The 57671-nt window shown below is 39.4% G+C and carries 60 protein-coding genes, 4 tRNA genes, 1 pseudogene and 1 riboswitch (1 of these 66 running past the window's edge); of the genes and pseudogenes, 33 read left to right on the top strand and 32 right to left on the bottom strand.

Annotation, left to right across the window (positions count from 1 at the left end):
- Together ligA and IO68_RS22755 are read left to right on the top strand one after the other, a co-directional pair.
- Positions 1-35, top strand: partial view of an NAD-dependent DNA ligase LigA gene (gene ligA, locus IO68_RS22760; protein WP_023013037.1) — the end only. The gene continues 1993 nt to the left of window position 1, outside the view; only the last 35 of its 2028 coding nucleotides appear in the window; its start codon lies beyond the left edge, outside the window; the stop codon is at positions 33-35.
- Positions 25-849, top strand: coding sequence for a hypothetical protein (locus IO68_RS22755; RefSeq protein WP_023013036.1), 825 nt, complete (start codon positions 25-27; stop codon positions 847-849). Before ligA ends, IO68_RS22755 begins: the two co-directional genes overlap by 11 nt.
- Positions 850-896: 47 nt before the next feature.
- Here IO68_RS22755 and IO68_RS22750 read toward each other — a convergent pair whose 3' ends face one another.
- Positions 897-1952, bottom strand: a complete 1056-nt coding sequence (locus IO68_RS22750; RefSeq protein WP_004881209.1) for an SDR family oxidoreductase — start codon at positions 1950-1952, stop codon at positions 897-899.
- 353 nt (positions 1953-2305) lie between these two features.
- Here IO68_RS22750 and ftn point away from each other — a divergent pair, with 353 nt between their 5' ends.
- A complete protein-coding gene (gene ftn, locus IO68_RS22745; protein ID WP_004881207.1) occupies positions 2306-2770 on the top strand; it encodes a heteropolymeric bacterioferritin subunit Ftn in 465 nt (154 codons plus the stop codon).
- Between the two features lie 54 nt (positions 2771-2824).
- Here ftn and IO68_RS22740 read toward each other — a convergent pair whose 3' ends face one another.
- Positions 2825-3403, bottom strand: coding sequence for a peroxiredoxin (locus tag IO68_RS22740; RefSeq protein ID WP_004881206.1), 579 nt, complete (start codon positions 3401-3403; stop codon positions 2825-2827).
- Positions 3404-3493: 90 nt separating this feature from the next.
- On the opposite strand from IO68_RS22740, the gene IO68_RS22735 reads away from it, so the two are divergent.
- From IO68_RS22735 to IO68_RS22710, 6 genes are all read left to right on the top strand, one after another.
- Positions 3494-4234 (top strand): hydrolase, encoded by a 741-nt coding sequence (locus IO68_RS22735; protein ID WP_023013035.1) that lies wholly within the window; start codon positions 3494-3496, stop codon positions 4232-4234.
- Positions 4235-4510: 276 nt separating this feature from the next.
- The gene (bioA, locus tag IO68_RS22730) at positions 4511-5806 is read left to right on the top strand and encodes an adenosylmethionine--8-amino-7-oxononanoate transaminase (protein WP_023013034.1); all 1296 of its coding nucleotides are present in this window, start codon (positions 4511-4513) and stop codon (positions 5804-5806) included.
- Positions 5793-6947 carry an 8-amino-7-oxononanoate synthase gene (locus tag IO68_RS22725; RefSeq protein ID WP_023013033.1) on the top strand — a complete coding sequence of 385 codons (1155 nt, stop codon included), beginning with the start codon at positions 5793-5795 and terminating at the stop codon, positions 6945-6947. Before bioA ends, IO68_RS22725 begins: the two co-directional genes overlap by 14 nt.
- Positions 6938-7696 carry a malonyl-ACP O-methyltransferase BioC gene (bioC, locus tag IO68_RS22720; RefSeq protein WP_171068565.1) on the top strand — a complete coding sequence of 253 codons (759 nt, stop codon included), beginning with the start codon at positions 6938-6940 and terminating at the stop codon, positions 7694-7696. The genes IO68_RS22725 and bioC overlap by 10 nt, the downstream gene beginning before the upstream one ends.
- The gene (gene bioD / locus IO68_RS22715) at positions 7693-8337 is read left to right on the top strand and encodes a dethiobiotin synthase (protein WP_023013031.1); all 645 of its coding nucleotides are present in this window, start codon (positions 7693-7695) and stop codon (positions 8335-8337) included. The genes bioC and bioD overlap by 4 nt, the downstream gene beginning before the upstream one ends.
- A gap of 373 nt (positions 8338-8710) precedes the next feature.
- Positions 8711-9382: a hypothetical protein gene (locus tag IO68_RS22710; RefSeq protein WP_023013030.1), complete on the top strand. Its 672-nt coding sequence runs from the start codon at positions 8711-8713 to the stop codon at positions 9380-9382.
- 75 nt (positions 9383-9457) lie between these two features.
- On the opposite strand, the gene IO68_RS22705 is transcribed toward IO68_RS22710, so the two are convergent.
- From IO68_RS22705 to IO68_RS22685, 5 genes are all read right to left on the bottom strand, one after another.
- Complete coding sequence (locus tag IO68_RS22705) at positions 9458-9877, bottom strand: ExbD/TolR family protein (RefSeq protein ID WP_004881193.1); 420 nt, start codon at positions 9875-9877, stop codon at positions 9458-9460.
- A 21-nt stretch (positions 9878-9898) separates the two neighbouring features.
- The gene (locus IO68_RS22700) at positions 9899-10324 is read right to left on the bottom strand and encodes an ExbD/TolR family protein (protein WP_007481092.1); all 426 of its coding nucleotides are present in this window, start codon (positions 10322-10324) and stop codon (positions 9899-9901) included.
- 11 nt (positions 10325-10335) lie between these two features.
- The gene (locus IO68_RS22695) at positions 10336-11211 is read right to left on the bottom strand and encodes a MotA/TolQ/ExbB proton channel family protein (protein ID WP_007481093.1); all 876 of its coding nucleotides are present in this window, start codon (positions 11209-11211) and stop codon (positions 10336-10338) included.
- A 39-nt stretch (positions 11212-11250) separates the two neighbouring features.
- Positions 11251-11958 carry an energy transducer TonB gene (locus IO68_RS22690; RefSeq protein ID WP_007481094.1) on the bottom strand — a complete coding sequence of 236 codons (708 nt, stop codon included), beginning with the start codon at positions 11956-11958 and terminating at the stop codon, positions 11251-11253.
- A gap of 151 nt (positions 11959-12109) precedes the next feature.
- On the bottom strand, positions 12110-14794 hold the full coding sequence (locus IO68_RS22685) for a TonB-dependent receptor (RefSeq protein WP_171068564.1): 2685 nt from the start codon (positions 14792-14794) through the stop codon (positions 12110-12112).
- 656 nt (positions 14795-15450) lie between these two features.
- Between IO68_RS22685 and IO68_RS22680 the strand changes: the two genes are divergently transcribed.
- Genes IO68_RS22680 through IO68_RS22655 form a run of 6 tightly spaced genes read left to right on the top strand, consistent with a single transcriptional unit; the run spans position 15451 to position 24945 of the window.
- A complete protein-coding gene (locus tag IO68_RS22680; protein WP_031234757.1) occupies positions 15451-17238 on the top strand; it encodes an ABC transporter substrate-binding protein in 1788 nt (595 codons plus the stop codon).
- Positions 17239-17248: 10 nt separating this feature from the next.
- Positions 17249-19060, top strand: a complete 1812-nt coding sequence (locus IO68_RS22675; RefSeq protein ID WP_023013027.1) for an ABC transporter substrate-binding protein — start codon at positions 17249-17251, stop codon at positions 19058-19060.
- Between the two features lie 22 nt (positions 19061-19082).
- Positions 19083-21098, top strand: a complete 2016-nt coding sequence (locus IO68_RS22670) for a M3 family metallopeptidase (protein WP_023013026.1) — start codon at positions 19083-19085, stop codon at positions 21096-21098.
- A gap of 12 nt (positions 21099-21110) precedes the next feature.
- Positions 21111-22049 (top strand): ABC transporter permease, encoded by a 939-nt coding sequence (locus IO68_RS22665; RefSeq protein ID WP_031234756.1) that lies wholly within the window; start codon positions 21111-21113, stop codon positions 22047-22049.
- An 8-nt stretch (positions 22050-22057) separates the two neighbouring features.
- Positions 22058-23200 (top strand): ABC transporter permease, encoded by a 1143-nt coding sequence (locus IO68_RS22660; RefSeq protein WP_023013024.1) that lies wholly within the window; start codon positions 22058-22060, stop codon positions 23198-23200.
- A gap of 14 nt (positions 23201-23214) precedes the next feature.
- A complete protein-coding gene (locus tag IO68_RS22655) occupies positions 23215-24945 on the top strand; it encodes an ABC transporter ATP-binding protein (RefSeq protein ID WP_007481105.1) in 1731 nt (576 codons plus the stop codon).
- Positions 24946-24996: 51 nt separating this feature from the next.
- Here IO68_RS22655 and rluB read toward each other — a convergent pair whose 3' ends face one another.
- From rluB to IO68_RS22640, 3 genes are read right to left on the bottom strand one after another with little or no spacing between them, the layout of a single operon-like run.
- The gene (rluB, locus tag IO68_RS22650) at positions 24997-25941 is read right to left on the bottom strand and encodes a 23S rRNA pseudouridine(2605) synthase RluB (RefSeq protein ID WP_004881173.1); all 945 of its coding nucleotides are present in this window, start codon (positions 25939-25941) and stop codon (positions 24997-24999) included.
- Positions 25942-25983: 42 nt separating this feature from the next.
- Positions 25984-26583 carry an SMC-Scp complex subunit ScpB gene (gene scpB / locus IO68_RS22645; RefSeq protein WP_023013023.1) on the bottom strand — a complete coding sequence of 200 codons (600 nt, stop codon included), beginning with the start codon at positions 26581-26583 and terminating at the stop codon, positions 25984-25986.
- Positions 26580-27374, bottom strand: a complete 795-nt coding sequence (locus IO68_RS22640) for a segregation and condensation protein A (RefSeq protein WP_031234755.1) — start codon at positions 27372-27374, stop codon at positions 26580-26582. Before IO68_RS22640 ends, scpB begins: the two co-directional genes overlap by 4 nt.
- Positions 27375-27613: 239 nt before the next feature.
- Here IO68_RS22640 and IO68_RS22635 point away from each other — a divergent pair, with 239 nt between their 5' ends.
- Together IO68_RS22635 and IO68_RS22630 are read left to right on the top strand one after the other, a co-directional pair.
- Positions 27614-28345, top strand: coding sequence for a GNAT family N-acetyltransferase (locus IO68_RS22635; RefSeq protein ID WP_023013021.1), 732 nt, complete (start codon positions 27614-27616; stop codon positions 28343-28345).
- Positions 28346-28497: 152 nt separating this feature from the next.
- A complete protein-coding gene (locus IO68_RS22630) occupies positions 28498-28980 on the top strand; it encodes a hypothetical protein (protein WP_007481117.1) in 483 nt (160 codons plus the stop codon).
- 100 nt (positions 28981-29080) lie between these two features.
- Here the strand turns inward: IO68_RS22630 and IO68_RS22625 are convergent, their stop codons facing one another.
- Together IO68_RS22625 and IO68_RS22620 are read right to left on the bottom strand one after the other, a co-directional pair.
- Positions 29081-29698: an L-threonylcarbamoyladenylate synthase gene (locus tag IO68_RS22625; RefSeq protein ID WP_004881165.1), complete on the bottom strand. Its 618-nt coding sequence runs from the start codon at positions 29696-29698 to the stop codon at positions 29081-29083.
- Between the two features lie 89 nt (positions 29699-29787).
- Positions 29788-30450 carry an elongation factor P hydroxylase gene (locus tag IO68_RS22620; protein ID WP_004881164.1) on the bottom strand — a complete coding sequence of 221 codons (663 nt, stop codon included), beginning with the start codon at positions 30448-30450 and terminating at the stop codon, positions 29788-29790.
- A gap of 96 nt (positions 30451-30546) precedes the next feature.
- On the opposite strand from IO68_RS22620, the gene IO68_RS22615 reads away from it, so the two are divergent.
- The 9 genes and pseudogenes from IO68_RS22615 to IO68_RS22575 all read left to right on the top strand — a co-directional run bounded on the left by IO68_RS22615 (position 30547) and on the right by IO68_RS22575 (position 35818).
- A complete protein-coding gene (locus IO68_RS22615) occupies positions 30547-31107 on the top strand; it encodes a YceD family protein (protein ID WP_004881163.1) in 561 nt (186 codons plus the stop codon).
- Between the two features lie 78 nt (positions 31108-31185).
- A complete protein-coding gene (gene rpmF, locus IO68_RS22610) occupies positions 31186-31371 on the top strand; it encodes a 50S ribosomal protein L32 (protein ID WP_004638135.1) in 186 nt (61 codons plus the stop codon).
- Between the two features lie 197 nt (positions 31372-31568).
- Positions 31569-32555 carry an ACP S-malonyltransferase gene (fabD, locus tag IO68_RS22605; RefSeq protein ID WP_004881162.1) on the top strand — a complete coding sequence of 329 codons (987 nt, stop codon included), beginning with the start codon at positions 31569-31571 and terminating at the stop codon, positions 32553-32555.
- On the top strand, positions 32552-33286 hold the full coding sequence (fabG, locus tag IO68_RS22600) for a 3-oxoacyl-ACP reductase FabG (RefSeq protein WP_007481127.1): 735 nt from the start codon (positions 32552-32554) through the stop codon (positions 33284-33286). The genes fabD and fabG overlap by 4 nt, the downstream gene beginning before the upstream one ends.
- Positions 33287-33372: 86 nt before the next feature.
- Positions 33373-33609, top strand: coding sequence for an acyl carrier protein (acpP, locus tag IO68_RS22595; RefSeq protein ID WP_004655272.1), 237 nt, complete (start codon positions 33373-33375; stop codon positions 33607-33609).
- Between the two features lie 186 nt (positions 33610-33795).
- Positions 33796-34038: pseudogene (acpP, locus tag IO68_RS22590) on the top strand (acyl carrier protein).
- Positions 34039-34227: 189 nt separating this feature from the next.
- Positions 34228-34470: an acyl carrier protein gene (gene acpP, locus IO68_RS22585; protein WP_019385045.1), complete on the top strand. Its 243-nt coding sequence runs from the start codon at positions 34228-34230 to the stop codon at positions 34468-34470.
- A gap of 215 nt (positions 34471-34685) precedes the next feature.
- Positions 34686-35159 (top strand): peptidoglycan-binding protein LysM, encoded by a 474-nt coding sequence (gene lysM / locus IO68_RS22580; RefSeq protein WP_023013019.1) that lies wholly within the window; start codon positions 34686-34688, stop codon positions 35157-35159.
- A gap of 62 nt (positions 35160-35221) precedes the next feature.
- Positions 35222-35818, top strand: coding sequence for a glutathione S-transferase family protein (locus IO68_RS22575; protein ID WP_023013018.1), 597 nt, complete (start codon positions 35222-35224; stop codon positions 35816-35818).
- Between the two features lie 46 nt (positions 35819-35864).
- Here IO68_RS22575 and IO68_RS22570 read toward each other — a convergent pair whose 3' ends face one another.
- Positions 35865-36632, bottom strand: coding sequence for a hydroxymethylpyrimidine/phosphomethylpyrimidine kinase (locus tag IO68_RS22570; protein WP_023013017.1), 768 nt, complete (start codon positions 36630-36632; stop codon positions 35865-35867).
- A 93-nt stretch (positions 36633-36725) separates the two neighbouring features.
- Between IO68_RS22570 and IO68_RS22565 the strand changes: the two genes are divergently transcribed.
- Positions 36726-37400 carry an HAD-IA family hydrolase gene (locus IO68_RS22565; RefSeq protein WP_023013016.1) on the top strand — a complete coding sequence of 225 codons (675 nt, stop codon included), beginning with the start codon at positions 36726-36728 and terminating at the stop codon, positions 37398-37400.
- Between the two features lie 45 nt (positions 37401-37445).
- Here IO68_RS22565 and ribB read toward each other — a convergent pair whose 3' ends face one another.
- Positions 37446-38105: a 3,4-dihydroxy-2-butanone-4-phosphate synthase gene (ribB, locus tag IO68_RS22560; protein WP_031234752.1), complete on the bottom strand. Its 660-nt coding sequence runs from the start codon at positions 38103-38105 to the stop codon at positions 37446-37448.
- An 89-nt stretch (positions 38106-38194) separates the two neighbouring features.
- Positions 38195-38340: riboswitch (FMN riboswitch) on the bottom strand.
- A gap of 183 nt (positions 38341-38523) precedes the next feature.
- Here ribB and IO68_RS22555 point away from each other — a divergent pair.
- Both IO68_RS22555 and IO68_RS22550 read left to right on the top strand, forming a co-directional pair.
- Entirely contained in the window at positions 38524-38736 is a 213-nt protein-coding gene (locus IO68_RS22555; protein WP_004881146.1) for a hypothetical protein, read from the top strand.
- Between the two features lie 14 nt (positions 38737-38750).
- Positions 38751-39926, top strand: a complete 1176-nt coding sequence (locus IO68_RS22550) for a hypothetical protein (RefSeq protein WP_023013014.1) — start codon at positions 38751-38753, stop codon at positions 39924-39926.
- Here the strand turns inward: IO68_RS22550 and IO68_RS22545 are convergent.
- The 12 genes from IO68_RS22545 to IO68_RS22495 all read right to left on the bottom strand — a co-directional run bounded on the left by IO68_RS22545 (position 39923) and on the right by IO68_RS22495 (position 48042).
- The gene (locus IO68_RS22545) at positions 39923-41713 is read right to left on the bottom strand and encodes a patatin-like phospholipase family protein (protein WP_007481140.1); all 1791 of its coding nucleotides are present in this window, start codon (positions 41711-41713) and stop codon (positions 39923-39925) included. The genes IO68_RS22550 and IO68_RS22545 overlap by 4 nt on opposite strands.
- 173 nt (positions 41714-41886) lie before the next feature.
- Positions 41887-42267 (bottom strand): aspartate 1-decarboxylase, encoded by a 381-nt coding sequence (panD, locus tag IO68_RS22540; RefSeq protein ID WP_004655255.1) that lies wholly within the window; start codon positions 42265-42267, stop codon positions 41887-41889.
- 145 nt (positions 42268-42412) lie between these two features.
- Positions 42413-42994 carry an aminoacyl-tRNA hydrolase gene (pth, locus tag IO68_RS22535; RefSeq protein ID WP_023013013.1) on the bottom strand — a complete coding sequence of 194 codons (582 nt, stop codon included), beginning with the start codon at positions 42992-42994 and terminating at the stop codon, positions 42413-42415.
- 19 nt (positions 42995-43013) lie between these two features.
- The gene (rplY, locus tag IO68_RS22530; RefSeq protein WP_004881142.1) at positions 43014-43310 is read right to left on the bottom strand and encodes a 50S ribosomal protein L25; all 297 of its coding nucleotides are present in this window, start codon (positions 43308-43310) and stop codon (positions 43014-43016) included.
- 95 nt (positions 43311-43405) lie between these two features.
- Positions 43406-44359: a ribose-phosphate pyrophosphokinase gene (locus IO68_RS22525; protein ID WP_004881140.1), complete on the bottom strand. Its 954-nt coding sequence runs from the start codon at positions 44357-44359 to the stop codon at positions 43406-43408.
- Between the two features lie 100 nt (positions 44360-44459).
- A tRNA-Gln gene (locus tag IO68_RS22520) sits at positions 44460-44534 on the bottom strand.
- Between the two features lie 86 nt (positions 44535-44620).
- A tRNA-Gln gene (locus IO68_RS22515) sits at positions 44621-44695 on the bottom strand.
- 18 nt (positions 44696-44713) lie between these two features.
- Positions 44714-44788: transfer RNA gene (locus IO68_RS22510), tRNA-Gln, on the bottom strand.
- Between the two features lie 28 nt (positions 44789-44816).
- A tRNA-Gln gene (locus tag IO68_RS22505) sits at positions 44817-44891 on the bottom strand.
- On the bottom strand, positions 44890-45723 hold the full coding sequence (gene ispE / locus IO68_RS0116855; RefSeq protein WP_031234750.1) for a 4-(cytidine 5'-diphospho)-2-C-methyl-D-erythritol kinase: 834 nt from the start codon (positions 45721-45723) through the stop codon (positions 44890-44892). The genes IO68_RS22505 and ispE overlap by 2 nt, the downstream gene beginning before the upstream one ends.
- Before the next feature lie 14 nt (positions 45724-45737).
- The gene (gene lolB, locus IO68_RS22500; protein ID WP_023013012.1) at positions 45738-46319 is read right to left on the bottom strand and encodes a lipoprotein insertase outer membrane protein LolB; all 582 of its coding nucleotides are present in this window, start codon (positions 46317-46319) and stop codon (positions 45738-45740) included.
- Positions 46320-46323: 4 nt separating this feature from the next.
- Entirely contained in the window at positions 46324-48042 is a 1719-nt protein-coding gene (locus tag IO68_RS22495; protein WP_031234749.1) for a tetratricopeptide repeat protein, read from the bottom strand.
- Between the two features lie 79 nt (positions 48043-48121).
- Between IO68_RS22495 and hemA the strand changes: the two genes are divergently transcribed.
- Complete coding sequence (hemA, locus tag IO68_RS22490; protein WP_023013010.1) at positions 48122-49405, top strand: glutamyl-tRNA reductase; 1284 nt, start codon at positions 48122-48124, stop codon at positions 49403-49405.
- A gap of 6 nt (positions 49406-49411) precedes the next feature.
- Here hemA and IO68_RS22485 read toward each other — a convergent pair whose 3' ends face one another.
- A complete protein-coding gene (locus IO68_RS22485; RefSeq protein WP_023013009.1) occupies positions 49412-51295 on the bottom strand; it encodes a DNA primase in 1884 nt (627 codons plus the stop codon).
- A 133-nt stretch (positions 51296-51428) separates the two neighbouring features.
- Entirely contained in the window at positions 51429-52520 is a 1092-nt protein-coding gene (locus IO68_RS22480; protein ID WP_004881127.1) for an outer membrane protein assembly factor BamD, read from the bottom strand.
- Positions 52521-52591: 71 nt separating this feature from the next.
- Here IO68_RS22480 and rluD point away from each other — a divergent pair, with 71 nt between their 5' ends.
- The 3 genes from rluD to IO68_RS22465 all read left to right on the top strand — a co-directional run bounded on the left by rluD (position 52592) and on the right by IO68_RS22465 (position 55182).
- On the top strand, positions 52592-53641 hold the full coding sequence (rluD, locus tag IO68_RS22475; RefSeq protein ID WP_031234748.1) for a 23S rRNA pseudouridine(1911/1915/1917) synthase RluD: 1050 nt from the start codon (positions 52592-52594) through the stop codon (positions 53639-53641).
- A gap of 147 nt (positions 53642-53788) precedes the next feature.
- Complete coding sequence (gene pgeF, locus IO68_RS22470) at positions 53789-54529, top strand: peptidoglycan editing factor PgeF (protein ID WP_023013008.1); 741 nt, start codon at positions 53789-53791, stop codon at positions 54527-54529.
- An 80-nt stretch (positions 54530-54609) separates the two neighbouring features.
- Positions 54610-55182, top strand: a complete 573-nt coding sequence (locus IO68_RS22465; RefSeq protein ID WP_023013007.1) for a flavodoxin family protein — start codon at positions 54610-54612, stop codon at positions 55180-55182.
- 42 nt (positions 55183-55224) lie between these two features.
- On the opposite strand, the gene smpB is transcribed toward IO68_RS22465, so the two are convergent.
- The 4 genes from smpB to IO68_RS22445 all read right to left on the bottom strand — a co-directional run.
- Positions 55225-55698, bottom strand: coding sequence for an SsrA-binding protein SmpB (smpB, locus tag IO68_RS22460; RefSeq protein WP_023013006.1), 474 nt, complete (start codon positions 55696-55698; stop codon positions 55225-55227).
- Between the two features lie 127 nt (positions 55699-55825).
- The gene (locus IO68_RS22455) at positions 55826-56020 is read right to left on the bottom strand and encodes a helix-turn-helix transcriptional regulator (protein ID WP_007481164.1); all 195 of its coding nucleotides are present in this window, start codon (positions 56018-56020) and stop codon (positions 55826-55828) included.
- 1 nt (position 56021) lies between these two features.
- Complete coding sequence (locus IO68_RS22450; protein WP_023013005.1) at positions 56022-56996, bottom strand: hypothetical protein; 975 nt, start codon at positions 56994-56996, stop codon at positions 56022-56024.
- Positions 56997-57071: 75 nt separating this feature from the next.
- Positions 57072-57671 (bottom strand): inovirus-type Gp2 protein (locus IO68_RS22445; RefSeq protein WP_023013004.1); only part of this gene is annotated, 600 nt, incomplete at its 5' end.

Below are 57671 nucleotides of genomic sequence, written 5' to 3'. Positions count from 1 at the left end.
AGTTTCTGGAATTTTTAGCTCAGTATGAAGTTTGATGAAGCAGATAAGGAAATCGCTAAATTAATCATAGGTTTTTGCCTAGCAGCAATTCTCCCTATTCTATTGATGATCACGTATCATCATTATGATAGCGCGACCAAATGCAAGCAAACACAAGTGTTGGATAATGTGCGAGAGTTACTAAATACTCAACTTTTAAATACTGTATTAGAAAAAGTTGAATTACGACAAAGTTTATTTCTAGATATGTTAAAAGAGCAAGAAATACAAAAAAAGTTTATTTGTCTGCAGAAAGATGGTCGACAAGCGGAGAAATGTTGGAAGGAATTTCAATTAGATATTCAAGAGGAAATGAAATTGTTTGATCAAGCTGTTGATCAGTTTGATCAAGTGAAATCGAATAATCTTGTTGCTTCTGATTCTATTTATGATCAAGGGTTATTAAAGTCAAATATATATCAGCCAAATCATATAGTTGAGTTCGCTTATCAGCAAATAAAACGATATTTAGTTGATCAAATGGATCAAGAGGATGCTTCACTATCTCAACTTGATTTCGAGTTACGTTGGGAATTAAGGCAGAAGCTATATCGATACACTGGTTTAAGGTTAGGTCAGGTGAAGAGTCTTGAGTCTGAAAATGATTCACAAAAAATCTGTAGCGTGAACGTTGAATTTCAAAAAGGTAAGATGGCTAAACTCATCTATCAACCTTATGAAAAGCTTGAATCCACTGGTCGACATGGGACAAGAAAAGAATACCTAGCGTTGCTCTATTTAGAAGACCAACATGGTAATCGTTATAAGGATATTGATGAATACATCATAAAAGCATTTAAGATTAAATAATTGTAGTTAAGCACCTCTCAATGATGAAATTGAGAGGTGCTTTTTTATTAAATATATTTTTTCACAATTCCATCATCTAGCAATTGCTGAAAATGCTCACAAACGCTCTCACGAATATCGCGATATTGAATTCCCAACTCATTTACACTGCGTTCAGCATTAAAGTAAATCGGATAGCCCATATTAAGTTTTACAAACTGACGAGAATGTCCGAGCATTGGTGCAATCAGTGAGAATGCTGTTTTTGGTACAGTAAAATGCGGGAAAGGATATTTATAACCAAACTTTTGCGTTAATGCTTTACCCATTTCAAGTAAGCTTAATGTTCCACCACAGATGATATAGCGGCCTTTGGCTTGTGGATCTAAAGCGGCTTTCACATGTGCATCAGCAACATCTCGTACATCAACAATGCCATTCCACATTGGCGGCACACCGAATAGGGTCGTACCATTGCCGAACTGTTGCAATACTTCAATACTACCTGATTGGCTTGCATCGGTCAGTGACGGCCCCATAACCAGTGCTGGATTAATACAAACTAAACTCCAACGACTTTGCTGATCTGCGATCTCCCATGCTTTGCGTTCAGCAGCCACTTTTGAATATGAGTAGGGTTGATGCGTTTCGTTGCTGGTGTTATTCCAGTCATTTTCATCAAACTCATTATTTGAAGTATCTAGAATTTCAATTGCATCACCATAGGTCGAAGCAATGCTTGAAGTGAGTACCACACGTTTAACGGATTCAGTACGGTTGACACTATTGAGGACGTTTTCAGTACCTTTCACCGCAGGCTCAATAATGTCTTTTACCGCATCTTTATAATTAGTCACAACGAAAGGTGATGCGGTATGAATCACCACCTCACAGCCTTGCATTGCATCATCAAAAGAATTTGGATCAAGTAAATCTGCTTTGAAAAATTGGATTTGTCCAGATGACTTCTCGGCGATGTCATAAAGATGTTGGATTTTATTAGTTTTAGATGGATCACGAACAGTCGCATTCACCTTATATCCTTGATTTAATAGCCGTTCAATAATCCAGCCAGCGATATAACCCGTTGCTCCAGTGACCAAGATTGGTGTGCTTTTATTCATTTCTTTTCCACATCGTATTTTTGTGATTGCTCTTATTTAGCGAATTTTGCTTGAACAAACAACAGCTGACCAGTCATTTTTTTAAGATTATTGATTAAAACAAAGGGCTAAATAAGAAGCATTGTGAATGGTTACAAAAATGAAAATAAACGTTTTCTTCATAAATTATGGGTTTAGGATCAAGATGTTCGTTTGCAAGCGCTTATTTTACTTCAAGAATTTTACTTAATTAAAACTGTAAATGCGTATGTTTCTCATTTTAATTTTATAAAAATCATAAACTTACACAAATTTAACTTTGCAATTATATTTTAACTTGCACATAATAGTGGCATTCGATAGGAGTAAGTATTATGCGTGGCAATCCAGAAGTCATCGACTATTTAAATATGCTCATTGGCGGTGAGTTGGCTGCTCGTGATCAATATTTAATTCATTCAAGAATGTACGAAGATTGGGGCTTAGGTAAAATTTACGAACGTATTGATCATGAGATGCAGGAAGAAGCTTCTCATGCTGATGCAATCATTCGTCGTGTTTTGTTTTTAGGTGCTCAACCGAATATGAATCGTGAAGACATTAATGTTGGAAACGATGTTGTGAGCTGTTTAAAAGCTGATTTGGCGCTTGAATATCATGTTCGTGAGAAACTGGCGACAGGAATTAAGCTTTGTGAAGAGAAAGGCGACTATATTAGCCGTGATATGCTTCGTCAGCAGCTTTCTGATACAGAAGAAGACCATACTTATTGGTTAGAAAAACAATTACGTTTAATTGAGTTAATTGGTTTACAGAACTATATTCAATCGCAGATCTAATATTCTAAATCAATAAAAAAACTCAGCTTAGTGCTGAGTTTTTTATTTCCGCATTTACTTTTTCGTTTGAGCGTCTTTCAAGTCTTTAAGTACCTGATCTGCATGGGTTTGTGTGTTGACACTGGTGTAGTGATACATAATCGCACCCTGAGGATTAATTAGAAAACTCTCTCTTTTAGCAATTTTTGCAATCCCAAAATTTCTTACAATCCCAAACTTTCCTGCAAGTTCACCTTTGTCATCAGCCAAAATAGGAAATGGCAAGCCAAGTTTTTCTGAAAATTTTTGGTGTGAAGCGACATCATCTAAACTTACCCCTAAAACTACAGCATTTGATTTTATAAATTGAGGGTAGAGTGACTTGAACTGATTGGCCTCTTGTGTACAGCCTGCTGTGTTGTCTTTAGGATAAAAATAGAGCACGATCCATTTACCTTTATACTGATTCAAAGTATGCCATTTACCACTTTGATCCTGTAGTTTAAAGTCTGGTGCGGATTGTCCAACCCATTCTTTCTGCGCGGTATTTTTTGAGGAAAATAAGTTACTTTGTGCTACGGTTAGACTTGGATAAGTCATCAAAAATAGTGAGCTACAAAGAATAAGAACTTTGGATTTTATCGTATTCATCATTTTGATCTCAAAGTGTAATCGCACATATTTTAGCAAATTGAAGTGGGGTGGCTAGGAAAAATAACGAATATATGCGATGTTTTATACAAAATGATTGTTCAATCAAAAGGTATGCGTTTGTCTAAGAAGATTTTACTGATCACAGGATGGGGTGGTGGAGCCGAATTATTACAACCTTTGCACGAAGCATTGCAACAGCAAGGACATTGTGTAGATCGAATTAATATTTTCAATGCCTTAGATGAGCGAGTTTTGCAACAACAAGTTGAATATGCAAGAGCGTTTGATGTAATTCTTGGATGGTCGCTGGGTGGACAACTTGCAACATTATTAGTCCATCAAATAGAAAAACAATATGCAGAACAGAAGATTTTAATTACTTTAGCTTCAAATCCTTGTTTTGTAGCGCAAGAAAACTGGTCGACTGCAATGCCTGTTGAAACATTCCAACAGTTCAAACAATCATTTGAGCAGGATGCGATTACAACTTTAAAACGCTTTGGTTTACTTGTTTGCCAAGGTGCGGATACTGCAAGAAAAGATTTTTTAGCAATGCAAAAGTTGATTCGTCCACAGCCGATTGCGTTATTGAAGCAAGGCTTACTGATGTTGGAAAAAATCAATTTGGTTGAGATGTATGAAAACTATCAAGGTGATCAGCTTCATGTGATTGCGGAGCATGATGCTTTAGTTCCTTACCAAGTTGTGCAAAATATTCAGAATTTAGCTGCAAAGAATCTATATGTTGTTTCGATTGATGGTGCTTCACATGGTTTTCCATGCTTCATGGTTGAACAGACTGTGCAAATAATTAAGGATTTTATTCAATAGACGGTTTAATCTTGCTTGAATTGAAAGTTCTCGCAATTTATTTTAGGTTTTGACACGTTTAAGATAGTTGGCCTTTGTCGGTTATGGCAACGTTATTGTATTGTGCAAATATATGACCTTACTTTTGAAGGATCAAAAGTAAGCAAAAATCCTTTGTTGAGCTGACGGCACATCCTTGATGCCGCAGCTCAACGGGCGGCATCCATGCCGCCTCTGCGATTGTAGATATTTTCGTGCATTTAATTGGCTTAGGATAAAATGAGGAGTGAATAAAGGATGACCGATTTATTTGATTTAGAACATATATGGCATCCCTATACTTCGATGTTAAATCCACTACCAACCTTTAAAGTGAAACGTGCTTATGGTGCAACGATTGAACTAGAAGATGGTCGAACTTTAGTTGATGGCATGTCGTCATGGTGGTGTGCGATTCACGGTTATAACCATCCTGAGCTGAATCAAGCGGTTGCAGATCAATTGCAGAATATGGCGCATATCATGTTTGGCGGCCTAACCCATGAACCTGCGATTGAATTGGGCAAATTATTATTAAAAATTACGCCGCCGAACTTAGATAAGATTTTCTACGCAGACTCAGGTTCGGTTGCAGTTGAAGTGGCTTTAAAAATGGCAGTGCAATATTGGGCTGCGTTGAGTCAACCTGAGAAAACTAATTTTATTACTACACGTTCTGGCTATCATGGTGATACTTGGAATGCGATGTCTGTGTGTGATCCTGTTACGGGAATGCATCAGATTTTTGGCACGAGTTTACCGAATCGAATTTTTGTACCCGCACCACAAAGCCGCTTTGATGGTGAATGGAATCCAGAAGATATTGATGAACTTAAAAAGCAAATTGAACTTCATCATCCTACACTTGCAGCATTGATTATTGAGCCGATTGTGCAGGGTGCAGGGGGAATGCGTTTTTATCATCCTGAATATTTACGCCAAGCCAAAGCTTTGTGTGAGCAGTACAATTTATTGTTAATCTTTGATGAAATTGCCACTGGTTTTGGGCGCACAGGCAAAATGTTTGCTTGGGAACATGCCCAAGTTGAACCTGACATTATGTGTATTGGTAAGGGATTGACAGGCGGTTATATGACATTGTCTGCGACCTTAACGACAAAAGATGTGGCTGAAACCATTAGCCGTGGCGAAGCGGGCGTGTTCATGCATGGTCCAACCTTTATGGCGAATCCTCTGGCTTGTGCTGTTGCTTTGAGAAGCACTCAATTATTGGTTGAGCAAGATTGGCAGAGCAATATTCAACGTATTGAAAAGATCCTTGTTGAGCAATTAAGTGATTTAGTACAGCTTGATCACGTTGCCGATGTACGGGTTCTAGGTGCGATTGGTGTGGTTGAATTAACCATCAATGTTGATATGAAAACTTTACAACAGCAGTTCGTTGAACGTGGTATTTGGGTGCGACCATTTGGAAAATTGGTCTATGTGATGCCGCCATATGTGATTAGTGATGATGAACTGAACTATTTATTAACACATTTGACTGAAGTGGTGAAAAGTATGCAAGGAGCACATGCTAATGTCCTTGCTTGATCATTATGCTGAACAGCTTGATCAACTCAAGCAACAAGGTAATTTTCGCCAATTTACTTCAAATCAACAGCATGGACGATTTATTACCATTCAAGATCGAACCATGTTGAATTTGGCATCCAATGATTATTTAGGCTTAGCTGCTGATCTAGAGTTAAGAGAGGAGTTCCTCGATACACTAAAAATCGAGCGGGCATTATTTAGTTCATCTTCTTCACGCTTACTGACTGGTAACTATGCAGAATACGAACAATTTGAAAATAGCCTAAGCAAAGCCTTTGGTCGTGCTGCATTACTTTTCAATAGTGGCTACCACATGAATATTGGTATTTTGCCTGCGCTGGCTGATAGCAAAACCATTATTTTGGCGGACAAGCTTGTGCATGCCAGTATGATCGATGGTATCCGATTGTCTACAGCTCAATATGTGCGTTATCGACACAATGATTTGCAGCATTTGGAACAGTTATTGCAAAAGTATCATCAAGATGAGCAAATTGAACGCGTTATTGTGGTGACTGAAAGTATTTTTAGTATGGATGGCGATGAGACTGATTTAGCCGCCTTGGTTCAGTTAAAACAGCGTTTCCATAAAACCATGTTATATGTGGATGAAGCACATGGCATTGGTGTGAGGGGAAAGCAGGGTTTAGGTTGTGCTGAGCAATATGCAGTATTGGATCAGATCGATTTCTTGGTTGGGGCACTTGGTAAAGCGATGGCTTCGGTTGGGGGATATATCATTTGTGATTCAATCATTCGTGATTATCTGATCAATAAAATGCGACCTTTGATTTTTAGTACTGCATTACCGCCGATTTCGATGGCTTGGTCTGACTTTATTTTTAATAAAATGTTGAGCATGCAGCAGCAACGTCAGCATTTAGCCGAAATGAGTCATTACCTACAACATGCCGTGATTGAGAAAGGTTTTTATAGTCCATCCAGTAGTCATATTATTCCGATTATTGTCGGTGAGAGCCAAGCTGCAATCGAAAAGGCGAAGTATGTGCAGCAACAGGGCTTTTATGCCATGCCTGTCCGTCCGCCAACCGTGCCGCAAAATAGTTCACGTTTAAGAATATCTTTAACTTCTTTGGTGCAAAAAAAGGAGTTAGAACAATTGGTGGAGTGTTTGTGAGCGTCAATAAAGCACTGGTTGCCCAAAGATTTGCTAAAGCAGGGCAAAGTTATGTTGAACATGCCGTGACGCAAAAGCAGATCAGTAAAGAACTATTTGAATATCTCAAAACTTATTGTCCGAAAAACTTGGATTCAGTCCTTGAGATCGGTTGTGGTTCGGGAAATTTAACTCACTTATTTCAATCTTATTTTCATACGAAGAATCTTTATTTAAATGATCTATATGAAGATGTAGCTCAACATTTTTCTGATCGGGAAAAGATACACTGGTTGATTGGTGATATAGAGCAACTTCAACTCCCTCATTCACTTGACGCAGTAATTTCAAGTTCTGCTTTACAATGGATGATTGATCTACCTGTGTTGTTACAGCGAATACATCAATCATTGAATCAAGGCGGTTATTTAGGTTTTTCTACTTTTGGAACGGAAAATTTAACTGAGATTAAGCAGCTGACAGGGCAAGGATTGAACTATTGTTCATTGAGCGCTTTGCAACAGCAACTTGAACAAAATGGTTTCGAAATTTTGTTCATACATGAACTACAAAAGCATTTGTATTTTGATCATCCAAAATCTGTTTTACATCATCTTAAAGCGACTGGCGTAACGGCGACAGCAAAATCGCATCGTTGGACCAAGCAATCTTTACAGCAGTTTTATTTAGATTATCAACAGTTTCATGATGAGCAAGGTTATCCTCTGACTTATCATCCTATATATGTCGTTGCTCGGAGAAAAGCATGAGTGCAGCAATTTATTTTGTCAGTGGTATTGATACTGAAATTGGTAAAACTTATGCCACAGGTTATCTCGCCAAACTTTGGACCGAACAGGGGCAGCGAGTTATTACCCAAAAATTAGTTCAAACGGGTAATATAGATATCTCTGAAGATATTGAAAAACACCGTGAAATTATGGGTAGTGGCTGGTTTCAAGAAGACCATGAAAAGCTGACCATGCCTGAAATTTTTACTTATCCTGCCTCGCCGCATTTAGCCACACGTTTAGATGGACGAGACTTAGATTTCGCGAAAATTGAAGCTGCGACTAAAGAATTGGCTCAGCGGTTTGAGGTCGTATTGTTAGAAGGTGCTGGCGGTTTGATGGTGCCTTTAACCACAGAATTGTTGACTATTGATTATATCGCTCAGCATCAATTTCCTGTGATTTTGGTGACTTCTGGGCGTTTGGGTAGTATTAATCATACTTTATTGAGTTTAGAAGCATTAAAGCAGCGTGGTTTGAGTTTGCATGCTTTGGTGTACAATTTAAAAGATGAATCGAAAGATCTACTTATTTCTAAAGATACAGCGGATTATTTAAAAACTTATTTAGCAAAGCATTTTCCTGATGCTCAATGGATTGAGTTGGAAAAGTTTAATTAACTTAAGTTTTAATTAGAAAAAATATTCACTCTTCACGGAGTCTCGCCGAGTTCAAGCTAAAGTTAGGGATAAATAACTGTGTCTTGCACTTCAGTTGAAATATATTTCAACTTCGTTCAGGTTCGCCCTACTTTGGTTTCGCTCAAAGTAGGCAAAGGCATTGTCATCCACAAAACCTGAGGTACGAATAGCAAAGATTAATAATCTTTGCCGTACCGCAAGGCGAAAGCTATGCTTGAGCATGAACTACGCACTCCGTTTGTCTTGCGCTAAGTCAAAGCTTTAATCGCTTTGACTTGCTCAGGTTGTGGATGACGTTTCCGAGTATCATATTTCAAGTGAAAGTTTTGATTGTATAAAAGTAAGGTCTAAAATGAACAAGAAGAATAAATTAGTTCTATCCATTTTATTTGGATTTTTGATTCCAGTCTCAGCATCCTATGCTGCTATCCCGACAGATAAAACCATTATTAGTTGGATCACTAATTTACAAGATTCAAATGCTAATCCTCAGCAAGCCATTCAGATTGATCACACGGAAAAAGTGAAATTAGTTTCGGGTGAAGAAGCTTATTTATCTGGTGTGAGTTTTGAAAATGCAGGTCGTAACTTTTGGGCAGGTTATGTGCTGACTCGACCAAAGCTCAAACAGGCTCAGATATTAAAAGAGTTCGGTGGGCAATCGAATACATTTAAAGTGCATCCAACTGTGTATAAAGGTAAACCGATTGAATTAGTTGAAATCGAAAGTGCTGGCTCAGGGCAGGGTACAGTCGAATCTACAAAAAGTTTAGTTTATCTCAATCAATGGAATGCAAAGTTAATAACAGAAGTTCAAGAGTCATCTTATGCTGGGCGTTTTGATGAAAAACTTGAAACCGAAGATTGTCGTACTGGTGCTGATAATACTGGCTATTTAAATGTGATGCCTTATTCTCCGTTCGTTGTTAAAACGACAGTTATGGGCGATGCATGTGATGACAAACCGAAAGGCTATAAGGTGAATAGCACTATCATCCCTATTCTGGTAAATGAAATAAAATAAAAAAAGCTAACAAGCGAGCTTGTTAGCATAGGAGCAACTTAGAGTTGTGAAGCTTAGTTTATTGTTTTTATTTTTTTAGTTATTACTGACAATTCCTATTTTAGTGACATTGCTTTGCTGAGCTAAAGCCATCACCATCGCAATATTTTTATATTCTGCTTGGGCATCAGGTTTAAATTTAATTTGATCCTGATCTGCCTTTTGAGCCACATTTTCAAACAGTGCTTTTAGTGCTTGGCGATCCGCGACCACCTGATCATTCCAAAAAATCTGACCTTGAGCATCGACACGTAAATTGATCACTTCTGGCGGTTTTTGGTCAGTCGGCGGCGGAGGCGTACCGTTTGGCAAGTTGATATTAATGGCATTATTTGGAATCGGGATGGTAATGATGAACATGATTAACAATACCAACATGACATCAATTAAAGGTGTCATGTTGACATCAAGCATGACATCATCTTCACTACTTTTTGGACCGACATTCATACCCATGAGTGACTCCTTAATCTGACCTTATGGTGAACTAGGTGGTGTAGTGACAAATGCGATTTTGCCAATACCAGCTTGTTGAGTTGTACTTATAACCTGATCAATCGCCTCATAATGTGTAAGTTGGTCACCACGAATATGAACCTCAGGTTGAGGGCGTTTTTGCGCCTCAACTTGAAGACGTGCAAGCAAAGTTTCTTTATTTGCAACGTGTTGTTCATTCCAGAAAATATCACCAGTTTTATTGACTGAGAGCTGAATATTTTGTGGTGTGGTGGCATAAGGCGTATTTTTTTCCTCAGGAAGTTTGACTGGAACGGTATGCGTGACGACTGGAACAGTAATTAAAAAGATAATTAGCAATACCAACATAATGTCCACAAGCGGAGTCGTATTTATCGTTCCGATTACATCATCGTCACTTTGATCTGAATTAATCATCATGCCCATAATCGTATTCCTTATTTAGAATTACGGTTTGGGTGATTGCTGTTTAGGTCACCACTGAGAAGTACAGCATGTAGGTCTGAGCCGAAAGAGCGGACATTGTCCATCACGGCTTTATTGCGGCGAGTGAGCCAGTTATAACCAAGTACAGCTGGTACTGCGACAGCAAGGCCAATTGCAGTCATGATAAGTGCTTCACCAACAGGTCCAGCAACTTTATCGATAGATGCTTGTCCTGAAATGCCGATTGCAGTTAATGCGTGGTAGATACCCCAGACTGTTCCAAATAATCCAACGAAAGGCGCAGTTGAACCGACGGTAGCGAGGAAAGCTAAACCATTGCCAAGATGACTTTGGACTTTTTCAATTGCACGTTGAATTGAGATTGTCACCCAAGTGTTGAAATCGATACGTTCTAATAATGTGCCGTCATGATGTTTTGTTGAGTGAATGCCTTTTTCAGCAATATACCGATAGGTACTGCTAGGATCTAAACTTTCTTTTGCACTATTTAATGTATCTGCTTCCCAGAAGTTACGTTCAGCTTCAGTGCCGTGACGCTTGATTTTACTTTGTTGAAATACTTTAGAAAAAATGATGTACCACGTTCCAATTGACATCAGAACTAAAATAAAAAGTGTGGTTTTTGCGACGAGATCACCTTCACGCCATAATGCTTCTAAGCCATAAGGGTTATGTACTTTTTCTTCTGTAGCGGGTAACGGTGGCGGAGTTGGTGTGGCTTGGGTAACGGCTTCAGTATTCGTTGTTGTGACAGCTGTTGCTTGCGTAGTTTCATCAGCCCATACCGTGTGAAATGGTAATAATGTACTGGTAGAAATGAGACCGATTGCTGCGAAGCGTGCGATATGTTTTGCTGTTTTATTCATCTTAAATTCTCCAAAAATTTGTTTCATTTATTCAATTAATTAAGAAATTGTGAAAGAGTATTCAACTTCATACCAATCTTGTTGAGGTACCCCATCTTTCATTGCGGGAGTAAATGTACATAGACTAAATGCTTTCGAAGCGGCTTTATCTAAGGCTCTAACACCACTGGATTTCTTAACTTTTGCATCTATCACTTTTCCTGAACCATCTACTAGAAGACGCATTCGAACAGTACCTTCTTCACCTGCCATTTCTTGTTCACGTGGATAGTCTGGTTTTTTACAGCCAGCTTCACCTTCGGAAACACCACGTGAAATGCCTGCTGGTTTAGCTGGAGCGGAAGGTGCGGCTGCAACGGTTGGAGCTGCAACTGGACTTGGACTTGCTGCAACAGGTGATGGTGTAGGAGTTGCATCCGTAGCCTTTGTCGTCTGAGTCGGTGCAGGCTTTTGAACAGGTTTCACAGCCTCAACTGGTTTCGGTGGTGGATCAGGAATTTTTGCTACTTTCTCTACCATTTTTGGTGGTTCTGGTGGCTTTTCCTCTGGTTTTGGTGGTGGAGGCGGCGGTGGTTCTATATCTTGAATAATCTGTAGTTCTACAGGTTTCTCGACAGGTTTGATAAAGTCAGTCGCTAAACTCGTCATCAGAATATAGGCGATCACGAGGTGTAAGAATAAAACCACACCAATACCGACTAGGCGTTTGGCGGATTGATTTTCACTCTCAGAAAAGGGTATGCCCATAATTGCTCCTGAAATTGTAATCATCAATTCACGTTTAACTTGAGAAGGAAAAGGTTCGTAATGGGGGAAATACAGACCATTTTTCCTTGTGTGAATTGGTGATTACGGTGGATCACTACAGCATCAAAATCATGTTGTAGTGATGAACATATTAAAATTTGAAAGTGCTACGAACGAAGTAAGTACGACCGAGTACATCTGCATAACGTGGGTCATAACCCATTTGGAAGTTGTCCAATACATTTGATGCTGGTGGTTCTGCATCAAACATATTTTTAATACCTAAGGTGAGTTCTACGTTTTTGAAGCCTTTGTATGTTCCTGAGAGGTTGTAGGTTGTGTAGTCACTAACTTTATGGTTTTGACCAGCAGAGTTTTGGTCTTTATAACCTTTAGAGAAGTTTTGTTGGAGGTTGAGTGCCCAGTTTTCATAGCGCCAATCTAGATTTGCAGTATGTTTCCAACGTAGAACAATGGCTTGATAGTCTAGACCTGCATAGCTACCAGCAACACCAATCCACGGCATACCTTCATCTTCTTGATATTTGTAATCAGTAACATAAGTTCCATCAATGCTGAAGCCAACCTGACCAGTACTTGTCATTGGAGAACGCCAAGCCATGCTTGCATCAAAACCTGAGGTTTTAATACCACCTAAGTTTTGTTGTAGTGTATTGATATAATTGAGTGAACCGTCTGAATTTCGAACAAATTTATCTGCATATTTTTCTGGATTACCGAAAATACCTGTCTCAGAGATAGTTGTAATTTGATTCTTAACTTTGATATCAAAGTAATCTAGAGTGAAAACAAGATTTTTGGTTGGTTGGAATACTACACCAGCGGTGAATGAATCGGACTTTTCAGGTTCTAAGTCTTTGTTACCGCCATTTTGACGATCAAACTGCATTCCACAGTCACGCGCGGGTAATGCACCAGTAGCAGGAACACCACCCGGACAAAGAACAGGGTCATTATAAGTTGCAGCGGTATTGGTAATCGAAGTTGGTGAGTACATTTCCCAAAGCGTTGGTGCTCTAAAGCCTTTGGTATAGCTTGTTCTGAACATCAACTGCTTGATTGGTTCCCAACGAAGAGAGAATTTGGGGTTGAATGTGTCACCAAAATCGCTGTAATCATCGTATCGCGCGGCAAGCTGAGCTTCTAACGTTTTATGAAGTGGGATATGGAGCTCTGTGAATACTGCCTTGATGTTTCGAGAACCTTCATTAATCGGTTCATTTGGATCTACGCCAGTACTCGGTGCAACACTAGCAATTTCAGAGATAGTTTTTGATTGCCAATCGTCTTTGCGGTAACTTGCTCCAACTGCAAAACCCACATCGCCTGCTGGAAGAGTATAAATAGGGCGACTAGCAGTGAAATCAACGATTGTTGAATCTAATTTAGCATCTAAATATTTACCTTTAGCGCCTAATGTACTCCAAACATCACCATCTTCTGCTGCTTGAGGGCCAAATGGGTTAAGCGTGCCATTGAGTAAAGCTTCTGCTGTTTTATCGTAGTTAAGATAACCACTTAAAATATTATCAGCAGCATTACTTCGTGCATATGTTACCCCTGTATTAATATCCCAGCCGTATGCTTCACCTTCGATACCAGCAAAAATACGATGTGAATCATTGACACTGTTACTAATACGATTGCCAGCTTGCGAACGTAAATATAGTTCTAAAGGACCGCTGACATTATCCATTGCTGGAGTGATGCCATTACCTGGATAATATTTACTGGTTGGGTTCATTGGTAAATCAAAAAATACATCTGGAGCAACAGAGGTAGTTACCTCACTGCGTGCATATAAATATTCCCCAATCGCATTGAAGTTATCATTGATTTTTGCTGTGACTCGTCCCATGACAGAAACATCTTCAGTTTTAGGAACGATACCGATCACTGCTTGGCTGTTATAACGGCAAGTTACGCCATCATTACTAAAAAATAATGGGTTGTCCCCACAGCCTGAACTCGCATAGGGGTTGCCAAAAGTACCTGTTTTTGTATCGTATAGGTTTGCAGGAAATGAGCCACTACTGGTTCTATTCACACCTAATTCAGGTATAACACCACCGCGACGACTGACCTTACGGTCTTGTGCCATAACATCTTCGCCACGACGATAATCAACTACACCAAATGCATTGAAACCATCTTCATCTAAGTCACCGAAACCACCAAAAATAGAATAATTTTGTTGTTCACCACCTTTTTGTTCAGGCTTTTGATAACCAGCACTGAAATTTAAGCCATTGAATTGTTTTTTGGTAATGAAGTTCACAACACCACCAATCGCGTCTGTTCCATAAACGGCGGAAGCACCATCTTTCAGAACTTCAATACGATCGAGCATCGCAAGAGGGATGATATTGAGATTGGCAACGCCACTGTCATAAGCATTGGCAGCAAGGCGTCTGCCGTTTAAGAGTACTAAGGTTTTATTTGAACCTAATCCGCGTAAGTTAGCAGATGAGCCAACAGTTCTACTCGCACCAACGTTTGATGCGGTAACGAAGTTTGATTGGTTGGCTGTAATTTTTGCTAAAGCCTCCTCTGTTGTCGTGATCCCTTGTTTTAAAATTTCATCGACTTTTACGATGGTTATTGGTGATGCACTTTGTGCAGCAACGCCCTTGATCGATGAACCTGTAACTGCAACTTTTACGACTTTCGTCGGTTTCTCATCGGTAGATGATTCTGTTTCAGCAGCATGGGTCATAGTTAAACACAACATACTTAGGCTCAGGGTACTGAGTTTTAGTATGCATTTGCTCGCTTTTGGCATAGCACTTGATTGAACGAAATTGGTATTTTTCATTGAATTTATAACCCCTAAATAGATGGTCACTCTAAAAGAATGAACAAAAGCGTTTTAGCAAGACATGTGCCAAATACGATTTTTAAGAGGAATTTAAACTCGATTTTAAAGTGTAAAAGTGTTCTACTTTTAAAAATAAGTTTTTCATATTTTTACTAATTATTAAAAAATATGAAATTAAAAAATTTTTTCAAATTGTCATTTTTTTACAAAAACCATAATTTTTTTATGAGCATTAAAATGAATCATGCTATTTTTATGATGCGTTAAATTGGTGCGAATTAATTTTATTTTAGTTATTTTAGGTGTTTAGCTCTAGATATTTATTTAGCTAAAAAAATATATAAGAAAATATGATTTGGCATAAAGTTACTTTTCATTAAGATGAGAAAAAATAATATTTTAGACTATGTGTTAAAAGTTTTTTAATTGATAAAACTATTTTATTTGAAAAGTGGCATGAAAATAGCAAATGTTTTCTGGTCTTAAAGTAGATTTTTCCACTTTTATTATTTTTACGAAAGGTAAAAAATAATTAAATTTATGATTTTGCTAAGAAAGGTCATTTAATTAAATGAAGGTGGTTAAGTCTTTGTGTGGTTGAATGCTATTCGAAAGTCTAGTATTTATTAAAAAACGATAATGTGAGCATTGAGTTGAAGTCTAAATTTTTTACGGTCACGTTGTTTTCAACCGTTGTTGCATTTGCGCCGATGGGATATACCAAAACCCCAGCACAAGCTGACAAAGTTCTTCGAATCGCTTTTGAAGCGCCTGATGATGGTTTTGATATGGTGAAAACCTTCAATTTTTATAGTGGCAATGTTGCGGATGTCATTTTTGAAAGACTTGTCCAATACGATTATTTAGCCAATCCAGTGAAACTAGTTCCATCTACGGCTGAAAGTATGCCGACCATTCAGGACAATGGGAAAGTTTATATTTTTAAAATAAAACCAGGTATTTATTTTACAGACGATCCCGCATTCAAAGGTAAACGGCGAGAGCTAGTTGCTGAAGATTATATTTATTCAATTAAACGTATTTTAGATCCGAAAAACCACTCCTCATCTTTTGCTTTTATCGATCATAAAATTGTTGGCGCAAATGCACTTGTCGATCAAGCGAAGAAGTCAGGAAAATTTAATTATGATGCTTCTATTCAGGGTCTAAAAGCTTTAGATCGATACACGATTCAATTTACTTTGACCCAGCCTGATTATAATTTTCCATATATTTTGGCATATAGCACATTTGGTGCGACAGCTCGCGAAGTAGTTGAATACTATAAAGACCGTTTAGGCATGCATCCTGTAGGTACAGGACCTTACATGCTAAGTAAATACGTACCACGAAGCAAAATTGAATTGGTTGCAAATCCTGATTATCGCGGCTTTGTTTGGAATTTTAAGTCCACTGGAACAGCTTGGGATAATCAACTGGTTAAAGAAATGAGTGGTAAGCAAATGCCGCAAATTGGTAAGGTCAACATTAGTATTATCGAAGAAGAGCAATCTCGTTGGTTGGCATTTCAATCGAAACAACTCGATTTTGACAAAGTCACTGCGAATGCTATTCCCAAAGTCCTCGATCAAAATAATCATTTAAAACCTGAGATGAAAAACAAAGGTGTTCAGCTTTATCGCAATAAAGAGGCTGAGATTACTTATTCTATGTTGAATATGCGAGATCCGATTGTCGGTGGCTCATCTTTAGATAAAGTTGCACTGAGACGAGCAATAGCACTGTCATTTGATGTAAATGAATATATTCGTATTTTAAGAAAAGGACAGGCTGTAAAAGCTGAAATGCTTGTACCAGCTGGAGTGAATGGTCATAACCCAAATTATCGTAGCAGTATCGGATACAACCCTGTTTTAGCCAATAAACTGCTTGATCGATTTGGCTATAAAAAAGGGACTGATGGCTATCGCACATTGCCTGATGGTAAAGCGCTGACTTTGAAAATAAATACTGAAAGTGGCTCGGCTTCTGTGATGTATTCAGAGTTGTGGAAGAAAAGTTTAGATGCGATTGGGATTCGATCTGATTTTAGAGTCAGCAACTTTGCCGATAATTTAAAAGCAGCAACGCAATGTCAATACATGATGTGGAGTGGCGCTTGGCATGCTGATTACCCTGAGGGGGAGAATTTTACTCAACTTCTTTATGGGCCTAATGTTGGACGCGGTAATCAGTCATGTTATCAGTCAGATGCTTATGACAATTTATATCGACAAGCGATGCAACAACCGCCTGAAAAACGAATGCCGTTTTACGAAAAAATGAGTCGACAAATAGAAGCAGATACGACTTGGATTTTACAAGATACACGAATTAGAAACTGGCTGATTCAACCCGAAGTTCAAGGTTTTAAAGCCCATCCAATTATGAATTCCAATTGGCAATATTTAGATATTGCTTCACCACGTCAAAATAAGTGATGAGTTTATGATGAAGCAAAAGTTTAAGCTTTCTTTACCTCGCTATGCCTTAGCGCTTTTGATTGGTAGCTCTATCAGCTTAAGTGCAGCATGGACTGAGGCTAAAAGCCCAGCAGATCCGAATAAGGTTTTGCGCTATGTATTTCCTGTGGCCGAAACAGGGTTTGACCCCGCTGGTGTGCATGATCTGTATTCGGCGCATGTCAATGGTTCGATTTTTGAAACGCTCTTTACTTATGATTATTTGGCTTCACCTGCAAAATTAGTACCTCGAACGGCAGTGGCTTTACCCGAAGTCAGTGCAGATGGTTTGACCTATACCATTCGGGTGAAAAAGGGTATTTATTTTGCCGATGATCCCGCTTTCAAAGGTAAAAAACGAGAGCTGACAGCTGCAGATTATGCTTACACATTCAAACGTTTGCTTGATCCAACATTGCGTTCACCAAATAGTTGGTTGCTGGATGGGCGAATCGTGGGGATGGAAGCCTTACAGAAGAAAGCGCAGAAAACAGGGAAGTTTGATTACGATCAACCTGTTGCAGGTTTGCAAATGCCTGATCGCTATACTTTGGTGATTCGCCTAACAAGCCCCGATCAAAACTTTCCGATGTTATTAGCACATCAGCCTGCTGGTGCTGTTGCACGAGAAGTGATTGAAAAATATCGAAACAAAGCTGGCTTTGCGATGGGACATCCTATAGGCACAGGGCCTTATATGCTGTCGAGCTGGACGCCGGGTTCACGGATTATTTTAAAAGCCAATCCAGACTTTAGAAGTTTTGTTTGGAACTTTAAAGCAAGCTCAGCGGATGATGAAAAGATCGTTAAAGCCATGCAAGGCAAGCAAATGCCACAAATTGGTGTGATTGATATACAAGTGATGGAAGAGGGGCAGTCTCGTTGGTTGTCGTTTAGCAAAGATGAAGTCGATCTATTTCAATTAGAGGGCGAGCTTGTTTCCCAAGCCATAAAGGAAGGAAAGCTTAAACCTGAATTAGTTAAAAAAGGCGTGCAACTGTCTCGGATTGTTGATCCTTCAATTGATTATCACTATTGGAATATGCAAAACCCTGTTGTCGGTGGAATGAGTAAAGAGAAAATTGCACTTCGCCGTGCGATGTCGATGGCTTTTTCCGCGGATAACTATATCAATATCTTGCAAAAAGGTGATGCAAAAAAACTACAAGCCCTGATCCCAGAAGGAATTGTGGGGTATGACCCAAATTATAGAAGTAGTATTCCTTATTCAGTCAAAGCCGCGAATTTATTGTTAGATCGCTATCACTATAAATTGGGGGCAAATGGTTGGCGAACTTTGCCGAATGGTAAGCCCTTAGTCATTGAAATGACGGTGAGTGGAAATAGTTTACGTAGTCAACAACAAGCTGAGTTCTGGAAGAAAATTTTGGATAGTCTAAAGATCCAAATGACGACACAGTCTTTACCTTTTTCAGAAGCATTAAAGTTAGAAAAACAATGTAAAACCATGTTTAAAACATCTGCTTGGATCGCTGATTATCCTGATGCTGATAATTTTATGCAGCTGTTCTATAGCAAAAATATTCATGCCAGTAATAACAGTTGTACCAGTATTCCTGAATTTGATCGTTTATATGAGCAGACACAAAAAATGGCACCCGGACCTAAGCGTGATGCCTTATATCGCAAGATGTCACGGGTACTAGAAGTGTATATGCCTGTACAGGTCATTGGCGCTCGTTACCGAAATATTCTAGCGCAACCTCGCGTAATTGGATTTAAAAAGCATCCCATTCTGCCTGCTGAATGGATGTACATCGATATTGACATGAAGAAATAGAAATTAAAAAACTGGAGTAGTGATGAAAAATCAAACATTCAAATTGACCACATTATGTCTATGTGCAATCGGAGCGAGCCAAATGGCTGTTGCTGAAACAGCCGTTCGTCAAACCTTACCTCAATTTCAAGCCAAAGACATTCCAGCGCTATGTGATGCGAAAATTAATGATGTCAAAAATCAGTTGAAGAACTTGGAGACATTAAAATTAAAGCAAGATGCTCCTGCTGTACCTGTGCTTGCTGAATGGGATCGTATTTTTGCATCTTTTGAAGACTTCTATGGCCCGATTGGCTTATATAGCAATGTTTCTCCAGATGAGGCCGTGCGCAAAGCATCCGATGATTGTGAAATTAAAATCAGCCAGTTCCAAACCGATATTTTGCAAAACCCAAAGCTATATCAGCAATTTAAAAAGCTAAAAGCATCGGATGCAATTGATACTAAATTCCGCGATGACATTCTCTATGACTTTGAAAAAACGGGCATTCAGTTACCAGCGGCTAAGCAAAAACGCTTAAAAGCGATCTTGGATGAACTCACAAAAATTGAGCAAGAATATGCCCGTAATGTCCGTGATAATCAGGAAAAACTTGAATTCACTCCAGATGAACTCAAAGGATTACCGCAAAGCTATATTGATGGCTTAAAGAAAAATGACAAAGGTAACTATTTACTCGGTTTTGAATATCCTGAATATCGCCCATTTATGGAATTGGCGGATAATGATGATGCGCGTAAACGTTATCAAATAGCATTCACTCGTCGTGGTGGAGAAAAGAATTTAGCACTACTCAAGCAAGCGATGGATTTACGATATGAACTTGCGCGACTGTTTGGCAAGGCAAACTATGCTGAGTGGGTTTTACAAAAACGTATGTCAAAAACACCTGAAGCTGTTAATAAATTTCTAGCCGATGTTCACGCCACAGTTGCGCCTTTAGAACAAAAAGAAGTCGATACTTTACGTGCTTTCAAAGCCAAAACTTTAAATATCCCACTTGAGCAAGCCACAATTGAACGATGGAGCGAAGCGTATTGGAGTGAAAAATTACGCAAAGCCGAGTATCAAGTTGATCAAGAACAGTTACGTGATTATTTTCCAACTCAAGCTGCACAAGATTGGTTATTTGCAATTTCATCTAATTTGTATGGCATCGAATTTAAACCCGTGAAAGTGGCTGCTTGGCAAGATGAAGTTGAATATTACGACGTCACTGATGCTAAAACAGGGAAGCTTTTGGGCGGACTTTACATGGATAAATTTCCACGCGAAGGAAAGTATGGACACGCTGCGGTATGGGGCGTTTATGGCGGCAGCACACTCACACAACGTAAACCGATTTCGGCTTTAGTCACTAATTTTAATCGTAAAGGGTTAAATAGCGATGAGTTAGAAACCTTTGTACATGAGTTTGGACATGCCTTACATGGCATTTTATCCAACACACGCTATTCCTCTCAATCAGGCACTTCAGTGGAACGCGATTTTGTCGAAGCACCTTCACAGATGTATGAAGAGTGGGCGAGACGTAAAGAAACACTGTCTAAAGTTGCTGATTACTGTAAACCCGCTTGTCCTCGTGTAGATGATGCCTTAATTGCGAAGTTAAATGCAGTGCACAATTATGGTCGTGGTTTACGTTATGCACGTCAGGCACTCTACGCACAGTACGATATGGCATTACATGGCAGCGATGCTTTGAAAGTACAACCTTTAGATGTTTGGAAAAAAATGGAAAGTGCAACAGCACTGGGTTATGTACCAACGACAGAGTTTCCAGGGCAATTTGGTCACATCATGGGCGGCTATCAAGTTGGCTACTATGGCTATATGTGGTCTGAAGTGATGGCTTTAGATATGTTGTCAGCCTTTGGAAATAACCTAAATAATCCAGAAGTAGGGCAACGCTACCGACAAACGATTTTATCTCAAGGTAGTCAAAAACCAGCACAAGCACTCGTTGAAGATTTTCTTGGGCGAAAACCTGATAACAAAGCTTTCTTTGATGAAATTACAGGTCAACGAGTGAAATAAGGGAGCATCTTTATGCTGGCATATATCATACGACGTATATGGCAGATGATCCCGACCATGCTTGGGGTTGTACTGCTGATTTTCTTCCTGTTTAACTGGGTAGGAGGCGATCCTGCCTATATCTTGGCAGGGAAAATGTCGAATCCAGAACAGATCGAAAATATCCGACAGCAGCTCGGTATTGATCAACCTTACTATGTTCAGCTGTGGATTTTTATTAAGCAGATATTGACCTTTGACTATGGTGTGAGTTGGAGTACAGGTGAATCTGTATCTCAAATCATTATGACGCGTTTAGGGCCATCACTCACCTTATTGATCCCGCTGGTGGTGCTTCAAACCGTGATCTCAATCATTCTTGCGCTGGCTGTTTCTGCGGTTCGTGGCAGCTTGACTGATCGTATGGTGATGATAATGTGCACGATAGGCATGTCGATCAGTATCTTAGTTTATATCATTGTTTTTCAATATTTCTTTGCTTATCAGTTGAGTTGGTTTCCAGTTCAAGGATGGAGTGATAGTTTTACTGAAAATTTATTCAAATATTCACTATTACCTATTCTGATTATGCTAGTGGTGAGTATTGCTCCAACTCTACGTTTATACCGTAGCTTCGTTTTAGATGAGGTGAATCAGGACTATGTTCGCACCGCGCGTGCTAAAGGTGTGAGTGAGCACCGTGTATTTGGTGTACATGTGCTGCGTAATGCATCTATTCCAATCGTGACAGATGTGATGGCAACCTTGCCAGCATTATTGATCGGTGCATTCTTGATTGAACGTTTCTTCGGGATTCCGGGAATTGGGCGAGAAGTGATTATTGCGGTTGAGCGCAGTGATTTTCCTGTGATTAAAGCGATTACCGTGTATGTCGCCGCAGCAACGATGATTTTTAATCTCATCGCAGATCTGGTCTATAAATTGATTGATCCACGTGTGCAGTTGAAGTAGGTGGGAATATGCTGAGTATATTATTGAAAAAAAAGGCAGCTACTTCATCTGACACAGCTTCATCAGGATTATGGCAGTTAGCTATGCGACGTTTAAAAGCAGATCGTATTGCGATGGCTTCTTTATTTGTGGTGTTGTGCTATTTCTTAGTGTTGATTTTGTCTGTGACGGGTGTGATTGCTTCGGACTGGAATAAAGAGGTTGCGGTAAGTTACGCACCCCCGAGTTTCATCGGTGCAGATAAGAGCGATAATCTGTCTGAGCAAAAAACTGAGGTGATTGAAGCTTTACCAGAGAATCCTGTTGATCCTTTAAAAGATGTGATTCATGAGTTAAATGCTGAAATTGCTAAAGAGCAAAAAACAGGTTCACCAGTTGATTATTATGGTGTGGTCGATCCACTCGCAGAAGATATGCAAGCGATTGATCAGCAACTTGATGGACATTTACTTGATCAACAAGTCGAACTTAAACAAACCTTGCCATTTGGGGCTGATAAATGGGGACAAGATGTCCTATTGAAAACCATTAAAGGTGCAGAAACCTCTATTCTTGTAGGATTGTTATCGGCTTTGCTTGCTGTTGTCATCGGTACATTTTTGGGGGCAATTGCGGGTTACTTTGGTGGTTGGGTGGATGATGTCTTGAACTGGTTCTACAACATTTTTACCTCCATTCCTTATTTACTCTTGGTTCTTGCAATTGCTGCGGTACTTCAACAAAAAGGAATTTTGTCAATTGTTCTGATCTTAGGCTTGACAGGCTGGACAGGCGTATTTCGTCTCATCAGGGCAGAATACATGAAACATAAGTCACGCGAATATGTCCTTGCTGCCAAAGCGATTGGTGTGAGTCATTTACGTCGTATGTTTATACATATCTTTCCAAACGTTAGCCATATTGCCTTAGTGCAGATTTCAATTTTAGTTGTCGCATTTATCAAATCAGAAGTGATCTTGAGTTTCTTGGGTTTTGGTGTTCCTGTTGGTGTGGTGTCGTGGGGCAGTATGTTGAATGAAGCGCAAAGTGAATTGATCTTAGGGAAATGGTGGCAATTGGCAGCAGCATCGATTGCAATGGCAGTATTGGTGACAGCATTTTCAATGTTCACGGATGCATTACGTGATGCATTAGACCCTAAACTGAAATAGCGGAGAGAAATAAGATGAATCATCATGATCAAGAAACGCTATTAAATGTCGAAAATCTTCATGTCAGTTTTAAGGGTGAAAATAAACAGTGGATTGAAACGGTCAAAGGCATTTCATTTTCGATTCCTAAAAATAAAACAGTCGCGTTGGTTGGAGAATCGGGAAGTGGTAAATCCGTAACCTCGCTTGCAATCATGGGCTTGTTACCCAAAGGTCAGAGTCAAATTGCGACGCAAAGCCGAATTACATTTGAAGACAAAGACTTGTTAAATCTTTCTATGCGTGAAATTCGGAATATTTGTGGTAAAGAAATTGCCATGATTTTCCAAGAGCCGATGTCTTCTTTGAATCCTGTTTTTACGGTTGGCGATCAAATTGCTGAAGTGTTACGAATTCATCTTGGCATGGGGCGTAAACAAGCACGAGCGCGCGTACTTGAGTTGTTAAAAGAGGTGGGGATTCCGTCACCTGAGACCAAGATAGATGCTTATCCAAGCCAGCTATCAGGTGGTCAACAGCAGCGGATTATGATCGCAATGGCGATTGCTTGTGAACCGAAATTGTTGATTGCCGATGAACCGACCACTGCACTCGACGTGACCATTCAAAAGCAAATTATTGATTTATTAGAGTCACTACGCCAACGCCGTCAAATGTCGATGCTGTTCATCACTCATGATTTGGCATTGGTCGGTGAAATTGCCGATCAAGTGATTGTAATGCGTCACGGTGAAATTCGTGAATGTGGCGAAGCCAAGCAGGTGCTCGAACAACCAAATGACGTTTATACACGCGCTTTATTGCATTGTCGTCCTCAGTTATCAGCTCGTCCTTATCGTTTACCTGTGACCAGTGACTTTATGAAACAGGAAAATGGTGAATTAGTTGAGGCGATTAATTTATCCACCTTTCACTTGCAAGAGCGTACACGTGGTGTAACAGGTGAAGAACCGATTGTGTTGGATGTGAAAGATTTGAAAAAGTCTTTTTATAGTCGTAAAGGGCTATGGGGACGTGACGAGTTTCAAGCAGTTAAAGGCGTATCTTTTCAACTGGCAAAGGGTAAAACCTTAGGGTTAGTCGGGGAGTCAGGTTCAGGTAAAACCACCATAGGTCTATTGTTAATGCGCTTGCATGAAGCAACTGGTGGTCAAGCCTTAATCGATGGAAAAGATATTTTGGCAATGTCTGAGAAAGAGTTTGCTCAGTACCAACGGAAAATACAGATCATTTTTCAAAATCCTTATGCATCGCTTAATCCACGTTTTACGATTGGGCAGATTCTACTTGAGCCGATGCGTATTCATGGCATTGGTCAAGACGATACGGAACGTAAGAAAATTGCTTTAGAGTTATTAGAGCGCGTCAGTTTACCTGCTCAAGCTTTTGATCGTTATCCACATGAATTTTCGGGTGGTCAGCGTCAGCGTATTGCGATTGCACGATGCTTAACTTTAAAGCCTGAGATTCTGATTTGTGATGAATCCGTTTCAGCGTTGGATGTATCGGTACAAGCTCAGGTGTTGAACTTACTGCAAGATTTACAGGATGAATTCGGTTTGAGCTATATCTTTATTTCACATGATTTATCCGTTGTGAAATATATTTCGGATCAAGTGATGGTAATGAATCATGGCGAATTGGTTGAGATTGCCAATTCAGATGAGTTATATCTACATCCACAGCATGAATATACGAAGAAGTTACTCAATGCGATTCCTCAAGGGGTGACTTCAACGCATTAACAGCAATAAAAAACGCTCTAATAAGAGCGTTTTTTATATCAGTACAAAGGATTAAAACTTCTTAAAACCTTTATTGAAACCAATCGTTTTACGACCGTTACTATTATTGCCATTACCGCTTGAACGTTGTTGTGGTTGATCTTGTTCATCATCACGACGTTGTTGGCGTAAATAACCACCACGACGAGCTGCCATTGGTTTATCAGTCATACGTTCAGTACGACGTTTTGCCATACCAAATAAACCTGTACCTTGACGCGGTTTTAACTCAACTGATTTCGCTAAGTTATCAATATCCGTTTTATCCAGCTCCATCCAACGACCAGTTCGCAATTCGCGTGGCAGAATCACGGTACCGTAACGGGTACGTAATAGACGGCTTACTTTTAAGCTTTGTGATTCAAAGATACGACGTACTTCACGGTTACGGCCTTCTTTTACAACCACTTGATACCAACGGTTGATACCGTCACCACCAATTTCAGAGAATGACTCAAATTTTGCTGGGCCATCTTCAAGTTCCACGCCTTTGAGCATGTTGTTGCGAATTTGCGGTGTAACTTCACCCATAACACGTACAGCGTATTCACGCTCAACTTCATTTGAAGGGTGCATTAAACGATTTGCAAGCTCACCATCATTTGTGAATAGCAAAAGACCTGTACTGTTAATATCGAGACGACCAACCATCACCCAACGATCATTGGCGATTTGGGGTAAATGATCAAATACAGTTGGACGCTTTTCAGGATCATTGCGTGAGCAAATTTCACCTTCAGGCTTATAGTAAATTAAAACGCGACGACGAATTTCGTCTTCAACTTGGAATTGTACTTTACGACCGTCTATACGAAGTTCATCTGTTGGTTCGATACGTTCGCCGACTTGCGCAATTTTACCATTGATGCTGACACGACCAGCAGCAATGACTTCCTCCATATAGCGACGCGAGCCAAGCCCGACTCTCGCCAACACCTTTTGTAATTTTTCACTCATGACAGCACAACCTTAGACATAATGATCAACAGTTCACCTTTCTCAGGACTTCGGCGCATGCGCGTCAAGTGCCATGAATGCTTCCTTGGCGTTCTGTAGGGGAGGCAATTGACCTAGCGAGGCTAAACCAAAAGCATTTAAAAATTGGGGCGTTGTCACTAACAACGCAGGTCTTCCAGGTAAATCTCTAAAACCAGATTCTTTGATCCAGTTCCAGTCAAATAACGTTCTTAAATTTTGACTATTATTTGATACACCACGAATTTGTTCAATATCTGCACGAGTTACAGGCTGATGATAAGCAATCACAGCAACCGTTTCGAGTAACGATGGTGATAGTTTCGTTGGGCGTTCAGGCCACACCTGAGCAATAATATTTCGATATTTTGCTCGGACTTGAAAGCGAAAGCCTTGTGCAGTTTCAATCAGTTCAATTGAACGGCCATGTTGCAACATCGCAAGTTGCTGCAAAAATGTACGTAATTGCTGTTTATTATATTGGTTTTGAAAAGCTTCTTTTAGTCTTGCAAGAGAAACTGGTGAGTCACTGGCAAATAAAATCGCTTCAATTTGTAGCAATACATCATGATGGATATCTTCTAAAGACATTCCTTCATTGGCATCAAACTGCTCTAAACTCATGCAGCAACTCCTTGAATGGTTAAAGGAGCTTCAATACCTGTATGAATAATTTGGATTCTTTGTTGACGGGTGAGTTCAAGAACAGCCATAAATGTCACAACCATTCCCATACGACCTTGCTTGGGATTTAATAGTTCAATAAAACTGAGTGCTTCGCCTGATGCCAATTGGCTTTCAATAAATGCAATTCGTTCTTCAAGTAAAACTGGCTCTTGTGCAACAACATGCGTAACAGGTTCTGGACGATTAAAAACACAAAATAATGCATCATGCAAAGCTCCGACATCATAACCTTCATAAATTGGAGCAATATGACCGATACTGACATTGGTACTAAAGGTATCCCGCTCAAAAATTGGCATTTGACCGAGTCTTTCAGCAGCTTGTTTGATGCGTAAATAGGTTTCTAGGCGATCAATCAGTTCTTGTTTGGGGTCTTTTTCAAATTGATCGATTGCTGTTGGTTTCGGTAATAGCAGACGAGATTTTAGATCAGCCAATAAAGCCGCCATCACCATATAATCTGCGGTCAACTCGATATTGAGTGACTTCATACTATCCATGTATGAAAGATATTGAGTCGCAATCGGAGAAATATCTAACTGTAGTAAATCAAAGCCATTCTTTTGGATCAAATAAATCAAGAAGTCTAAAGGACCTTCAAATTGTTCAAGTAAAATTTCGAACGCAGCAGGGGGAATGTACAAATCTTCAGGTATGACTTCTTGCCACTCGTCGAGCACGCGAATGGAAGGAGTTAACTCCGATGTAGAGGGAAGAATTTGGTTCATTACCGTTATAAGCCACGCGAATTTTCAAAAGCATGAAAGAGATTTTTTGTGTGCTTGAGATGACACAAGCCGCAAAGAGCTACGCTATTCTAATCGAAATAGCTTATTTAATAAATTACTCACTTACAAAAACCTTAAGCTTCTTAGGGTATTTTTTGTGTTTATGCATTATCGCATAGGTCATAGATATAATTTATGGTTAAATTAAATACTGAAATGATGCTAAACCATAAATTCCAATGAAAAATTACTTAAAAACACAGCAAAATTCACTTGGTCAGGAAGTCGGCTATTCCATTGATAACCCTATTGTATGCCAGCAACTACAAACCAATTTGTTTGGGCATAGTGTAGGGTTGTTGAACACTTTAAATGATCTGACTGAGCTTGGAATAGATCAAATTTGGGAGTGTGTAGCCACTGAACCAAATGAAGGGTGTTGGACTTACCTTCCATATCAACCTCCTTCTGATCGAGAGAAGTTAAAGCTGTCTTTACTCAATCTTTTTGGTTTTAAAGATTCAACGCATTTTTTGATTGAAGTGAACGGAGAAGTTCATGGATGGATTGCGTTGTTAAATCCTAGGCTTGAGCATGGCGTTATTGAAATAGGTAATGTTTATTTTTCACATAAAATGAAACAATCAAAAGCTGCAACAGAGGTTATCTTTTTATTATTACAACAATGTTTTAAGCAAGAATTTCGACGTGTTGAATGGAAATGTGATGACGCGAATCAACCATCTAAAGCAGCGGCCTTGCGCTTTGGTTTTCAATACGAAGGACTATTTAGACAAGATCGTATCGTCAAAGGGCGTAATAGGAATACAGCATGGTTTTCAATCATTGATGAAGAATGGTCTGATTTAGAGCAAGCCTATCAACACTGGCTAAATTCAGAAAATTTTGATGCAAATGGTATTCAGAAAAAGCGTTTATCTGACTTCATGTCAGTATTTAAAAGTTTATGATCGAAACAATAGCCTTTTTGTTGTCTGTCGGAAATATAAAATGGTTTTAAAATTTTAATATGATTTTTATTGTCTTTCGACATAATTTATTAATAATGCAGCTATAAATAATTTTAAATTTCATCACTATAAGTTAAATAATTGGGGGTCGTATGAATATCAAATTTATTACAATTGGTTTGGTAATTATTGGTGCATTATATTTTGGTACAGAAAAATATTGGCAGCATGAATTTGAGGAACAACAGCGTAACGAACTTAAAAGCCTTACATTTGATGAAAAAATGCAAGAAGAAATTAGAGGCTTGCCAATCAAAGGAGATATTTTGAATCAATATCCAAATATTTTCTTATATATGAGTTTTACTGCTGATTTACCAAAGAATATAGAAACTCAAATTAAGTCAAAATTAGCAGAGAATAGTCAAAAATTGATATGTCGTTATTTTTCTGAGGTATCCGATCAAGATGATAAATATAAAGATCGTGCTAAAGCAATCGTTAATGTTATTGAGGAAGATAATATAACAATGACATATATAGCAAAAAACCGCTTAGGTGATATTTTGCTTGAACATAAGCAAGTCTTGTCACAGTGCCCTGAATTTATAAATTTAAAGCAAAGTATTTCATAGCATATTAGTCTTTAATCTATTAAAAATAATTAAAAAATCTTTTTAACTTATTTTAGCAGTTTAAAACGCTTTCAGTTTTAGGCTGCTAAACTCAATATTGTTATTCAAACGCACTGACATCACCGACGCCACGACGAACGATTTCTGGGTTTTCACCCGATAAATCTACGATACTGGTAGTTGATAAAGTGCCAAAACCACCATCAATAAACACATCAATACGTTTGCCTAACTGATTTTCAATATCGTAAGGATCATCAAGTGGATCTTTTTGATCAGGTAAAATTAATGTACTGGTCAATAACGGTTCCCCGAGTTCTTGCAATAACGCTTGAGCAATTGGATTACTTGGAATACGTAAACCTATGGTTTTTTTCTTTGGGTGCATCAATCGCTTAGGAACTTCACTTGTTGCAGGCAGGATAAAAGTGGTTACGGCAGGGGTGTTGTTCTTGAGGAGTCGATACATCGCATTGTCGACTTTGGCATATGTGGCAATATCAGACAAGTCACAACACATAATTGCATACTGATGTTTTGGGCCTAAGCCACGAATTTGTGCAATTCGCTCCATTGCATTCTTATTTCCGATTTGGCAACCAATCGCATAGGCTGCATCTGTTGGATAGACAACGACATCACCAGCACGAATACGGTCAACGGCTTGAGTAATCAGACGGGCTTGTGGATTCTCAGGATGAATATGTAGATGTAACATGATTAAACTCCCTGATTGATATACCGTTAAATTGAGTATGAAACTTGTTGCTGCTGAGATGCAAGTGTTTGCTGTGGTAATTTTGTCATTTAATTCAGCGATTCACGTTTAAATTCATCAAGTTGTAATGGCTTTCCATTGCGAGTACAGATACAGATGTAATGAATAAAATGTGCCGCATCAAGAGGCAATTTTGCTTCACCAGAAAAATAACGTTGAACTTGCATAAAAACATTGTCTTTAAAATGCTGTCCATTTCCGCCATCACCTGTCAGATTGTCGAGAGACACGCGAAATTTACGACCAAATGCAATAGCAAATAACCATTCAATTGCTTGTGGTTTAATTTCCACCTGTTCAAATAACGCTTGTTGTTCTGCACTTCGACCATCTGGTGCGTACCAATAACCAAGGTCTGGTAATAGTCGACGTTGTGCTCCAGAAATCGTCCAATGACTGATTTCATGCAGAGCACTATTAAAGAAACCATGCGCAAATTGGATTCTTGCGGGATGTTCTAAAGTTGCTGGGAAATATTCTGGTTCAAAATCACCTTTAACAAGCGTGACATTATGGTGGGAAAACCAGTGATTAAAGTGTAAAATAAGCCAATCAACTTGTTCTGCTTCTGTTGTTAACTTTTGCCAAGATGAACGTTGCACTTGATCGGGCGTTAATGCAGGAACAGATGTTGAATGGGTGCTAACAAGTAATGAAGTTGTTACTTCAAGTTGCGGCTGCAACAGGTGCATTGCTTAATTTACCCCGAGTTCTGTCTAAAGAAGTGCAAAATTGTATCTTAATCTTTGACAGAGTACCGATGAATTTGTAGAATTGCCGCCTTAATTATGTCAGCAAATACCTTTCCGGCACAGATTGAGCCGTTTAAATGGGCTGAACAGGGCTTTACATGGTCAGGCACACTGCCATTGTCTCGCTTTGCTCGTATCGCTCGTGAAGCTGTTGGATCAATTAATGATCAATTGATCAACATAGACTGTAAGCTATCAATGGATGCCTATCATCGCATTGTATGGTTAGATGCACATGTTGAAACAAAAGTTCCGATGGAATGCCAACGTTGTTTGGATACTGTTGAGACTCCACTTGTTTTAGATGTTCGTTTAGCTTTGATTGATGATGAGTCACTGATAGAGCGCTTGGATGAGGATGCTGATTTCATCGTTTTAGGTGAAAGTGAATCTTCGAAAAAAGGTGATTTTGATACACCTGCTTCGATTGATTTACTCGCATTGCTAGAAGATGAATTGTTATTGTTGATGCCTCTATCTCCCAAACATGATGTTTGTGAGCATAAACATCAACCTGTCGTTCAGGAAGTTGTCGAAGAAAAGCGGGATAACCCGTTTGATGTTTTGGCAAGTTTGAAAGGCAAACTTAACTCATAACACAATTTGTGTTATTATGTTGAGTTAAGACAACTGAATTTTTTCTGATCCATTTTTCGATCTTTGTAAGGAGCCATCATGGCCGTTCAGCAAAACCGTAAAAGTCGCTCTCGCCGTGACATGCGCCGTTCACATGACGCTTTAACCGAGAATGCATTATCTGTAGACCAAACTACTGGTGAAACTCATCGTCGTCACCACGTGACTAAAGACGGTATTTACCGTGGTCGTCAATTATTCGCTAAAGCAGCTGATGCTGAATAATTGAGTCATATGCATTAAGCGTTAGCTTAAAGTATAAAAAAAATGGGAGCGAAAGCTCCCTTTTTTGTTGTTTTTCGCAATTATAAAACGATTTAATCAATGGTAAATTGCCGCATCGGGAAAGAGTCTGTTGTCATTCTCATGTAAAATCATGAGTGTTGATGAAATTGGCGATAGACCATTTGAAGGATTTTTATATGTCGACTAAACGACTTGAGCAGGCTGCTCAAGCAACAAAAACTGCATTTGTTTTTCCTGGTCAGGGTTCACAAAAAGTAGGTATGTTAGCTGAACTTGCTGAGCAATTTAGTGTGGTTCAAGAAACTTTTGCTGAGGCGTCTGAAGCGCTTGGTTTTGATCTTTGGCATATCGCGCAAAGTGGAGAAGGTCTAGATCAAACTGAGAATACTCAGCCTGTATTACTTACAGCAAGCATTGCATTGTGGCGAGTTTGGTTAGAGCTTGGGGGCGTTGCACCAAAATACTTAGCTGGTCATTCTCTTGGCGAATACAGTGCGTTGGTCGCGGCAGAAGCGATGACGCTTGCAGATGCAGTTAAGTTGGTTAATTTACGTGGTAAGTTAATGCAAAGTGCTGTTCCTCAAGGTGAAGGTGCAATGGCTGCGATTCTTGGCTTGGCAGATGAAAAAGTGATTGAACTTTGTCAAAAAGCGTCTGCTACAGGACAAGGTTCAGTTGAGGCAGCCAATTACAATGCTCAAGGTCAAGTTGTGATTGCTGGAAGTGCAGCTTTGGTTCAGCAAGTGATGGCTGAAGCAAAAGAGCAATCAGGCAAAGCAATCGCATTACCAGTTTCAGTACCGTCTCATTGCACATTGATGAAGCCAGCAGCAGAAAAGTTTGCTGAAGCTTTGGAACAAACTGCCATTGAGCTACCGCACCTTCCTGTAATACAAAATGTCAACGCGGAAATCGCGACAGATGTTGCTCAGTTGCGTCAAGCTTTAACGGCTCAATTGTACGAATCAGTACAATGGACCAAGACGATGCAATATCTACAAGATCAAGGTATTCAGTATGTGGTTGAGTGTGGGCCAGGGACTGTACTTAGCAATCTTGCAAAGCGATTACCGAACATAGAAAAAGCTTTTGCGATTGATAGCAAAGCTCGTATGGAAGATGCCCTAAACGCAGTGTTAGTGGCAGAAGGAAAAATTGCATGACACAACAACGAAAAGTTGCGTTAGTGACAGGAGCAAGCCGAGGAATTGGCGCAGCAATTGCACAGCAACTCATTCAAGACGGTTTTTTTGTAGTTGGTACAGCCACTTCTGAATCAGGCGCGCAAAAACTCACAGAGAGCTTTGCAGAGAATGGTGCAGGCGCAGTATTAGATGTTCGTGATGGCGAGGCGATTGATGCACTTGTTTCAGATATTGAACAAAAATACGGTTCGGTTTTGGTTCTCGTAAACAATGCGGGTATTACCAAAGACAATTTATTATTGCGTATGTCTGAAGATGATTGGGATGACATTCTCAATATCCATCTCAAAGCAGTCTACCGCTTATCTAAGCGTGTGCTGAAAGGTATGACCAAAGCTCGTTTTGGGCGCATTATTAATATCAGTTCTGTTGTTGCGCACTTTGCTAACCCTGGTCAAGCAAACTATTCAGCTGCCAAAGCTGGTATTGAAGCGTTTAGCCGTAGTTTAGCAAAAGAGATGGGTAGTCGTCAGATTACTGTAAATAGTGTTGCACCAGGCTTTATTGCAACTGAAATGACTGATCAGTTAAGCGAAGAGATTCGTAAAAAAATGACTGATCAAGTCGCTTTAAATCGTCTAGGTGAACCTCAAGATATTGCTGATGCAGTGAGTTTCCTTGCTAGCGATAAGGCAAGTTACATTACTGGTACAGTTTTACACGTAAATGGTGGTTTATACATGGCTTAAGTGGTGATGTATAAACTTTTAAAAATTTTTATATTCAATTAAACTAGTGGCAAATTAAAACGCCACAAGCAATGAGGAGAATTCCTGTGAGCGATATCGAACAACGCATCAAACAAGCAGTAGCTGAACAATTAGGTATGCGTGCTGAAGAGATTAAAAACGAAGCATCTTTCATGGATGACTTAGGTGCTGACTCTTTAGATTTGGTTGAACTTGTAATGTCTTTTGAAAATGATTTTGACATCACGATTCCAGATGAAGATTCAAACGAAATCACAACTGTTCAATCTGCAATTGATTACGTAACCAAGAAACTTGGTTAATCATATTGCATGATCAAAAGCCACCGAAAGGTGGCTTTTTTATCTGTTCAACTTTTTAACTGGATAGATATATAAATATCGTTACAAGAAAAAATAAACGATCAATATGAAAAGGATTTATTTGGATATATAAAATTTATTCAATTTAAAATAACAAACTAAATCATAAGAATAAAATGTAACTTTATGAGTATCGAAATACGAGTCAAACAAATCATTGTTGACCAACTTGGTGCAGATGAGTAAGAAGTTGTGCCTAACGCATCATTTCTTGATGATTTAGGGGCTGATTCCTTGGATATCGTTGAGCTGATTATGGCTTTTGAAGAAGAGTTTGGATTTGAAATTCCTGATGACGATGCTGAGAAAATTAAAACCGTTCAAGATGCAATTGATTATATGGTTTTTCACGTAAGTGAAGATAGGTAAATTGCACAACGCATTTAATACATAGAATATAACTCCAATACTGTTCTCTAACTATTTAATTTAAATGAATATATAAATATTTTTACAAGAAAATATAAACTATGAATATGCAAAAAAAATATTTAAGTGTATAAAGTTTAAGCTATTTAAAAAATAATTGATTAAATCATAAAAACAAGAGGGAACTTTATGGATATAGCAAAGCGTATTAGAGAGATCATCATCGAGCAACTTCGTGTAGATGAAGATGAGGTTGTGCCTAGCGCATCTTTTACAGATGATTTAGGTGCTGATTCGTTGGCTGTTGTTGAACTGATTATGGCTTTGGAAGGGGAGTTTGGTATCCAAATTCCTTATGAAGAAGCCGAAAAAATCATCACAGTTCAATCTGCAATTGATTATATGACCAATATTGTGGGAGAAAATGCTTAAATTTCACTATGCTTTGGAAAGAGAGAAAGCCACTGAGAGGTGGTTTTTTTGTATTTTAAAATATGTGAATTTGCTAGTTTTATATAAGTTTTAGCGTATATACATATGTTTACAAGACCTCGTTAAATTGAAACTCGCATGCTTCATTTTTTCGGTATAAGTAATTGTGAGTCTGTTTCGACTATGCTTAATCAATAATTACAGAGGAAATAACAATGGGTCTTTTTGATTTTGTGAAAGGTATTGGTAAGAAAAATACAGCGCCAGCAGAACCACAAGCTACACCAGCAACTCCAGCTGAACCTTCTGCTCAGGAAGTCGCAAATAAATTATTAGGTTTGATTAAAAGTTTAGGTTTAGGTGTTGAAGGCCTATCAGTTACTTATAATGGAAATACTGATACAGCCGTAATTAAAGGTCAGGTGAAAAGCCAAGCCGATAAAGAAAAAATTATTCTTGCTGTAGGTAATATTGATCATGTTGCACAAGTCGATGATCAAATGACGGTAGAAACGCCAGAGCCTGAAAGTAAGTTCTACACGGTTAAATCTGGGGATAATTTATCTAAGATTTCAAAAGAAGTGTATGGTGACGCAAATCAGTATCCGAAAATTTTTGAAGCTAACAAACCAATGCTCAAAAGTCCTGATGAAATTTTCCCTGGCCAGGTGTTGCGTATTCCGCAATAATTTCAAAATAATAGAAAAGGCGCATTTAGCGCCTTTTTCATAATTTAAAAAAGAAGCATAGTATGAAACTTTATAATACGACCATATCAGGAAACTGCTATAAAATTAGATTGTTGCTTTCATTCTTGCGCTTAGACTATGAAAAGATCAACATTGATTTAAAAGCAAAGGATCAAAAGAAAGTTGAGTTTCTTGCGCTTAATCCTTTAGGGCAAGTGCCTGTGCTAGAAGATCATGGTATTTATTTACGTGATTCTCAGGCAATCCTGTGTTACATCGCCCGTGAGTATGATGTGGAACAGTTATGGTTTCCATTAGAACCGATGTTAATGGCACATGTTTTAGAGTGGCTGTTTTTTGCAAATCAAAATATTGCTTCTAGTTTAGCTGCCGCAAGAGCTTTTTATTTAGTAAATAAACCACATGTACAGATTGAGCATGCAACTGAACAGGCTTATGCAGTATTAGAGATGATGAATCAACATTTATCTGAACAAGATTGGTTGGTAGGGCGTCGAGCAACACTTGCAGATATTGCTTGTTATCCTTATGTGGAGATGGCTCATCAAGGTCAGATTGAGTTAGACCAATATCCATATGTTCAAGCTTGGTTGAGACGTTTTGAACAACTCCCCAACTTTATCGAGCTGAATAGTTAGAACGGAAAGAATAAAAACAACTCGGGTTTCTATTCTTTTTTTATTTTTAAAAGCGTTTTGGAATTTTTTGCCCATTTGGAACAGGTGTTTCAGCATTCTTTAATACACCGAATAACCATGTTTCAGCATACTGAACGGCTATTTTCAATGAATCACCCAATGCTAAACGTCCAGCAATAAAGCTTGCTAAAGAACAACCTGAACCATGATATTGACCCTCCAAGCGAGGACAGCGACTTTCAGCAATCATTTTTCCATTTGCATACAGTACATTTCGAATATGATCAGGTGTATCTTCATGCCCACCTTTAACTAGGACAGCTTGAGCACCCATTTCAAATAATTTCTGAGTCGCTTGTTCGATATCATCTAAACCAGTGAGTGCACGCAGTTCAACGGTATTTGGTGTGATGACTGTTGCTAAAGGAATTAATTCAACAAAAGCCTTAACTAAGGTTGCTTGATCGCCGAGTGAACCACCACTATTAGCAACAAGTACAGGATCAAGCACATACAAGTAGTCAGGATGCTCACGTAAGAACGTTGCGAGTGCTGCAATATTGTCAGTTGTCCCTAACATGCCCGATTTGACACATTTAATCGGAAGATCGCCGACGACGGCATTTGCTTGGGCGAGTAGGAGTGCTTTAGATGTTGCTTCAAAACCAAACACTTGTTGTGAGTTTTGCACGGTCAACGCAGTACAGGCAATTGCTGCATGTGCACCACTTTGTCCAATCGCCTCAATATCAGCTTGTAAGCCAGCACCACCTGATGGATCTAAACCTGAAAAACAAAGTACGGTAGGTCGCACTGCAATTTCCTTTTATTCTTCAATATGCGCTAGTATAAGGAAGTTTCGAGAAACTCTCGATACTGTTGTGTAAGGCGATAAGAGATTGAACGAATGACGATCAAAAATATTTTGATAGATTTAGATGGGACATTAACAGATCCTAAAGAAGGGATTCATCGTTCAATTCGGTTTGCACTAGAAAAATTGGGTCAGCCAATTGCAGATAATGTTGATTTAGATTGGACGATTGGCCCACCTTTAAAAGCATCGTTAGCAAAATTATTAAATACACAAGATGATGTTCTCGCTGAACAGGCATTAGCAGCTTATCGTGAGCGGTTTTCTGTCACAGGCTTATTTGAGAATGAAGTCTATCCAAAAGTTGCTGCAACTTTGCAACAGTTGCAAGCGCAAGGTTTTTCTTTATTTTTGGCAACAGCTAAGCCAACAATTTACGCCAAACAAATTTTAGTTCATTTTGACTTGGCTCAATACTTTACCGAAATGTATGGTAGCGAATTGACTGGAGAGCGTACCAATAAAGCTGATCTAATTGCTTATATACTTGATCAAGAAAAGTTAAATGCTCAAGAATGTATCATGGTTGGTGATCGTCAATATGACATTATTGGCGCGCGTGCGAATGGAATTGAAACGATTGCGGTGGACTATGGTTATGGAACGGCTGAAGAGTTGTTGCAGGCACAACCTGTGATGCAAATTGAACAGTTTAATCAATTGATTGCATGTGTGGATCAGATTAACGCAGAACGAAAAGTTTCATAATAAAAGATGGAAAAAGCCTCGAATGATCGAGGCTTTTTTGTTTAATTAAACATTATGTTTTAAGCGATATTGCACCAGTTCATCAATACTGATCACAGTCAAACCATGTGTTTGAGCATAAGCTAAGACTTGAATACCAGAAGCCATAGAACCATCTGGATTTGTTAATTCACACAGAACACCAGAAGGTTTCAGACCTGCTAAACGTGCTAAATCAATAGTTCCTTCAGTATGACCACGACGGCTTAATACGCCGCCATCACGCGCACGTAATGGAAAAACATGACCTGGACGGCTGAGATCACTTGCGATAGCACCATCTTTAGTTGCGGCTAAAACAGTTGTTACGCGATCTTTGGCAGAAACACCTGTTGTCACACCTTGAGCAGCTTCAATTGTGACCGTAAACGCTGTTTTGAATTGGCTAGAATTATCCATAACCATAGGTGGAAGTTCTAAGTGATCTGCAAGTTCTTCTGTTAAGCATAAGCACACAATACCAGAGCCATCACGGATCATTTGTGCCATGGTTGCAACGGTTACAGTCTCGGCTGCAATTATTAAATCAGCTTCGTTTTCACGGTCAAAGTCATCCATCACCAATACGGGTTTACCTTGGCGGATGTCTTCTAAAGCTTGTTGAATACGTTGTTCAGCAGGAGAAAGGGCTGAAAAGAAAAGTTCGGGTTGGATTAAACTCGACATAATGAAACGCTCTCGTAAATAGGATACGGTTGAACATTTCAGGACTGATGTAAAAATAAGCGGACCCCAAAACAACGTTGTTTTGGGGGTTTCGTCTTCTTTCATCCGGACTATACCGTCGGCTTTGGTTTCTCACCAAATCTGCTTGTATATAAAACATATACAGGCTCGTGGGCTGATTAGGTCATGCCTAACTTACCACCGGTGGGGAATTTCGCCCCGCCCTGAAGCGATGTGCTTTGATTATAGCCATAATTATTATGTGAAAGGGAACTTTTTCGTAGAATGAATCGTTCTATGAAAGACGATAATGTTGCGAACCAAATCAATTTTTTAATTTAATCTGTGAAACTAGTAATCAGTTAATAATGGGCATAAACTCATTAGATAAAACAACAATAACATGGAGGAATGGTTCATGGATCAAAACAATAAGACTGAAATAGAATGTTTGGCACAACAATTACATCGGCCGATAATGAGCCTAAAAGCATTCTCTCAAATGTCAGATCGTGATTTAGCATGGCTCAATCAGAAGTTATCTGAAGCAATGCAAAATGAAGAAAAGAAAATGAATCAAAGTTTGTACCAGACACCATTCTTTTTACGTTGGTTATTCAAACAAAAATAACATGGATAGATGCGATGACTCGATTAGCAGTACAGGCAGAAATCATTAAGCTCGCAAGAATTTTAAATGTATCAGAGCAAGAGTTGGCTTTCATGCAGCAGACTGCACCAGAGAGCTTGAGACAATTTCGTTTTGCAATATTAGACAGATTACAAAATCAACAAAAATTGCGTTTTAAGCATTTGGCTGGATGGGTAAATTGGCTGCCATTGGGAATTAGTGTTTTTATGGTTAAACACTTTTTACAGCCTTATATCGTGGCACAAATTGCTGTGTATTTATCCACCGAGCGTTCTTATCGGATTGTAAAGCATTTACCCCCGAAAACCGTAGCGGCAATTTCTGTTCATCTTGATCCTCGATTAGCCAGAGAGTTATTGGGTTATTTAACCACGCATCAAATTACTGATATTACCAAGGTATTATTGGCGCAACGTGATTTTGTCACGATGGGACGATTTGTCAGCATGTTATCTGATTCGGTTTTACAAGATGTTGCTCAGATTGTTGAAAGTGAAAGTGACCTCTTGGAAATTGCATTCTATATTGAATCGAGAGAGCAAATCGATCATTTAGTTCATGTCTTACCCAAGCAGCGAATTGAACAGGCATTACTAATTATTGGTGACCCTGAGCAACGGCTGATATGGCCAAAGGTTTTGGCACTGATGAGTTATATCAGTTATGGACTAAAACAGGAGCTTGGGGATTTAGCTGTGCAGCAAGGGGAAGTAGTGATTAATGCGATTATCCAAGCCACCCAAGAAGATCAGCTTTGGGAGGATATGCTGCCAGTGGTTGCATGTTTATCTGCGCATGCACAAATTTTTGTCGCTAATTTACCTGCTTTAAGAAAAGTGGAGATCATTCAAAGTATTGTTGAGGCCGCTGATCGTTGTGATCTTTGGGCTGATATGTTGGTGATCGTAAGTTATATGCATGATGAAGCAAGGCAGGCTGTCGCGACTGCAATTGCGCAGATTGATGAGTTCGTACTGCATCATATTGCTTATGCATCTTTGTTACGCTCAAAATGGGAGGTGACGTTTGATATTATGCGACGTATGCCTATTCCTAAACAACAACAGTGCCACAAAATTTTGGACGTTTACATGAGGCAATTAGATATTGAAACCTATCAATATTTAGATGAGTTATTACATCGCTTTCAGATTCATACTTCAGTTTAACTGGTCGGGAGAGTATTTCTAATCGGTAATAAGGTCTCTAAGGCATGTTCATAACCACGTTCAACGAGTTCGTCTAGTTTATGCCAGTCAAACATACCAATGCCTTCAATTGGCATTCGAATATGTAAGTTTGCACGTTCGATTGCAGCAGTTTGAATCATGGTGTCGCTGGCAAGTGTTGCGGTTCGCATTAGGATTTCAGCGAGTCTTGGTGCATGTAGTAGTTTATCTTTAATGATTTTATTCCAATTTAATAAAGCACTTTGATCGGGTTTGTCTAAACCAATACCGGGAACGCGGATATCATCATGTAAGCTCACATTACTGGCAATCACCGTTCCTCTCTCAAGATTTTGCATGACATCCGTCGGTAAATTATTAATTACGCCTCCATCACAAAGTAAATTTTCATGCCAAGCTACAGGAGGAGCGACACCGGGGACACTCATACTGGTTCCAACCCACGTTGCAAGCTCTCCTTGATCATGAATCATGGCTTGACCTGTCGTCAGATTCGTAGAGATACAGTAAAAGGTTTGTTTTAACTCCTCTATTTTTCGTTGTCCAAAGATTGCGTGCAATCTTTCATGAAAGCGTTGTCCTCGAATCAATGAAACTCTCGGCATGGTGTAATCATTTAAATAATTTCTGGCTACAAAGGTTTCATAAGCAATATGCGTCATTTCTACACTATCAAATCCACAGGCAACGAGAGCTGCAACGAATGCGCCCATACTGGTTCCGCCAACGATATCAATAGGAATATGCAGTTGTTCAAGTGCGCGAATTAAACCGATATGCGCAAAACCTCGTGCACCGCCGCCGCCGAGCACTAAACCTAAGCCTTGGCTTGAAATTTGTCGAGCGACGGCACAAATATCTGCTTGAGCCCAAGGGTGAATAAAATAATGTGCTCGAGCGTGGTAAAGCTTTTTCCAAACAAGCGTATGAGGAGAGGGATCTCCTTCAGAGCGCAATAGCACTAATTCAATTGGACTTTGCCAATTATGCTGATTAAGTACATCAACCAGTTTGGTATGAATTGGTGTTTGATTGGCTTCTGCGAGGATTAGAATGCGATCTGCTTGATGTAAACAGCGTTTAGTCCATTCATCTTCATTGTTATGTGCTGCATATAGAACATAACAATGTTTTTCCTCTAAGCTTGCTAACCATTGTCGGAGCTTAAGATCATCTACGCTATAGTCCAATGGTGTTTGGCTAAAGCCCTCACCAAATAACGCATCAACATGTGCAGCGGTGACTAGACGAACATGTGGCCACCGTTGCAAATGTTCAGTCAGCTTTTCAGCTAGGTGTGTGGCAGGTATTTGAGATGAAACAGGAATTACTGAAAGCGTGCGGCTATGACTCATCGCATGAATATGCTGTAGTTCAGGTTGTGAGCGACTAATAATCAAGCGAGAGAGAGTAAATAAGATATTGGCATGTTGGGTAATAAACTCAATGAATTGTTGCTTAGGAATAACGACTAAAGCTGTGTCTCTTAATGCGTTAACAGTTCCGTGATGCGGTTGATTTGAGATCACGCCCATTTCACCAACAATTTCATTCCGCCCAAGATAGGTAACTAAACCTGAAGGTGTCGCTAATTTTACTCTGCCATAAGCAATAATGTAGATGTAGTTAGCTTGATCATTAACCTTATAAAGTTCTTGTCCTGTTTGTAGGTGACGAATATGACAGTGCATCGCCAATGTCGACAAAATAGATTGATCTAGTTCAGCAAAAAGCGTTGCTTTGCTTAGAGTCGTTATAATATCCATATTCTTCGAGTTATCTTTATTGTCTTTTTATTTAATAAAGCATATGCCTGTTTTACAAGTCAGATTACGTAAACAGATAAAAGCTAATTTCATGCAATATTTATAAGTTTGCTTTTATTTAGACATAAAAAAGCCAGTTCATCGTGACTGGCTTTTTAAATTTTATCTTTTGCTTATGCAATTTGTACAGGAATACAGTTTGCTGTGTGATTCACTGTATTGTCTGGATTTGCATAGACGAGGCGTGGTTTGTGAAGATTCGCTTCAACTTCAGTGAAATCACCAAAAGTTGCGATAATCACTAAATCACCAACGTCAGCTTGATGTGCTGCGCCACCATTAACTGAAATAATACCTGAATCATCTTCACCACGGATTGCGTAAGTTGTGAAGCGTTTGCCGTTAGTTACGTTCCATACGTGGATTTCTTCGTATTCACGAATCCCTGCTAAGTCCATTAACACACCATCAATTGCACAAGAACCCTCATAATGAAGCTCTGCATGTGTCACAACTGCACGGTGAATTTTACATTTTAATAAACGAGATAGCATGGCTAGCGTCTCCTGAGTAAGACCTAAGATGGAAATCTTATGGTTGACTTGTCACGTTTTCCGCAGGGTGTAGGCGGTTTGATGCGCATTTTGCGCTTAAAAGTGCAATATAGCAAGCGTGATTGATCAACAATTCAGTTTAAGTTTAAGCGGGTTTGTAAGCATTAATTTGATTCATGGCTTGTGAAACTTGTCCGTCAACAAGCATTTTCACTTTTGAGAGTGCATGATCAATTGCTGCATCCATTAAATCTTGTTCACTGCTTGGAGCTTTGCCTAGCACATGACCAGAAACACGTTCTTTTGAACCTGGATGACCAATTCCAATACGTAAACGATGGAAATTAGCACCAATATGGGGAACGATATCACGAAGACCATTGTGTCCGCCGTGTCCACCACCTGTTTTTAAACGAATAACGCCTGGATCCATATCAAGTTCATCATGAGCAATAAGAATTGTTTCAGGTGCAATTTGATAGAATTTAGCGTAAGGGGCAACACTTTGACCAGAACGGTTCATAAAAGTGGTTGGTAATAACAATCGAACATCATGGCCTTCAATTTGACCACGACCACTGTATCCATGAAATTTCGGATCAGCTTTTAAATTAATACCATAACGATCTGCAAGCTGTTCAACGAACCAAAAGCCTGCATTATGGCGGGTTTGGGCATATTCCTTTCCAGGATTACCCAAACCAACAATTAGCGAAATATTTGACACTAATTTACGCCTTTAACACTTATGCGCGTTTGAAGTCAGCGTGCATAGGAGTGTTTTTAGCTGGGTGACGTTGTAATGCTTGGATTTTAACGTTTTCAACTTTGTCACCGATTTTGATTTCGATAACTTCTTCGAAGAAAGCGTTGTTTTCTAAAGCTTTAACGATTTCACGAAGCTCTAAAGTGATTGCTACAGGCTCAGCGCTGCCACCGTAGATGATAGCTGGAATTAAAGAAGCATGACGAAGGCGGCGGCTCGAACCTTTCCCTTGTTGTGCTTCTTCACGTGCTTGAGCGTTTAATACGAAGTTTGCCATGGGCATATCCTCAGAGAGTTAAGTAACTAAACTTGCGACCAGTTTAGTGATAGAAAAACCCTAGCGAGCTAGGGTTTAAGAAAAAAGCTGGGCTATTATAGATAACTATCGAACATTGCGCTAATAGATTCTTCGTTATTGATACGACGAATTGTTTCAGCAACCATGCTAGCAACAGAAACTTGGCGAACTTTACCGAGTTTTGAAGCTTCATCTGAAAGAGGAATCGTGTCTGTTACAACAAGTTCATCAATGACAGAGTTACGAAGGTTTTCTAGTGCTTTGCCTGATAAAACAGGGTGAGTTGCATAAGCAATAACGCGACGAGCACCAAATTGTTTTAGTGCATCAGCAGCTTTGCAAAGCGTACCTGCAGTATCTACCATGTCATCAACAATGACACAGTCACGATCTTTCACATCACCAATCAAATGCATCACTTGAGATTCATTTGCTTTTTGGCGACGTTTATCGATGATAGCTAAATCGATATCACCCAATTGTTTTGCAACAGCACGCGCACGAACAACACCACCTACATCAGGTGAAACAACCATCAAGTTGTCATGTTGTTGTTGACGTAAGTCAGCCAATAACGCTGGCGTACCATAAATGTTGTCAACTGGAATATCGAAGAAACCTTGAATTTGGTCTGCGTGTAAGTCGATCATTACCACACGGTCGATCCCAACAGTTGTTAGCATATCTGCAACAACTTTAGCAGTAATTGGAACACGAGCAGAACGTGGACGACGATCTTGACGTGCATAACCGAAATACGGAATTACTGCTGTGATACGACCAGCACTTGCGCGACGCAAAGCATCAGCCATAACCAAGATTTCCATCAGGTTATCGTTGGTAGGCGCACAAGTAGATTGAACGATAAAAACGTCTTTACCACGAACATTTTCAGTAATTTCAACTGAAATTTCACCATCAGAAAACTTGCTTACAGAAGCAGCACCGAGTGGAATATGTAAATGGCTTACGACTTTTTGGGCGAACTGTGGATGAGCACTTCCACTGAAAACGACAAGATTGGGCATGAAGCACCTGAGCGAGGGTTAAGCGAAGCATTGCTTCGACCGAGCGCAAGGGAAAAACTTTAAGTTTTTCCAACGGGTAATTTAGAAACAATCTATTATATGGCAGGGGCGGCTGGATTCGAACCAACGGATGCCGAGATCAAAACCCGGTGCCTTACCACTTGGCGACGCCCCTAATGCGGCAGAACTTTAATAGTTTTACAAGATAATGTCAATATATTTGAGCAAATACCGATGTAAAACAAGTCTGTCTTAAAGATATGGCAGGGGCGGCTGGATTCGAACCAACGGATGGCGAGATCAAAACCCGCTGCCTTACCACTTGGCGACGCCCCTAGATTTGATGATATGTAATGGCAGGGGCGGCTGGATTCGAACCAACGGATGCCGAGATCAAAACCCGGTGCCTTACCACTTGGCGACGCCCCTATTATTACATACATCTACAGGTGAAAATTGGCAGGGGCGGCTGGATTCGAACCAACGGATGCCGAGATCAAAACCCGGTGCCTTACCACTTGGCGACGCCCCTAACGTGTAACTTTAAAATGTCTGAGAGGTGATTCTGCTAAACTGTTAACCAAGTAAGCTTTACAAGGCGCATTTTGCAAAATCTGTTCTACATTCATTTCATTGGTTACTTCAGTAAAAACACAAGCACCTGTACCTGTAAGCTTAGCTAGACCAAACTGATCTAAATATCGCATTGCTTCATCTACTTCTGAGTATAACTGTCGAGCCAAAGGTTCAAAGTTATTTCCAAAACTAGAAGGTTGTAACTGATAGGCGCAAAATGTAGTGATCTTAGAATCTCTTGTCAATGTTTTTTGCGAAAAAAGCTGTTGAGTGCTGATAAAACAGTCAGGTTTTAAAATTATGAATTTTTTTTGAGCTAAGTCTATGAATGATAAATGTTCACCGATACCTTCAGCCCATGCATTTCGACCTAAAATAAAGATCGGAACATCAGCACCGAGCTTGACACCGTAATCGGCTAGTTGCTGTTCACTGAGTTCACATTGCCACAATTGATTAAGTACAATCAGAGTCGTGGCTGCATTCGATGAACCACCACCAAGCCCAGCTCCCATTGGGATATTTTTTTCAATATGAATATTTAATCCACATGGTTTTTTTGCATGCGGCTTAAGTAACTGCGCAGCACGATAAATTAAATTTTGTTCAAGTTGAACGTCATCTAATCCTTCGATTTGAATGTCTTCACCGTCAATTGCTTTAAAATTCATCCAGTCATATAAATCAATAAGTTGGAAGATGGTTTGTAATTCATGATACCCGTTTTCACGACGACCGGTAATGTGAAGAAATAAATTCAATTTGGCAGGGGAAGGCACTCTAATCATAAAAAGAATCTAAATTATCGGTTTTGAATAACCATTGTAATACGGTTTTCTTTACCTTCTGCAAGTGATTGTTTGAGCAAGAGCTTGTTGGGTAATGTTTGAGCATCGTTATAGCTAAAATCCACCGTCCAACCATCTTCTATGAGTTGTTTTAGACGGTTTTGCTCATCATTTGTTACTTGAGCATTTGGTGTTGCTGGCTTTGCTTGAACCCAGTAAGCTAAATGCATAATTGGAGCTTGCCAGCCCGTCGCTTTTTCTAGTAACTCTTCAGGGGTTGTCGCTGTGATTAAGCCTGTTTTCGCGCTGTTTAGAGTGACTTCGCCTGGTTTGCCTTGAATCTGAGTTTTGCCAACACCCAAAATACCAGTGAGTTCGATATCAAACTGATCTTGCTGCTGTAACCAAGTAAAAAATGCACTGCCAGATTGTTGCGGTGTACGAACACCAATTTTGCCTTGCAGACTAAAGTTATTTTCATTTTGTAATTGCGGTGCAATCTGGATTTGTTTGGGTTGGCTGAAATGCTGACAACCTGAAAGGAATAGAACGCTGCTACTACATACTGCAACGCATAATTTTGAAAACAAACGCATGGATTTAACTCTTTTTTACGGTTACAGGTAAGATTAAGCTATCAAGTTGTTGTAATTGTGGGGCATTCGCATGATTTTGTTTCAGTTGCTGTAACACATCGCTAAACTGCGTTAATGCACCTTGCATATACAAAGCTTTTGCATATCGGATGCCGATATTTACATTTTGACTCAATGCGTAAGCTTGTCCGAGCACTTTAACTGCGGTGTCAAAATCATTTTGTAGAAAGGCAATATAGCCTAATGTATCTAAAATTGATGCTTGTTCAGGAGCATATTCCAGTGCAAGTTCTGCATATTTACGAGCTTCTTTAAGCCTGCGGTTTTGCAGAGCTAAGGTATATGCATAAGCGTTCAGATATGTTGGGCTATTAGGTTCAATAATTAAAAGCTGTTTAAGCGTTTTATCTAGTTTGTCTCGATCGGTGAATGGATCGAGTAATAAAACTTCAGCATAAATCAACTCCGGATCATCAGGAAGATTCTTAATCGCCTCATCAAGCAAGGCCAGTGCCGCTTTTTTATTATTCATTTTTTTCAAAATATCAGCTTGGGCCTGATATAAGAAACTGGCATGCTGCGGATAATTGACACGCTCTTGAGTTAGAAAACGAAGCGCATCATTAAGTTGATCTTGCTTATCAAAAATCGCAATCATATTGCGTCGGGAGGTGATATAGAGGCTGCCATCGACAAGTCGATAATATGCCTTAGCTGTTTCATAATGCTGTTTACGTTGGGCATTAATCGCCAAATAGTAGTAAGCTTCGTTTTGATATTTAGCTGATGTGCGTAGATCAACTAAATATTGTTCAGCTTTCTCATATTGCTTCAAATCAATACTGGTTAAGCCTGCAATAAAAAGTGCTTCTTGGGCATCAGGATGGTCTTTAATGATGCTTTCAAGTTTACTTAATGCTTCTTTCTGCTCATTAATCTGAATGTAGTAACGCGCTTCGGCTAAGCGAATATCTAAATTATCTTTATTACGGCGGCTTGCTTTAGCAAACCAATCTTTAGTTGCCTCATCATCTTGTAAAGCAATTAATAGATTGGCTTTCATTAAAATGAAACTGGTCGATTTGGAGCGTTTGCGAAGTGCACGATTGATATTGTTCAATGCCTGCTCGTACAAGCCATTTTGGGCTTCCAAACCTGCGATTAATGCCAAAATAGACGGATTGTTTTTCTCTTTACTTGCTCGTAAAGCATTAAGCAAAATATCTCGATCTTGTGGTTGTTCTGGTGCGATCCCCGCTAAAATTTCTTCTAAATCTGCAGTTGGATCAATATTTAAAATTTTATCGAGTGTTTCTGCAGCGAGTTCATACTCATGGGTTTTTAATGCAATATGAGATAAATAGAATAAGGCTGGAACATCAGTCGGCTCTTGTTCAACCCAATGTGTTGCGATATCTAGTGCTGCTTGCAAGTCGTTATATTCTAATGCGATATCTAAAGCACGTTGTTTAATGGTTGTGGAATTACTGCGGATAGCTAGCACAGTATAATTGTGTAGAGCAGTTGCAATATCGTCATAAGCAAGAGAAAATTCAGCCACCATACTTTGTTGCAACGCATTTTCAAAGCTTTTATCCGCATACATCTCGTGTATTGCTTGAGCAGAGGCATAAGAGCTCATGCTACCTAACAACAAGATTGTGGTAGAATACCGTCTAATCGTCTTGCCGCTAAAATGTTTACGGCGATATAGCTGACGCAATTTTTATTGATCCAAAGTAATGCTTTTTATGACACCGATGTTGCACAATAACATAAATTTAGCGAAATGATGATCTGATATGTCTTTCTTTGCATTGGGTGTCAACCATCAAACAGCTTCTGTCGAACTTCGAGAAAAAATCGCTTTTAATGCAGAGCGATTAGCTGAGCTATTGCTTGAACAACGACAAAATCCTGCTTTAAAAGACATGGTTGTCGTTTCTACATGCAACCGCACCGAAGTTTACGCCATGACTGAAGATGCCGATTGCATTCTCAGTTGGCTAGCCCAAGTGAATAATATTGATGTAAAACAGTTAATTCATCATGTTTATCGTTACGAAAATGCGCAGGCTATTACGCACTTGATGCGAGTAGCGAGTGGTTTAGACTCATTGATGCTGGGTGAACCGCAAATTTTAGGGCAGGTCAAAAGCGCTCTTGCTTTATCAAAAGATGCTGAAACTGTATCTGCTGAACTCAACAGTGTTTTTGAATATGCTTTTTATGCAGCAAAAAGAGTACGCTCAGAGACTTCGGTTGGAAGCCATGCTGTTTCAATGGGTTATGCTGTTGCTCAATTGGCATCACAGGTATTTAGCCATCCTGAAAAATTGACAGTTATGATGGTTGCTGCTGGTGAGATGAATACACTTGTTGCCAAGCATTTAGCTGAGATGGGTGTTGCTAAGATTATGATTTGTAATCGTAGTCGTGAACGTGCAGATCTTCTTGCCCAAGAAATTGGACATCAAGTCGAAGTTGAAATCATTCCGTTTAATGAGCTAGCAAAAAATCTTTATCGTGCTGATGTCGTCTCTAGTTGTACGGGAAGCTTGCATCAAGTCATTGGATATAGTGATGTCAAATCTGCATTAAAAAAGCGTCGCTATCAACAAATGCTGATGGTTGACTTGGCTGTGCCGCGCGATATTGATCCAAAAGTTGAGTCATTAGATAACGTTTATTTATACGGTGTTGATGATTTACAAAGTGTGATTGATGAGAATCTTGCGCAACGTCGTCAAGCGGCGGTTGAAGCAGAGGTAATGGTCAATCAGCTTGCGACACAGTTACTTACACAGCAAAAGGTTAAAGAGGCGAGTGGTGCGATTCAAGCATACCGTCAGCACAGTGAAGAAATGAGTCAATTGGAACTTAACCATGCCCTAGAGTCTTTACAGCATGGTCATACAGCTGAACAGGTTTTACATGAGTTCGCACATCGTTTAACACAAAAGTTAATGCATCCAACCTCCATTCTTTTAAGAGAAGCTGCGAAATCTGAAAACCCAGATTACTTTGAATGGTTGCAACAACATTTGCACGATGTGTTTGAGCACGAACGTAAACCAAGACAATAGCAACAATTAAGACAATAAGCGTAAACTGATTTGCTTGGTCAATTCATTGAGTTGTTGACGCAGATTTCTTGATTCAATCAGTGTAATCGGTGATTTAAGTTTTAATCTTAAATACTTCTCTTGTAAACCGAGTGCATATTCTTTAGCCAGTTTATCTGCAACTTCTGGTGCTTGCGTGAGCGATTGAATATTGGTTCGTTGCATAATGTCTGCAATTTCATGGCTATAGCTGCTACATGCACCCAGCACATAATAAGTTGCCAATTCCTGATCATCGGGCAAATCATCAAATACTATATTTAATGAAGCCAAAATTTTGGCTAATAGTTCAGTTTGGTCGATGACGGCTCGTAATTCTTCAAAATGAATATATAAAAATGGGTGGTGCATTAAGATCGCAATTGCAAAATCTTCATCTTTGGTATGGATATTAAAAGATAAAGAAGCATCATGACTGATTTGCGGTGTAAAGCGTTTACCTAAGCCTAATTTTTCTCTAAAGGATTGTGTGAGTAGATAACGGAATGAGCCTTGTTTAGGCAGTAATTCAGTTAGATCTCGTAATTCACCCATAACTAAGCTTTTGCCTTCAGGGGAGCTTACATCATGCTGTCCCGTTAAATGTGCAAATACAAAATCAGATAACAAGGGAGCTTGTTGCAATAGTTTTTGGAAGTTTTCTAAGCCTTCACGGCGAATTAAAGAATCAGGATCATGTTCATTAGGAAGGACAAAAAACTTTAATTCTCGACCATCATTGAGTAAGGGCAGTGCAATTTCTAAGGTACGACGTGCTGCTTTTTGTCCAGCAGCATCACCATCAAAAGCGATAGTGATTCGTGAGTTTTGCTTAAATAGTGTGGTTAAGTGATCTGCATTACTTGCTGTTCCTAGTGTCGCAACAGCGCCATTAATGCCATACTGCTGCAAGGCGATGACATCCATATAGCCTTCAACCATTAGCCAATCATTGGCTTTAAGCTTACGCCCTTCATATAAGCCATACAGTAATTGGTTCTTGTGGAAGACTTCTGAATCAGGAGAGTTAATATATTTGGGTTTGATTTCATCATTGAGTGCACGACCACCAAATCCGACTACACGACCTTTATGATCACGAATAGGGAAAATAACGCGGTCACGTAATAAATCAAAATCTCGACCACTATCACTTGATCGAATCAAACCAATTTGTTTTAACCCTTCAATATCTTGAGGAAAGGCTTTTTCTAAATGTTGCCAGTCTTCAGGAGCGTAACCTAAACGCCAAAATTGAATTGTTTGTGCTGATAAACCACGTTGTTTGAAGTAATTCTGTCCTTTTTGACTATTGGGCAGTTGGCGTTCATAAAATTGCGCAACATTTTCCAGTAAGTCATATAGGTTTCCTTCCTGTACATTTTCATCCACCATAAATGATGGATCGAACTGGGCAAAAGGATCATCCATAAAACGATCCATGTCGATGAAATGATCATCCATCGGCGTTTGAATTGGAGGATTAAGCTCAGTTGTCTTATCTTGTGTTACAGGTAGCTGTGCTGCTGGAGTTGGTTGTGGACTACGTTTATACGAGAGTTTTTTATTGTCGTGATTGTCTTTCGGCAGATCGATGCCTGTCTTATTCGACAGTTCTTTCATCACATCAATGAAGTTACGTCCATCAATATCCATTAAGAAACGAATGGCATTACCATTGGCCTGACAGCCGAAGCAATGAAAATATTGTTTATCTCGATAAACATGAAAAGATGGTGTTTTCTCTTGATGAAATGGGCAACAACCAGAATAAGTTCGTCCAGTCTTTTTTAACTTCACACGTTGACCAATCAAATCGACAATGTCGGTTCGATCTAATATTTGATCAATCGTATGCTGTGGAATTGCCATGTGCGTTAAACCATTTCAGACAGGAGTAAGACTAAGACATTATTACAGTGCAAAAATGTCAGGAACCATTGTTGCATAAAATAAAAAACAGGCAAGGGAGACTTGCCTGTTTGCTGTATCAGATGATTGCAAATTAGTTTGCAGCATCTTCCTCAGTTGTATTTTGTTGTTCAGGTTTATCTAATAATCCAAAGCTTAGACGATTCGTCCAGCTCTTTTCCTGAGTCGGTGTTTCTGGTGCTGCAACGGGCTCTGGTGCTGTTTTCTCAGATTCAGGTTTGTCGAATAAGCCTAAAGTGAGGCGATTGGTTAAGCTACGCTGTTCAGTTTCACTGGTCGTTTCGACATTTTTAGCATCAACAGTTTTAGACTCGCGTCCTAATAAACCTAATGTTGCGCGATTAATCCAGCTACCTTCTTTACGTGCAGCGCGTAAATTCACTTCACCATTTGATTTAACCAAATGTGGGTAATTGAGTTTTAAAATCTCGATATATTGTTGAGAAGTCGCTTGATCACCAAGTTTTTGATAGCTGTAAGCTAAAGTTGCTAATGCTTCAGGTGTTTGTGGTGTTTGAGGGTAATGTTCAATCACCCATTGTGCACGTTCAGCAGCAGCTAACCATGCTTTACGCTGAATATTGAATCGTGCAGCATTCATTTCATTTTCAGCAAGTTCTTGACCAATAAATTTCATGCGTTGTGCCGCATCAACAGAATATTGGCTACTTGGGAAACGACGAATGAGGTCAACAAAGTTTTGATAGGCAACTTTGATATAACTGACATCACGATGTGATTGTTGTAATGAGGTATAACGAATCAAACTGTCGTAGTTCATTTCCATGTTCGCAACGCCGCGAACATAGTAGGCATAATCAACATTTGGATGTTGTGGATTTAAGCGAATGAAACGATCAGCTAGTGCAATTGCACCTTCATAATCTTTTTGTTTGAATTTAGCGTAGAGAAGTTCAAGCTGTGCTTGTTGTGTATATTGTCCAGTAGGATAGTAAGTATCTAAAGCTTCTAGCGATTTTACGGCATCAGTATATTGATTACGATCAAGCGATTTTTGTGCTTTATCAAAATAAACCTGTTCGCTTGATTGCGGTCCTTTATCAACCACTTCTTTTTTGCTTGGATTGCTGCTACAGCCCACAAATGCAGATGCTACACCTAAAGAAAGCGCAAGCATCGTAATTTTATAACGTGGTAGCGACATAAAAACTCCTCTGTTATTCTGGGCAATGAGCTACAATGGTGCTATTAAACCACTTTTGTACCGATCATCAAATGACTTCAGCACAATCTTCCAATTCAAACATCTCTGAAACAGATTTCTTACTTGAAGATTCTGTCGATGCAGATAATCATAATTCTGACTCAACTGCAACACGTTTATCGTTGCAAATTCAACTTGATGAAGACTATTTAGGTCAACGTATTGATCAGGTCGCAGCACTCGTCTGGAGTGAGTTTTCTCGTGAGAAACTTAAACAGTGGATGAAAGACGGTCATCTGTTGGTAAATGGTAACACGGTTAAGCCAAAGTACCGTTGTGAAGGTAATGAAGTATTAACCCTAGATGTTGAGCTTGAAGCACAAACATCGAGTCAGCCTGAAAATATCCCGCTCAATATTGTCTATGAAGACGACGATATTATTGTGATCAATAAAGAAGTGGGCATGGTTGTTCATCCAGGCGCGGGCAATCCAACGGGAACTTTAGTGAACGCCTTACTTTATCACGCGCCAAAACTGGCTGAGCTATCACGAGCTGGACTTGTTCATCGTATTGATAAAGACACCAGTGGCTTATTGGTCGTTGCTAAAAATCTGGAAGCTCAATTTTCATTGAGTAAACAATTGGCAAAGAAAACGGTTTATCGCGTTTATGATTTGATTGCCTACGGTAATATCATTGCAGGCGGAACGATTGATGAACCAATCAAACGTCATCCAGTTGACCGCGTTAAAATGGCGATTTTACCCGGTGGGCGTGATGCGGTAACACACTATAATGTCAAAGAACGCTTCCGAGACTTTACCCGTATTCAAGCGCAGCTTGAAACTGGTCGTACGCACCAGATTCGTGTGCATTTTAGTTATTTAGGTCATGGTTTAGTTGGTGATCCTGTTTATGTGAATCGCGTTCGTTTTCCAGCCGGCGCTTCAGAAAAACTAACCGATATGCTGCGTAGCTTTAAACGTCAAGCACTACATGCCGCTAAGCTTGGTCTAGTACATCCACGCACTGGCGAAGAAATGATGTTTGAAGCACCGTGGCCAGAGGATTTCACTCAATTGGTTGAAGTTCTTCGTAGTGAAAATGAAGCGTATTAAGTAAAGCTCTACCGTCCTCTAAATTTCCCTCCTTTAAGGAGGGAGACTTTTGTGAATTCAATATCTTGCAATGTTTTAAATTCCCATACCTTTTAGGAGAGGGCTAGGGAGAGGTTGACGGTAGAAAATATAGCTCAGGAGATATTTATGGAATTTGTACAAGGTTTACCCAAAGGTATTTTCGTAGGGCAAACACGTATTGAAAATGCACAAACGATTGCAACATCCGATAATCATTTAGCTGGTTTTAATTTAGCGCTACATGTCAATGATGATGCACAGCGTGTGCAACAGCATCGGATGATCTTATTAAATCAGCTATCAGAATTTGGTGTTGATAAAATAACGTGGATGACGCAAACACACAGCACTATTTGTCATACGATCAATGAGCAAATTCCATTTATCGCACTTGAAGGTGATGGTCTGGTGACTCAGCGCCAAGGTCATGCATTAATGATGATGACAGCGGACTGTCTTCCTGTTGTACTCGGCAATTCCGAAGGGACAGAGGTTGCGAACCTACATGCAGGCTGGCGTGGTTTGGCCAATGGTATTATTGAAAATACAGTGACTGAAATGCAATCACAACCAACGTGGGCATGGTTGGGTGCGGCGATTAGTCAGCCTTGTTTTGAAGTCGGTGCTGAGGTAAAAGCTGCTTTTTGCGAAAAATATCCTGAATTGGAAAGCGCTTTTATTGCTGGTCAATTTGAAGGTAAATACCAAGCCGATTTATATGCGATTGCACGATTTATTTTAAATCGTTTCGGTGTGGAAACTGTTTTAGGTGGGAATCAGTGCTCTTATCAGCAAGATAAAGATTATTTTTCTTACCGCCGTGATCCTAAAACAGGACGAATGGCGACATTTGTTTTTATGCGATAAATATATCTTGCATTGCTGATTCGCCTTGAGTGGTTTAAAAATGTTAAACTTGATCTAATTCATTGGTTTTTAAATTTTCCATGTCTGTTATTGAGCAAATTACTCCCCAAGTCAACGTTTGTGTGATTTATCATAGTCCTTATGGGCATACGGCAAAAGTTGCACAATATATTGCTCAAGGCGCAGAGCAAGCAGGTGCAGATGTGCATCTTATTTCTGTCGCTGCACCACAGTGGGATTTAATAGATCAAGCAGATGTCATCGTGATGGGTTGCCCAACTTATATGGGCAGTCTAACGTCTGCATTGAAACAATTTATGGAAGACTCTTCTAAACGTTGGTTAGCGCGTACATGGCAAGGAAAAATTGCTGCAGGCTTTACCAATGGCGGTGGTTTAAGTGGTGATAAATTAGCGGTATTACAGCAAATTAATTTGTTTGCGATGCAACATGGCATGTTATGGGCAGGCTTACCGTTTATGCCGACAGGGCGTAGTCCACTAGACATTAACCGTATGTCGAGTTTTCTTGGTCTAATGACACAATCTGATAATGCCAGTGTCGAAATTACGCCGCCAGAAGGTGATTTGGAAACCGCTCGAAAGTTTGGTAAATATTTGGCTGAATTAAGATTAAAGCATTCTTTTAGTTAATTAGAAGATTAAAAAAAACCTCCATGAGTTGGAGGTTTTTTATTACTTATGCAACATACGTGCTTTATCACGTTGCCAATCACGGTCTTTTTCAGTCGCTCGCTTATCGTGCATTTGCTTACCTTTTACCAATGCAATTTCAAGTTTAACTAAATGACCTTTCCAGTAACATGCCAAAGGCACGCATGAATAACCTTTTTGATTCACTGCACCCATGAGTTGTTCAAGCTCACGACGCGAAAGTAATAATTTACGTGTACGTGTAGCTTCTGGAACCACATGTGTTGAAGCTGATAACAACGGTTGAATTTGCGAACCAAATAAAAATGCTTCGCCATTTTTGAAAATGACATAACTTTCAGTCAAGCTCATACGACCAGCGCGAAGAGATTTAACCTCCCAGCCCTGTAATGACATACCTGCTTCAAATTTTTCTTCGATAAAGTAATCGTGACGTGCTCTTTTATTTTGAGCAATCGCGCCACCATTATGTTTTTTTACAACAATCTTGTTCATCTCAACCTTTTGAAAATGAATAATTAAATTCTAGAGTTTTTTCGAGTTACCCGTTTAGTTACCCGTTTTAAAAGGCTCTTAATTTAAAAAAGAAAGCCTGCGTTTAGCAGGCTATCATATCAGAATTTTACTTATGTTTTTCTACAACTATTTTCACACTTGATTCGTGCCAAAAGACTTCTTTCTCGCTAACTCTGATTGGCTGTGGAATTTCCCCATTTTTTATCATTCGATAAAACTTGGTTCTACCAATCGAAAGAAGAGCCATAAACTCTTTTGCTCGAATTCTACGATCAATTTTAAAGCTATGTGCAATACCCATTTTACACTCCCTCTAAATTTTGAGTTTTGACTTTCGTATGCAAAACACTAAATGTCGGTTCTACGCTCCCAATCCTGTATAAAGCATCAGTACCTGTAAGGTAAATTCTCAGTTGCTTTATCTGCTCTTTGAATGACTGAGTTTTCTTGTGAAAAAGATTACTCTGCATATAGCCATTCAACAGCGATGGGTCGTAAAAGATGTGGCAACCGTAAGTTTGTTCCACATTAAACTTTATCTTTTCAAAAAAACTAAAGTTTGTGAGGTGTGCAGGGCTATCCAAGAAATCACGTTTTATTAGGATGATGAATCGTAATTTCATCTGTCTGTTAGGTAATGGTTCTTTTTTCAAAAGAACCGCCAGTAATTGTTCATCCTCCAGATTATTGATGAAGCCATTTTTTACATCCTCAATAAATTGATTTAATTGAGGAGAATGCAGGTGTGATGAATCCATTATGGATATGAATTCATGGAATGCGAACCCGTTTGATTCTTTCTGGGCTGCTTTTAGGGCATCGCTAAGCTCTTGATCACTAAACTTATGAGCATCATCCCAACCTTCTTTTAACTCTTTAAAATGATGAGTTAGCAGAATATCTTGAAATTCACGAATGAAATTAGAGCCTCTTATAGGATCAGCTCCCCAAGAAAGCTGTTGATCAACTACCCCATGTCGCTTTGCTAATTCAATACAGAGAAATAGTTGAGGGTGTAGCCTTAAGTTCATTGTGCCATTTACCCATGGTAAATGATGTACCCATTGCATTGACTTTATTAACTTATCTACAGTTTCAGGAAAAGTTTGACGGGCCAAACCATACGTTGGAAAGACAGTTTGACTGGGCAAACGAACTTTCGATAACTCATTACTAACTTCTCCAATATCAACTGGGCTTGGGTGCGGTTGAGTGGTTCTAGCAATTTTGCTCATATACGCTGAATGAAGTAACGGAGCATCATTTTTCTTAAACATATTACTTACCTCCGCTTTTTTTATTTACGGAAGACTTGTCGTCTTGTGATGTTTTGCGTGGTCGGCCAGCGTTGCTCATTTTTTTGGCTTCTGGCTTTTTTGCATTGATCTATATTCAGATGAATCCAGTGTTCTGAATATAAATGCTTGATCCGCTTTACACAGGTATTGAAGACATTCGTCTAAAACTATACGTTTTTCACTGTCGAGGTGGTTAATCATACCGATACCTAATCTTTTATATTTCTGTTTTGCCATGTGGCAGTTATAGGTGCAGCCATTACCGTGCGTGAGCTTTTTCCAGTACTCTGTAATCTCATGTGCGTAGTAGCCATCTTTTTGGCATTCATTGCCGTTTAGAATTAGGATGGCATGAGCATGAAAACCTTTCTTGATACCGTGTTCAAATTTGAATATGTAGGCCTTGATCTTACTCAAGATTGAATTATGTCTACGGTTGTTCAATAACTGTCTCAGTAACTCTTTTAGCAACACAAGCTTGTCTAAAGAATGAAACTCATGCTTGAGGTCATTTAAGTGATAGTTGGATTCTACGATCTCATCTGGAATTTTGAATCCAAAATCAATGCGTAATACCAAGAGCTTTGACCATCGTTCAAAGCAGGCATCTATCAGTTTTCGACATCCCTTTAATTGATGTGTGCTGAGAAAACA

Source organism: Acinetobacter sp. COS3 (assembly GCF_000475335.1).
In the GTDB taxonomy this organism is placed as follows: Bacteria; Pseudomonadota; Gammaproteobacteria; order Pseudomonadales; family Moraxellaceae; genus Acinetobacter; species Acinetobacter venetianus.
Note: the sequence above shows the minus strand (reverse complement) of the source record. Positions and strands in the feature narration are given on the sequence as shown.

Bases quoted from the DNA above. Each gene is read 5' to 3' on its own strand.
- IO68_RS22755 (WP_023013036.1), top strand. From the start codon at position 25: ATGAAGTTTGATGAAGCAGATAAGGAAATCGCTAAATTAATCATAGGT.
- IO68_RS22750 (WP_004881209.1), bottom strand. From the start codon at position 1,952: ATGAATAAAAGCACACCAATCTTGGTCACTGGAGCAACGGGTTATATC.
- ftn (WP_004881207.1), top strand. From the start codon at position 2,306: ATGCGTGGCAATCCAGAAGTCATCGACTATTTAAATATGCTCATTGGC.
- IO68_RS22740 (WP_004881206.1), bottom strand. From the start codon at position 3,403: ATGATGAATACGATAAAATCCAAAGTTCTTATTCTTTGTAGCTCACTA.
- IO68_RS22735 (WP_023013035.1), top strand. From the start codon at position 3,494: ATGATTGTTCAATCAAAAGGTATGCGTTTGTCTAAGAAGATTTTACTG.
- bioA (WP_023013034.1), top strand. From the start codon at position 4,511: ATGACCGATTTATTTGATTTAGAACATATATGGCATCCCTATACTTCG.
- IO68_RS22725 (WP_023013033.1), top strand. From the start codon at position 5,793: ATGTCCTTGCTTGATCATTATGCTGAACAGCTTGATCAACTCAAGCAA.
- bioD (WP_023013031.1), top strand. From the start codon at position 7,693: ATGAGTGCAGCAATTTATTTTGTCAGTGGTATTGATACTGAAATTGGT.
- IO68_RS22710 (WP_023013030.1), top strand. From the start codon at position 8,711: ATGAACAAGAAGAATAAATTAGTTCTATCCATTTTATTTGGATTTTTG.
- IO68_RS22705 (WP_004881193.1), bottom strand. From the start codon at position 9,877: ATGGGTATGAATGTCGGTCCAAAAAGTAGTGAAGATGATGTCATGCTT.
- IO68_RS22700 (WP_007481092.1), bottom strand. From the start codon at position 10,324: ATGGGCATGATGATTAATTCAGATCAAAGTGACGATGATGTAATCGGA.
- IO68_RS22695 (WP_007481093.1), bottom strand. From the start codon at position 11,211: ATGAATAAAACAGCAAAACATATCGCACGCTTCGCAGCAATCGGTCTC.
- IO68_RS22690 (WP_007481094.1), bottom strand. From the start codon at position 11,958: ATGGGCATACCCTTTTCTGAGAGTGAAAATCAATCCGCCAAACGCCTA.
- IO68_RS22685 (WP_171068564.1), bottom strand. From the start codon at position 14,794: ATGAAAAATACCAATTTCGTTCAATCAAGTGCTATGCCAAAAGCGAGC.
- IO68_RS22675 (WP_023013027.1), top strand. From the start codon at position 17,249: ATGAAGCAAAAGTTTAAGCTTTCTTTACCTCGCTATGCCTTAGCGCTT.
- IO68_RS22670 (WP_023013026.1), top strand. From the start codon at position 19,083: ATGAAAAATCAAACATTCAAATTGACCACATTATGTCTATGTGCAATC.
- IO68_RS22665 (WP_031234756.1), top strand. From the start codon at position 21,111: ATGCTGGCATATATCATACGACGTATATGGCAGATGATCCCGACCATG.
- IO68_RS22660 (WP_023013024.1), top strand. From the start codon at position 22,058: ATGCTGAGTATATTATTGAAAAAAAAGGCAGCTACTTCATCTGACACA.
- IO68_RS22655 (WP_007481105.1), top strand. From the start codon at position 23,215: ATGAATCATCATGATCAAGAAACGCTATTAAATGTCGAAAATCTTCAT.
- rluB (WP_004881173.1), bottom strand. From the start codon at position 25,941: ATGAGTGAAAAATTACAAAAGGTGTTGGCGAGAGTCGGGCTTGGCTCG.
- scpB (WP_023013023.1), bottom strand. From the start codon at position 26,583: ATGAGTTTAGAGCAGTTTGATGCCAATGAAGGAATGTCTTTAGAAGAT.
- IO68_RS22640 (WP_031234755.1), bottom strand. From the start codon at position 27,374: ATGAACCAAATTCTTCCCTCTACATCGGAGTTAACTCCTTCCATTCGC.
- IO68_RS22635 (WP_023013021.1), top strand. From the start codon at position 27,614: ATGAAAAATTACTTAAAAACACAGCAAAATTCACTTGGTCAGGAAGTC.
- IO68_RS22630 (WP_007481117.1), top strand. From the start codon at position 28,498: ATGAATATCAAATTTATTACAATTGGTTTGGTAATTATTGGTGCATTA.
- IO68_RS22625 (WP_004881165.1), bottom strand. From the start codon at position 29,698: ATGTTACATCTACATATTCATCCTGAGAATCCACAAGCCCGTCTGATT.
- IO68_RS22620 (WP_004881164.1), bottom strand. From the start codon at position 30,450: ATGCACCTGTTGCAGCCGCAACTTGAAGTAACAACTTCATTACTTGTT.
- IO68_RS22615 (WP_004881163.1), top strand. From the start codon at position 30,547: ATGTCAGCAAATACCTTTCCGGCACAGATTGAGCCGTTTAAATGGGCT.
- rpmF (WP_004638135.1), top strand. From the start codon at position 31,186: ATGGCCGTTCAGCAAAACCGTAAAAGTCGCTCTCGCCGTGACATGCGC.
- fabD (WP_004881162.1), top strand. From the start codon at position 31,569: ATGTCGACTAAACGACTTGAGCAGGCTGCTCAAGCAACAAAAACTGCA.
- fabG (WP_007481127.1), top strand. From the start codon at position 32,552: ATGACACAACAACGAAAAGTTGCGTTAGTGACAGGAGCAAGCCGAGGA.
- acpP (WP_019385045.1), top strand. From the start codon at position 34,228: ATGGATATAGCAAAGCGTATTAGAGAGATCATCATCGAGCAACTTCGT.
- lysM (WP_023013019.1), top strand. From the start codon at position 34,686: ATGGGTCTTTTTGATTTTGTGAAAGGTATTGGTAAGAAAAATACAGCG.
- IO68_RS22575 (WP_023013018.1), top strand. From the start codon at position 35,222: ATGAAACTTTATAATACGACCATATCAGGAAACTGCTATAAAATTAGA.
- IO68_RS22565 (WP_023013016.1), top strand. From the start codon at position 36,726: ATGACGATCAAAAATATTTTGATAGATTTAGATGGGACATTAACAGAT.
- ribB (WP_031234752.1), bottom strand. From the start codon at position 38,105: ATGTCGAGTTTAATCCAACCCGAACTTTTCTTTTCAGCCCTTTCTCCT.
- IO68_RS22555 (WP_004881146.1), top strand. From the start codon at position 38,524: ATGGATCAAAACAATAAGACTGAAATAGAATGTTTGGCACAACAATTA.
- IO68_RS22550 (WP_023013014.1), top strand. From the start codon at position 38,751: ATGACTCGATTAGCAGTACAGGCAGAAATCATTAAGCTCGCAAGAATT.
- IO68_RS22545 (WP_007481140.1), bottom strand. From the start codon at position 41,713: ATGGATATTATAACGACTCTAAGCAAAGCAACGCTTTTTGCTGAACTA.
- panD (WP_004655255.1), bottom strand. From the start codon at position 42,267: ATGCTATCTCGTTTATTAAAATGTAAAATTCACCGTGCAGTTGTGACA.
- rplY (WP_004881142.1), bottom strand. From the start codon at position 43,310: ATGGCAAACTTCGTATTAAACGCTCAAGCACGTGAAGAAGCACAACAA.
- IO68_RS22525 (WP_004881140.1), bottom strand. From the start codon at position 44,359: ATGCCCAATCTTGTCGTTTTCAGTGGAAGTGCTCATCCACAGTTCGCC.
- ispE (WP_031234750.1), bottom strand. From the start codon at position 45,723: ATGATTAGAGTGCCTTCCCCTGCCAAATTGAATTTATTTCTTCACATT.
- lolB (WP_023013012.1), bottom strand. From the start codon at position 46,319: ATGCGTTTGTTTTCAAAATTATGCGTTGCAGTATGTAGTAGCAGCGTT.
- hemA (WP_023013010.1), top strand. From the start codon at position 48,122: ATGTCTTTCTTTGCATTGGGTGTCAACCATCAAACAGCTTCTGTCGAA.
- IO68_RS22485 (WP_023013009.1), bottom strand. From the start codon at position 51,295: ATGGCAATTCCACAGCATACGATTGATCAAATATTAGATCGAACCGAC.
- IO68_RS22480 (WP_004881127.1), bottom strand. From the start codon at position 52,520: ATGTCGCTACCACGTTATAAAATTACGATGCTTGCGCTTTCTTTAGGT.
- rluD (WP_031234748.1), top strand. From the start codon at position 52,592: ATGACTTCAGCACAATCTTCCAATTCAAACATCTCTGAAACAGATTTC.
- pgeF (WP_023013008.1), top strand. From the start codon at position 53,789: ATGGAATTTGTACAAGGTTTACCCAAAGGTATTTTCGTAGGGCAAACA.
- IO68_RS22465 (WP_023013007.1), top strand. From the start codon at position 54,610: ATGTCTGTTATTGAGCAAATTACTCCCCAAGTCAACGTTTGTGTGATT.
- smpB (WP_023013006.1), bottom strand. From the start codon at position 55,698: ATGAACAAGATTGTTGTAAAAAAACATAATGGTGGCGCGATTGCTCAA.
- IO68_RS22455 (WP_007481164.1), bottom strand. From the start codon at position 56,020: ATGGGTATTGCACATAGCTTTAAAATTGATCGTAGAATTCGAGCAAAA.
- IO68_RS22450 (WP_023013005.1), bottom strand. From the start codon at position 56,996: ATGTTTAAGAAAAATGATGCTCCGTTACTTCATTCAGCGTATATGAGC.